Annotated in this window: 59 protein-coding genes (1 of these 59 cut by a window edge); 22 read left to right on the top strand and 37 right to left on the bottom strand. The window is 48.8% G+C overall.

The features are described from left to right. Positions 1-35 precede the first annotated feature (35 nt). From J7619_RS07045 to J7619_RS07025, 5 genes are all read left to right on the top strand, one after another. On the top strand, positions 36-893 hold the full coding sequence (locus J7619_RS07045; RefSeq protein ID WP_291196089.1) for a transketolase: 858 nt from the start codon (positions 36-38) through the stop codon (positions 891-893). A gap of 52 nt (positions 894-945) precedes the next feature. Next, positions 946-1,899 carry a transketolase family protein gene (locus tag J7619_RS07040; RefSeq protein ID WP_291196086.1) on the top strand — a complete coding sequence of 318 codons (954 nt, stop codon included), beginning with the start codon at positions 946-948 and terminating at the stop codon, positions 1,897-1,899. Positions 1,900-2,321: 422 nt separating this feature from the next. Then, entirely contained in the window at positions 2,322-2,864 is a 543-nt protein-coding gene (locus J7619_RS07035; RefSeq protein WP_291196084.1) for an RNA polymerase sigma factor, read from the top strand. A gap of 54 nt (positions 2,865-2,918) precedes the next feature. Next, positions 2,919-3,359: a hypothetical protein gene (locus J7619_RS07030; RefSeq protein WP_291196081.1), complete on the top strand. Its 441-nt coding sequence runs from the start codon at positions 2,919-2,921 to the stop codon at positions 3,357-3,359. An 18-nt stretch (positions 3,360-3,377) separates the two neighbouring features. Next, positions 3,378-3,842 carry a hypothetical protein gene (locus J7619_RS07025; RefSeq protein WP_223400249.1) on the top strand — a complete coding sequence of 155 codons (465 nt, stop codon included), beginning with the start codon at positions 3,378-3,380 and terminating at the stop codon, positions 3,840-3,842. A gap of 81 nt (positions 3,843-3,923) precedes the next feature. On the opposite strand, the gene J7619_RS07020 is transcribed toward J7619_RS07025, so the two are convergent. The 4 genes from J7619_RS07020 to hisB form a co-directional block, all read right to left on the bottom strand. Beyond that, positions 3,924-5,501, bottom strand: coding sequence for a SulP family inorganic anion transporter (locus J7619_RS07020; RefSeq protein WP_291196074.1), 1,578 nt, complete (start codon positions 5,499-5,501; stop codon positions 3,924-3,926). A 55-nt stretch (positions 5,502-5,556) separates the two neighbouring features. After that, positions 5,557-6,204 (bottom strand): carbonate dehydratase, encoded by a 648-nt coding sequence (gene can, locus J7619_RS07015; protein ID WP_291196071.1) that lies wholly within the window; start codon positions 6,202-6,204, stop codon positions 5,557-5,559. A gap of 114 nt (positions 6,205-6,318) precedes the next feature. Beyond that, complete coding sequence (locus tag J7619_RS07010; protein ID WP_291196068.1) at positions 6,319-6,618, bottom strand: hypothetical protein; 300 nt, start codon at positions 6,616-6,618, stop codon at positions 6,319-6,321. Between the two features lie 333 nt (positions 6,619-6,951). Then, entirely contained in the window at positions 6,952-8,076 is a 1,125-nt protein-coding gene (gene hisB, locus J7619_RS07005; RefSeq protein WP_291196065.1) for a bifunctional histidinol-phosphatase/imidazoleglycerol-phosphate dehydratase HisB, read from the bottom strand. Positions 8,077-8,221: 145 nt separating this feature from the next. On the opposite strand from hisB, the gene J7619_RS07000 reads away from it, so the two are divergent. The 4 genes from J7619_RS07000 to J7619_RS06985 all read left to right on the top strand — a co-directional run bounded on the left by J7619_RS07000 (position 8,222) and on the right by J7619_RS06985 (position 11,847). Next, complete coding sequence (locus J7619_RS07000) at positions 8,222-8,815, top strand: riboflavin synthase (RefSeq protein ID WP_291196062.1); 594 nt, start codon at positions 8,222-8,224, stop codon at positions 8,813-8,815. A gap of 71 nt (positions 8,816-8,886) precedes the next feature. Next, positions 8,887-9,681 (top strand): PASTA domain-containing protein, encoded by a 795-nt coding sequence (locus tag J7619_RS06995; protein ID WP_291196059.1) that lies wholly within the window; start codon positions 8,887-8,889, stop codon positions 9,679-9,681. Positions 9,682-9,727: 46 nt separating this feature from the next. After that, positions 9,728-11,521, top strand: a complete 1,794-nt coding sequence (locus J7619_RS06990) for a T9SS type A sorting domain-containing protein (protein ID WP_291196056.1) — start codon at positions 9,728-9,730, stop codon at positions 11,519-11,521. Between the two features lie 26 nt (positions 11,522-11,547). Beyond that, positions 11,548-11,847, top strand: coding sequence for a rhodanese-like domain-containing protein (locus tag J7619_RS06985; RefSeq protein ID WP_015812387.1), 300 nt, complete (start codon positions 11,548-11,550; stop codon positions 11,845-11,847). A 40-nt stretch (positions 11,848-11,887) separates the two neighbouring features. On the opposite strand, the gene miaA is transcribed toward J7619_RS06985, so the two are convergent. Further along, positions 11,888-12,808 carry a tRNA (adenosine(37)-N6)-dimethylallyltransferase MiaA gene (miaA, locus tag J7619_RS06980; RefSeq protein WP_291196049.1) on the bottom strand — a complete coding sequence of 307 codons (921 nt, stop codon included), beginning with the start codon at positions 12,806-12,808 and terminating at the stop codon, positions 11,888-11,890. A 44-nt stretch (positions 12,809-12,852) separates the two neighbouring features. On the opposite strand from miaA, the gene J7619_RS06975 reads away from it, so the two are divergent. Then, positions 12,853-13,521 carry a DUF4230 domain-containing protein gene (locus J7619_RS06975; RefSeq protein WP_291196047.1) on the top strand — a complete coding sequence of 223 codons (669 nt, stop codon included), beginning with the start codon at positions 12,853-12,855 and terminating at the stop codon, positions 13,519-13,521. A 115-nt stretch (positions 13,522-13,636) separates the two neighbouring features. After that, a complete protein-coding gene (locus J7619_RS06970) occupies positions 13,637-14,269 on the top strand; it encodes a hypothetical protein (RefSeq protein WP_291196044.1) in 633 nt (210 codons plus the stop codon). A 233-nt stretch (positions 14,270-14,502) separates the two neighbouring features. On the opposite strand, the gene gldN is transcribed toward J7619_RS06970, so the two are convergent. The 8 genes from gldN to sucD all read right to left on the bottom strand — a co-directional run bounded on the left by gldN (position 14,503) and on the right by sucD (position 23,714). Further along, positions 14,503-15,564, bottom strand: coding sequence for a gliding motility protein GldN (gene gldN, locus J7619_RS06965; RefSeq protein ID WP_291196041.1), 1,062 nt, complete (start codon positions 15,562-15,564; stop codon positions 14,503-14,505). 38 nt (positions 15,565-15,602) lie between these two features. Further along, complete coding sequence (gene gldM / locus J7619_RS06960; RefSeq protein WP_291196039.1) at positions 15,603-17,195, bottom strand: gliding motility protein GldM; 1,593 nt, start codon at positions 17,193-17,195, stop codon at positions 15,603-15,605. Positions 17,196-17,291: 96 nt separating this feature from the next. Then, entirely contained in the window at positions 17,292-18,107 is an 816-nt protein-coding gene (gldL, locus tag J7619_RS06955) for a gliding motility protein GldL (protein ID WP_291196036.1), read from the bottom strand. A gap of 119 nt (positions 18,108-18,226) precedes the next feature. Next, the gene (locus tag J7619_RS06950) at positions 18,227-19,300 is read right to left on the bottom strand and encodes an SUMF1/EgtB/PvdO family nonheme iron enzyme (RefSeq protein WP_291196033.1); all 1,074 of its coding nucleotides are present in this window, start codon (positions 19,298-19,300) and stop codon (positions 18,227-18,229) included. Positions 19,301-19,655: 355 nt separating this feature from the next. Beyond that, positions 19,656-20,633, bottom strand: coding sequence for a type IX secretion system membrane protein PorP/SprF (locus J7619_RS06945; protein WP_291196030.1), 978 nt, complete (start codon positions 20,631-20,633; stop codon positions 19,656-19,658). A gap of 140 nt (positions 20,634-20,773) precedes the next feature. Continuing rightward, a complete protein-coding gene (locus J7619_RS06940; protein ID WP_291196027.1) occupies positions 20,774-21,556 on the bottom strand; it encodes a uroporphyrinogen-III synthase in 783 nt (260 codons plus the stop codon). A gap of 41 nt (positions 21,557-21,597) precedes the next feature. After that, positions 21,598-22,779, bottom strand: coding sequence for a DUF4271 domain-containing protein (locus tag J7619_RS06935; RefSeq protein ID WP_291196025.1), 1,182 nt, complete (start codon positions 22,777-22,779; stop codon positions 21,598-21,600). Positions 22,780-22,835: 56 nt separating this feature from the next. Continuing rightward, complete coding sequence (gene sucD, locus J7619_RS06930; RefSeq protein ID WP_106597013.1) at positions 22,836-23,714, bottom strand: succinate--CoA ligase subunit alpha; 879 nt, start codon at positions 23,712-23,714, stop codon at positions 22,836-22,838. 103 nt (positions 23,715-23,817) lie between these two features. Here sucD and J7619_RS06925 point away from each other — a divergent pair, with 103 nt between their 5' ends. Next, complete coding sequence (locus tag J7619_RS06925; RefSeq protein ID WP_291196020.1) at positions 23,818-24,420, top strand: hypothetical protein; 603 nt, start codon at positions 23,818-23,820, stop codon at positions 24,418-24,420. A gap of 96 nt (positions 24,421-24,516) precedes the next feature. Continuing rightward, complete coding sequence (gene azu / locus J7619_RS06920; RefSeq protein WP_106597015.1) at positions 24,517-25,014, top strand: azurin; 498 nt, start codon at positions 24,517-24,519, stop codon at positions 25,012-25,014. 56 nt (positions 25,015-25,070) lie between these two features. On the opposite strand, the gene J7619_RS06915 is transcribed toward azu, so the two are convergent. Then, positions 25,071-25,604, bottom strand: a complete 534-nt coding sequence (locus J7619_RS06915) for a TlpA disulfide reductase family protein (RefSeq protein WP_291196017.1) — start codon at positions 25,602-25,604, stop codon at positions 25,071-25,073. Between the two features lie 140 nt (positions 25,605-25,744). Here J7619_RS06915 and J7619_RS06910 point away from each other — a divergent pair, with 140 nt between their 5' ends. Continuing rightward, positions 25,745-27,088, top strand: coding sequence for a tetratricopeptide repeat protein (locus J7619_RS06910; protein ID WP_291196014.1), 1,344 nt, complete (start codon positions 25,745-25,747; stop codon positions 27,086-27,088). 184 nt (positions 27,089-27,272) lie between these two features. Here J7619_RS06910 and J7619_RS06905 read toward each other — a convergent pair whose 3' ends face one another. From J7619_RS06905 to J7619_RS06895, 3 genes are all read right to left on the bottom strand, one after another. After that, positions 27,273-27,995: a superoxide dismutase gene (locus J7619_RS06905; RefSeq protein ID WP_291196011.1), complete on the bottom strand. Its 723-nt coding sequence runs from the start codon at positions 27,993-27,995 to the stop codon at positions 27,273-27,275. Between the two features lie 23 nt (positions 27,996-28,018). Then, positions 28,019-28,633, bottom strand: coding sequence for a recombination mediator RecR (gene recR / locus J7619_RS06900; protein WP_291196009.1), 615 nt, complete (start codon positions 28,631-28,633; stop codon positions 28,019-28,021). A gap of 80 nt (positions 28,634-28,713) precedes the next feature. Further along, complete coding sequence (locus J7619_RS06895) at positions 28,714-28,989, bottom strand: ATP-dependent Clp protease adaptor ClpS (protein ID WP_106597019.1); 276 nt, start codon at positions 28,987-28,989, stop codon at positions 28,714-28,716. A gap of 106 nt (positions 28,990-29,095) precedes the next feature. Here J7619_RS06895 and J7619_RS06890 point away from each other — a divergent pair, with 106 nt between their 5' ends. The 3 genes from J7619_RS06890 to J7619_RS06880 all read left to right on the top strand — a co-directional run bounded on the left by J7619_RS06890 (position 29,096) and on the right by J7619_RS06880 (position 31,986). After that, positions 29,096-30,562 carry a sodium:solute symporter gene (locus tag J7619_RS06890; RefSeq protein WP_291196005.1) on the top strand — a complete coding sequence of 489 codons (1,467 nt, stop codon included), beginning with the start codon at positions 29,096-29,098 and terminating at the stop codon, positions 30,560-30,562. Between the two features lie 199 nt (positions 30,563-30,761). Next, positions 30,762-31,334 (top strand): hypothetical protein, encoded by a 573-nt coding sequence (locus tag J7619_RS06885; protein ID WP_291196002.1) that lies wholly within the window; start codon positions 30,762-30,764, stop codon positions 31,332-31,334. A 253-nt stretch (positions 31,335-31,587) separates the two neighbouring features. After that, positions 31,588-31,986, top strand: coding sequence for a hypothetical protein (locus J7619_RS06880; RefSeq protein WP_291195999.1), 399 nt, complete (start codon positions 31,588-31,590; stop codon positions 31,984-31,986). 57 nt (positions 31,987-32,043) lie between these two features. Here J7619_RS06880 and J7619_RS06875 read toward each other — a convergent pair whose 3' ends face one another. Genes J7619_RS06875 through galE form a run of 7 tightly spaced genes read right to left on the bottom strand, consistent with a single transcriptional unit; the run spans position 32,044 to position 39,173 of the window. Then, on the bottom strand, positions 32,044-32,376 hold the full coding sequence (locus J7619_RS06875; RefSeq protein WP_291195996.1) for an MGMT family protein: 333 nt from the start codon (positions 32,374-32,376) through the stop codon (positions 32,044-32,046). After that, positions 32,360-32,959, bottom strand: coding sequence for a DUF3109 family protein (locus J7619_RS06870; protein ID WP_291195994.1), 600 nt, complete (start codon positions 32,957-32,959; stop codon positions 32,360-32,362). Before J7619_RS06870 ends, J7619_RS06875 begins: the two co-directional genes overlap by 17 nt. Positions 32,960-32,971: 12 nt before the next feature. Further along, entirely contained in the window at positions 32,972-35,485 is a 2,514-nt protein-coding gene (locus J7619_RS06865; protein ID WP_291195991.1) for a LysM peptidoglycan-binding domain-containing protein, read from the bottom strand. Positions 35,486-35,518: 33 nt separating this feature from the next. After that, on the bottom strand, positions 35,519-36,160 hold the full coding sequence (locus J7619_RS06860; protein WP_291195988.1) for an O-methyltransferase: 642 nt from the start codon (positions 36,158-36,160) through the stop codon (positions 35,519-35,521). 38 nt (positions 36,161-36,198) lie between these two features. Continuing rightward, positions 36,199-37,065, bottom strand: coding sequence for a glucose-1-phosphate thymidylyltransferase RfbA (rfbA, locus tag J7619_RS06855; protein WP_291195985.1), 867 nt, complete (start codon positions 37,063-37,065; stop codon positions 36,199-36,201). 35 nt (positions 37,066-37,100) lie between these two features. Next, a complete protein-coding gene (gene rfbB, locus J7619_RS06850) occupies positions 37,101-38,156 on the bottom strand; it encodes a dTDP-glucose 4,6-dehydratase (protein ID WP_291195982.1) in 1,056 nt (351 codons plus the stop codon). Positions 38,157-38,159: 3 nt separating this feature from the next. Continuing rightward, complete coding sequence (gene galE, locus J7619_RS06845; RefSeq protein WP_291195979.1) at positions 38,160-39,173, bottom strand: UDP-glucose 4-epimerase GalE; 1,014 nt, start codon at positions 39,171-39,173, stop codon at positions 38,160-38,162. A gap of 157 nt (positions 39,174-39,330) precedes the next feature. Between galE and J7619_RS06840 the strand changes: the two genes are divergently transcribed. Then, positions 39,331-40,179: a transglutaminase-like domain-containing protein gene (locus J7619_RS06840; protein ID WP_291042979.1), complete on the top strand. Its 849-nt coding sequence runs from the start codon at positions 39,331-39,333 to the stop codon at positions 40,177-40,179. A 2-nt stretch (positions 40,180-40,181) separates the two neighbouring features. On the opposite strand, the gene J7619_RS06835 is transcribed toward J7619_RS06840, so the two are convergent. Continuing rightward, complete coding sequence (locus J7619_RS06835; protein ID WP_291195976.1) at positions 40,182-40,811, bottom strand: 4'-phosphopantetheinyl transferase superfamily protein; 630 nt, start codon at positions 40,809-40,811, stop codon at positions 40,182-40,184. A gap of 30 nt (positions 40,812-40,841) precedes the next feature. Between J7619_RS06835 and J7619_RS06830 the strand changes: the two genes are divergently transcribed. The 3 genes from J7619_RS06830 to folB all read left to right on the top strand — a co-directional run bounded on the left by J7619_RS06830 (position 40,842) and on the right by folB (position 43,270). Beyond that, positions 40,842-41,741 carry a WD40 repeat domain-containing protein gene (locus J7619_RS06830; protein WP_291195973.1) on the top strand — a complete coding sequence of 300 codons (900 nt, stop codon included), beginning with the start codon at positions 40,842-40,844 and terminating at the stop codon, positions 41,739-41,741. Between the two features lie 107 nt (positions 41,742-41,848). Further along, positions 41,849-42,910 (top strand): DivIVA domain-containing protein, encoded by a 1,062-nt coding sequence (locus J7619_RS06825; protein ID WP_291195970.1) that lies wholly within the window; start codon positions 41,849-41,851, stop codon positions 42,908-42,910. 9 nt (positions 42,911-42,919) lie between these two features. Beyond that, the gene (gene folB, locus J7619_RS06820) at positions 42,920-43,270 is read left to right on the top strand and encodes a dihydroneopterin aldolase (protein WP_019940367.1); all 351 of its coding nucleotides are present in this window, start codon (positions 42,920-42,922) and stop codon (positions 43,268-43,270) included. Between the two features lie 39 nt (positions 43,271-43,309). Here folB and J7619_RS06815 read toward each other — a convergent pair whose 3' ends face one another. The 12 genes from J7619_RS06815 to J7619_RS06760 form a co-directional block, all read right to left on the bottom strand. Further along, complete coding sequence (locus J7619_RS06815) at positions 43,310-44,566, bottom strand: saccharopine dehydrogenase family protein (protein WP_291196522.1); 1,257 nt, start codon at positions 44,564-44,566, stop codon at positions 43,310-43,312. Positions 44,567-44,569: 3 nt separating this feature from the next. Then, complete coding sequence (locus J7619_RS06810; protein WP_291195963.1) at positions 44,570-45,760, bottom strand: sorbosone dehydrogenase family protein; 1,191 nt, start codon at positions 45,758-45,760, stop codon at positions 44,570-44,572. Between the two features lie 63 nt (positions 45,761-45,823). Next, on the bottom strand, positions 45,824-47,188 hold the full coding sequence (locus J7619_RS06805; protein ID WP_291195960.1) for an alkaline phosphatase family protein: 1,365 nt from the start codon (positions 47,186-47,188) through the stop codon (positions 45,824-45,826). Further along, complete coding sequence (eboE, locus tag J7619_RS06800; RefSeq protein ID WP_291195957.1) at positions 47,181-48,383, bottom strand: metabolite traffic protein EboE; 1,203 nt, start codon at positions 48,381-48,383, stop codon at positions 47,181-47,183. Before eboE ends, J7619_RS06805 begins: the two co-directional genes overlap by 8 nt. Then, the gene (locus J7619_RS06795) at positions 48,380-49,540 is read right to left on the bottom strand and encodes a 3-dehydroquinate synthase (protein ID WP_291195954.1); all 1,161 of its coding nucleotides are present in this window, start codon (positions 49,538-49,540) and stop codon (positions 48,380-48,382) included. The genes eboE and J7619_RS06795 overlap by 4 nt, the downstream gene beginning before the upstream one ends. A gap of 217 nt (positions 49,541-49,757) precedes the next feature. Beyond that, on the bottom strand, positions 49,758-50,627 hold the full coding sequence (eboC, locus tag J7619_RS06790; RefSeq protein WP_291195951.1) for a UbiA-like protein EboC: 870 nt from the start codon (positions 50,625-50,627) through the stop codon (positions 49,758-49,760). A gap of 1 nt (position 50,628) precedes the next feature. Then, positions 50,629-51,657: a TatD family hydrolase gene (locus J7619_RS06785; protein WP_291195948.1), complete on the bottom strand. Its 1,029-nt coding sequence runs from the start codon at positions 51,655-51,657 to the stop codon at positions 50,629-50,631. A 4-nt stretch (positions 51,658-51,661) separates the two neighbouring features. Further along, positions 51,662-52,390 (bottom strand): EboA domain-containing protein, encoded by a 729-nt coding sequence (locus tag J7619_RS06780; protein ID WP_291195945.1) that lies wholly within the window; start codon positions 52,388-52,390, stop codon positions 51,662-51,664. Between the two features lie 318 nt (positions 52,391-52,708). After that, positions 52,709-53,338 carry an MgtC/SapB family protein gene (locus tag J7619_RS06775; RefSeq protein ID WP_291195942.1) on the bottom strand — a complete coding sequence of 210 codons (630 nt, stop codon included), beginning with the start codon at positions 53,336-53,338 and terminating at the stop codon, positions 52,709-52,711. Between the two features lie 81 nt (positions 53,339-53,419). Continuing rightward, positions 53,420-53,818: a DUF5618 family protein gene (locus J7619_RS06770; protein ID WP_291195939.1), complete on the bottom strand. Its 399-nt coding sequence runs from the start codon at positions 53,816-53,818 to the stop codon at positions 53,420-53,422. 205 nt (positions 53,819-54,023) lie between these two features. Next, a complete protein-coding gene (locus tag J7619_RS06765) occupies positions 54,024-54,428 on the bottom strand; it encodes a DUF5618 family protein (RefSeq protein WP_291195936.1) in 405 nt (134 codons plus the stop codon). Positions 54,429-54,477: 49 nt separating this feature from the next. Then, complete coding sequence (locus J7619_RS06760) at positions 54,478-55,770, bottom strand: aminopeptidase P family protein (RefSeq protein ID WP_291195933.1); 1,293 nt, start codon at positions 55,768-55,770, stop codon at positions 54,478-54,480. Positions 55,771-55,935: 165 nt separating this feature from the next. Here J7619_RS06760 and J7619_RS06755 point away from each other — a divergent pair, with 165 nt between their 5' ends. Next, a protein-coding gene (locus J7619_RS06755; RefSeq protein ID WP_409012709.1) for a S8 family serine peptidase crosses the window boundary here: on the top strand, positions 55,936-56,925 show its 5' portion. Its footprint extends 537 nt past the window's final position; only the first 990 of its 1,527 coding nucleotides appear in the window; it begins with the start codon at positions 55,936-55,938; the stop codon falls past the right edge of the window.

Raw genomic sequence — 56,925 nt, 5'->3', positions numbered from 1 at the left:
CCGATTAAGGACAGTCCAATAGAAAATAAATGAAAATGGAAATTGAACAATTAGAAAAAGTAGCATCCCAGGTTCGCAGGGACATCGTACGAATGGTACATGGTTGTCAGTCGGGACACCCTGGCGGGTCGCTGGGTTGCACCGAATTGTTGGTAGCATTGTATTTTGAGCGCATGAAGCTTAAAGAGCAGGATGGCAATGTTGTATTCGACATGGATGGTAGGGACGAAGACCTTTTCTTCCTTTCGAACGGCCACATTTCCCCGGTATGGTACAGCGTGCTGGCACGCAGAGGGTATTTCCCCGTATCGGAGCTGGCTACTTTCCGCAAGCTGGATTCACGTCTACAGGGACACCCTACCACGCATGAACACCTGGAAGGTATCCGCATCGCGTCAGGCTCTCTGGGCCAGGGATTGTCGGTAGCATTAGGTGCGGCGACAGCGAAGAAATTGAACAACGACAAAGGAATCGTATATGTACTGATGGGCGACGGCGAGCAGCAGGAAGGCCAGGTTTGGGAAGCTGCTACTTTCGCACCGCACCACCAGGTGGACAACCTGATCGCGTTCATTGACCTGAATGGCCAGCAAATCGACGGCCCGACTGTCAAGGTAATGAACAACCGCGACCTGGGTGCCAAATATGAAGCATTCGGATGGGAAGTAATCTCTATCGAAGAAGGGAACGACATGGCGGCCGTGACGAAAGGCCTGTACGAAGCCAAAGGCCGTTTGGGACATGGCAGACCGATTATGGTATTGCTCCACACCGGCATGGGCTATGGCGTCGACTTCATGATGGGCAGCCACAAATGGCACGGTGTAGCGCCTAACGACGAGCAATTGGCGGCGGCACTGGCTCAGCTTGACGAAACTTTGGGAGATTATTAATATCCGGACCAGCGTGGTCATGCACGCGGTTTCATAAAACAGACATTCAAAAATGAAAAAATACACTTTCACTGAGAAGAAAGATACGCGTTCGGGCTTCGGTGCCGGAATGCACGTGCTGGGGCAGCAAAATCCCAACGTTGTAGCGCTTTGCGCCGACCTCGTTGGTTCTTTGAAACTCGAACCGTTTATCAAAGAAAACCCTGAGCGTTTTATCCAATGCGGTATTTCCGAGGCTAACATGATCGGTGTTTCGGCCGGTTTGACCATCGGAGGCAAAATTCCTTTCGCTACTACTTTCGCGAACTTCGCGACTGGCCGTGTGTACGACCAGATCCGTCAGAGCGTAGCCTATTCCAATAAGAACGTGAAAATCTGCGCTTCACACGCAGGTTTGACTTTGGGTGAAGACGGTGCTACCCACCAGATCCTCGAAGATATCGGTATGATGAAAATGCTTCCGGGCATGACCGTTATCAATCCTTGCGATTACAACCAGACCAAAGCGGCTACCATCGCGATCGCTGACTACGAAGGACCAGTTTACCTGCGTTTCGGTCGTCCGGTAATCCCTGTTTTCACCGATGCTGACCAAAAATTCGAAATTGGCAAAGCGTGGATGGTAAATGAAGGTACCGACGTGAGTATCATCGCTACCGGCCATATGGTATGGGAGGCGATCCAGGCTGGTGAGATCCTCGAAGCAGAGGGTATCAATGCGGAGATTATCAATATCCACACCATTAAGCCATTGGATGAAGAAGCGATCCTGAAATCGGTTGAGAAAACAGGTTGCGTGGTAACAGCAGAGGAGCACAACCGCATCGGCGGCCTGGGCGACAGCGTGGCACAGGTGTTGGTGAAGAACAAACTCGTTCCGCAGGAATATGTGGCTGTGAATGACAGCTTCGGAGAAAGCGGCACGCCGGCGCAATTGCTCCAAAAATACGGTTTGGATGCGAAACACATCGTAGAAGCTGCGAAAAGAGCGATTGCAAGAAAATAACATCCTGCATTGTCATCATGCCACAGCGCATCATGACATCCTGCAAAAAATGCATCGCTTTTCCCGTCGACTTAAGTCGACGGAATCGGATTAAAAAGCATGTTGCATTATTGAGTGCCGAATGTCATCAAGACATCTCACAAAAGAATGCATCGCCTTGCCGTCGACTTAAGTCGACGGGAATTGATTAGAGATTAGATTAGATTGATCAAATCTGAATATTGATCAAATCAGATTGATTAATAGATTAGAATCAATTGAGCTCTGAGAATGCAAAAATGCTGTTTTTGCTTCTCAGGGCTCTTTTTATTTGTCCTCCACAAAAAAATAAGCTATTATTGATCGGCGTTGACTTCGGGCCCCGGTACAAATATTGGTCACCCGGATTTCCTGTAAAAAACGATCAGGTTAATACTGATTAAATGTCCGACGAAGAATTACTATCCCTATTTGAAAATCCCGAAACGCGAAGGAACGCTTTCAATCAGCTGGTGCGGAAGTATCAGCAAAAAGTATATTGGCTGGTAAGGAAGATGGTGGTCGATCACGATGATGCCAATGACATTACCCAGGATGTATTTATCAAGGCATGGAGTGCGCTGGAAAATTTCCGGGGCGACGCCAAGCTTTACACGTGGCTGTACCGTATCGCAAGCAACGAAGCCATCAATTTCCTGAATAAAAAGCGACGGAAATATTTTATTCCGATCTACGATGTTGAGAATGAGCTGAGTGAAAAACTGGAAGCCGACCCCGACGTAAGCGGTGACGCCATTCAGCTGAAATTGCAGAAAGCATTATTAAAATTACCAGAAAAGCAGCGTTTGGTATTTAACCTGAAATATTTTGAAGATTTACCCTATGAAGAGATTTCGGAAATCACCGGAACGTCGGTAGGGGCGTTAAAAGCCTCATATCATTGGGCTTCCAAAAAAATTGAGGATTTTTTGAACGAGACAGATTAAACTATTCGCGTTCACTTTGGTCAAACCTTCACAAGACAGGAAATATAAATAATCATGGACAAAAAACGTATACGGCTGGATGATCTGAAGAGGGAAACACCCTTTTCCGTGCCGGAAGGTTATTTTGACAAGCTGCCGCAAATGATCCAGGCCCGGATCCCCGTGGAGCCCGTCCGTAAACCCCTCGTCAGCTGGTCGTGGCAACGTTCCGTCGGATTGGCAGCGGCATCGGCACTGATTCTCGTGCTCGTGTGGGTAACGGTACCGGAACGCCAGGGATCGCTGGGGCAGGAGCCTCTGAGCGACATCAGTAACGCCTCTATCATCAGTTACCTGGAAGACCAGGACATCAGTTATTACGATCTAAGCGAACACAAGGTGGTTCAGAAAGCATTCGAATCGGATTCGACCGTGCTGAATTACCTCGACGGCCTGGAAGACGATATTCTTCGCCAGCAGTTGGAGGAAGTTATGGTTGCCCCGGAGAAGATTTGACCCTAACGAACAATCGAAATGAACTTACAAATTGAATTCAAACGGTATCGGAACACTTTTGCTCTTTTGTTGCTATTCATCGGGGTTGCATCGACGGCAGCCCAGGCCCAGCGCCGTTCCGAGGAAGAAATAAAGAAGATCCAGGACGCCAAAGTAGCGATCATTACCAACCGCCTGAACCTCACGCCGGAGCAATCCACCGGTTTTTGGCCGATGTATAACGAATATTCCCAGAAAAGAAGGGAAATCCACCGGGCACAGCGCAAGATCATCAACGATAAAAAGGCAGAAGGCCAGAACGACGAGGCCGTGCTGGACAACCTGAAAGAAGTACAGGAACTTCGCCAGAAAGAGCTCGATCTGGAAAAAGAATATCAGAACAAGTTTTTAAAGGTTATTACAGCGAACCAGGTGATCGAATTGTACAAAGCCGAACGTACATTCAACGACATGCTGATCCAGCGGTTGAAGCAAAAGAATTAAGTTAGCCTGCTTGTCGACTTATTACAAACAGAAAGGCCCGCTTCCTAGGGAGGCGGGCCTTCTTTATGAAACAGGTTATTGCTAATGAGCTCCCACAGCTTCCACTTCGCCAATACCACGTGTTTCCAGGATGATATTGCGTAGTGGCGCCTGGTGTTTTTTAAAGTCCTGAATGATTTCGAGGACGTCGTAGTCGATATTCATCGATTTGGAACCGTCGATCACCACGGTAGCGCCGTCGGGCAGGTTATCCAGCGTTGCGCTGATGCTTCCTTTGTTGAGGAACGTAACTTCCTCCGAAAGTAAAAGCGTGATCACCTGGCCGTCGCGGTGCTCCTCCTTGATATAATGGTAAGAATGCTTGTGGTTCTTTTTCAGGATAAAATAAATCGCGACCACCATACCTATACCGATGCCTTTGAGCAGGTCGGTGCTGAGGATTGCGATAATGGTTACTGTGAAGGGGATAAACTGTTCCAGGCCCAATTTGTACATTCCTTTGTACAGCTCGAACTTGGATAGTTTGTAACCCACCATCAATAGGATCGCTGCCAAAGATGCAAGCGGGATGTAGTTGAGATATTGCGCAATGAACACCACGGAAACCAGCAAAATAGTACCGTGAATGATCGTACTCAGCTTCGTACGGCCACCTGAGTCGACGTTAGCCGAGCTGCGGACGATTACCTGTGTAACCGGCAAGCCACCGATCAGCCCGGAAGTGATATTTCCCACACCCTGTGCGATCAATTCGCGGTTGGTAGGCGTGTTGCGTTTGAATGGATCGAGACGGTCCGTAGCTTCCACGGAAAGCAGTGTTTCGAGACTGGCAACAATGGCCAGTGTGATCGCTACCGTGTAAATTTCCGGCTTGCTGAATGCAGAGAAGTCAGGTGTTTTGAAAAAACTGAAAAACTCCGAAGCACTCGATGCTACCGGCAACTGTACCATATGCTCGCCCGATAGCGCCCATTGCGGTGCAGCAGCTCCAAAAACCAGGTTGAGGATCACGCCGATGATTACGACGAACAGCGCACCAGGTATATACCGGAACAGCTGGATCCGTTTCATAAACGGCTTGTCGAACAGGATCAGCAATGCCAGCGATACTGCTGAAATGATGATGGCACCGGTGCTGTTGTAACGCAGCGAGTAATACACTTCCGTGAAAGTATTGCGGCCATCTTTTTGCGCAAATGCTTCATCACCCATAAAATCGGCGTCGTAGCCGAATGCGTGCGGTATTTCCTTTAAAATAAGTGTAATACCAATGGCGGCCAGCATTCCCTTGATCACCGAAGAAGGGAAATAGTAGCCGATAATACCGGCTTTCAGAAAACCGGCAATTACCTGCAGAACTCCCGCGAGCACCACCGCCAGCAAAAATGCCTCGAAGCTACCCAGGGTATCGAGCGCATTGAGTACAATCACAACCAGACCCGCTGCCGGACCTGCCACACCCAGGGAGGAGCCGCTCAGGGAGCCTACTACGATTCCACCTACGACACCGGCGATAACCCCCGAAAATAGGAGATCGGAACGCCCGGTCGAGGCCAGCGCGATACCAAGGCATAACGGCAGCGCTACCAGGTATACGACAAGCCCCGCAGGTAAATCGTATTTGATATTGGCGAACAAACTTTTATTATTCAATGACATACGATTGATTCAATAAGGATCAAAAATTGGACTACTCAGAATGCAGTACCGCTGATCAGACAAGCTGCGGTATTTCGAGACGGTATACGTCGTCGGCAAAGTTGCTGGTGTCGATCGTTACGTCCATGTCTTTCAGGATACCGTTGGAGATATCGTAAACCATTCCATGCAACTGCAGCCTTTTGCCATTAGCCCACGCAGTTTGTACGATGGTCGTTTTGGCAAGGTCACGTACTTGCTCCTGAACGTTGATCTCGACGAAGCGATCAGCTCTCGCTTTGACATCCTCAATCGCATTCAATTCCTGCGCGTGCAGGCGGTATACATCCTTGATATGACGCAACCAGTTGTCGATCAGCCCCACCTGCTTGTTGCCCATCGCGGTAATCACCCCGCCGCAGCCGTAATGCCCGCACACGAGGATATGCTCAACGCCGAGTACGTTCACGGAGTAGTCGAGCACGCTGAGCATGCTGATGTCCGTGTGGATCACCATGTTAGCGATATTGCGGTGTACGAAAATGTCGCCTGGTTGCGTACCGGTAAGCTGGTTGGCAGGTACACGGCTGTCGGAGCAGCCGATCCAGAGGAACTTCGGCGACTGTCCTTTTGCCAGATTTGAGAAGAATTCAGGATTTTCCTTCGTTGTTTCTTCCGCCCACTTTTTATTGTTTTCGAATAACTGATTATAAGCCCTTATCATGATTTCTTGATTAGAATAATGGAATGAATAATAGAGGAACATGCGTGTAGGGATGCGGAAATACCGCATCGCGTTACGACGGCAACGAACCCTAGAGAGTTTGGATTAAAGAAATCAGATTAGCTCCGGAGGCGGAGAAAGCAGGTTGCGGTAAATCTCGTTATCGAAATTCGCAGTATAGAAGAATGAGCTTTTGACCGGGATAAGCGTTACAGAACGGTCAAAATGGACGCTATGTGAAATCAGGAGTTGGTCGTCGTTCAGCTTTTCGACCTCTGTTTTTTCCTCGTTGTCGCAGGTTCCTGATTCACAAACCACAGATGCCTTTTCTTTGGCCAGCAACAAGCTGGCAACATCTGTGGCTTTACAGATGAGAAAGGCCGTAAGCAGTATGAGACAAAGTGTTCTGAACACGGGAAAATAGTTTTTTAAGAACCAATTCAACACTCAACGCCACTAAAACGTTCAGTTGGGCACTTTTTAGTGTAACTGGGAAATGAATTTTTTGTTAAATCGCCGGATAGAACGAACAAAAAAAGGGTCGTATTAACAACCCTTATTTATTCGCTTTCCATTGCTTTTCATTGTTCTCCAACCAACGCCCAACCAGGAACGCCGAGCTCAGCAGAACGACATAAAAAGCAATCATAATAACGGTCATCATCATAGTTGTACTCGATTATAATGCAATGTAGAATGAGCAAAAATAGCTAAAAAAAGCCAAATCGGCGCGCCGTCCAACAAAAATTAAAGTACTCCTTTGGTCGACGGCATGAAATCCAACGCTTTAAGGTCGCGTTTCACAGCCATTTTGATCGCCTTGGCGAATGCCTTGAAGATGGATTCGATTTTGTGATGCTCGTTGTCTCCCTCGACTTTGATGTTCAGATTGGAAAGGGAAGTGTCTGAGAATGACTTGAAGAAGTGAAAAAACATCTCCGTCGGCATTTCCCCGATTTTTTCTCTTTTAAATTCTGCATCCCAAACGATCCACGGACGGCCCGAGAAATCGATCGCCACCTGTGCCAACGCTTCGTCCATCGGCAGGAGGAAGCCGTAGCGGCTGATACCCCGTTTGTCGCCGATAGCCTGTCGATAAGCCTCTCCCAATGCGAGGGCAGTGTCTTCAATCGTATGGTGCTCGTCAATATGCAGATCGCCTTCGACATGAATCGTCAAATCAGCGCCTGAATGACGGGCGAGCTGGTCGAGCATGTGATCGAAGAAGCCCAGCCCGGTGTGAATGTCGGATCGGCCGCTGCCGTCGAGATTCAGTTCGACTTTAATCTGGGTTTCCTTAGTATTTCTTTCCACAAAAGCTTTGCGGGAAGGCAATTTCAAATGTTCGTAAATGGCGTCCCAGTCGCTGGTAACCAATGCGGTGGTTTCATTCATCTGGGCGGTAATGCCTTCTGCCGGCATTTCGGGACGGAAAAGAATGGCCTTGGCGCCAAGGTTTACGGCGAGTTGGACATCTGTCAGGCGATCGCCAATCACGTAGCTGTTGGTCAGGTCATATTCATTCGAGAAATAAGCAGTGAGCATTCCGATGCCCGGTTTACGGGTAGGAAGGTTGTCTTCCGGAAAGCTGCGGTCGATATGTACTTCCGCGAAACGGATGTCTTCGCCTTCCAGGGTTTTGATCATTTTATTCTGAGCAGGCCAGAAAGTATCCTCGGGAAACGAGTCAGTGCCGAGGCCGTCCTGGTTGGTTACCATGACCAGCTCGTAATCGGTTTCATCCGCAATTTTGCGCAATGCAGAAATGGCTTTGGGCAGGAATTCGAGCTTTTCCAGGGAATCTACCTGAAAATCGGTAGGGGGCTCAACAATGATCGTACCGTCGCGATCGATAAATAGGACTTTTTTCATTAACGCAGCGCTTATTTTTCCGCAAAGTTCGCAAAGAATGCCTAATTGAAAAGCAGTTGGAGACGAATAATGCCGCGGCCGGGAATTTTGTGCGGTAGGAGAGCGGTTAGGAAATTGTAACTTTGCATTATAATCCCCTATTAAAATGTTTACAGGAATCGTAGAATCAATCGCGGAGGTGGTGCATGTTGAAACGGAAGGAACCAATAAGACCTTCACTTTCAAATCGGCCATTGCCAACGAATTTAAAATAGATCAGAGTGTAAGCCATAACGGCGTTTGCCTTACGGTTGTGGCGACGGACGGCGACGAGTATAAGGTAACGGCCATCGAGGAGACGCTTTTAAAAACTAATCTGGGCGATCTCGCGTCAGGTAGTAAAGTAAATCTAGAACGGTGTATGCCGGCCAATGGTCGTTTCGACGGTCATATTGTGCAGGGGCACGTGGACCAGACCGCTACGTGCACGCAGGTGCAGGAGCGAGACGGGAGTTGGTTATTCGATTTTGAGTACAACGCCTCGACCGGTAATATTACCGTCGAAAAAGGCTCTATTTGCATTAACGGCGTGAGTCTCACCGTTTTCAACTCCGGTGAAAATACATTCAGGGTTGCGATTATCCCCTACACCTATAACTTTACCAATTTCCATTCGTTAAAAGCGGGAGACACGGTGAACCTCGAATTTGATATTCTGGGTAAATACATCAAGAGAATTCTCGGTTCGTATGCGGTTTAGCATATTTGCATCTTGGAATATTACGTTTATTTTTACCCGTTTATAATACCAAAAGCCCATCCAATACATTCATGGCCAAAATAAGTACACAGTCCAGAACTGATCTTTTCATACACATCGGAATCATTGTCTCGCTGCTTTTGGTCCTTTTTCTGGGGTTTTTCTTCGTTTACCTCCCTTTTACAACCAATCACGGTGAAGCCATTACTGTGCCGGATTTGAAAAAGAAGAGTGTGGAGGATCTCGACGACTTTCTCGGCGACCGTGACTTGCGTTATGAGGTCGACTGTACTTTTGTGACCAACGTGCCGCCATTGACGATCATCTCCCAGTATCCATTGCCGGGTTCGAAGGTGAAGGAGGGACGGAAAATCTACGTAACAGTGGTTTCCCGCACCGCGCCGCTGATCAAAATGCCGAAGCTGACAGATATGACGCACCGCAGCGCTCAAATGCTGCTGAAAAGTGTAGGATTGGAAGAAGGGAACATTTCTTACGTTCCGGATATGGCGCAGAATGCGGTTTTGAGGCAAATGTATAATGGTAAGGAAATCCTGCCGGGGCAGCCGATCGCGAAGGGTTCGAAAATCGACCTGGAATTGGGAGAAGGGCTTGGTACCGCGCAGTTTGAAACACCGTCGGTGATTGGAATGCCATTGGATGAAGCAAAAATAGCAATTGTGGGAGCGGGGCTGAAAGTGGGCCAGGTAATGGAAGTGCCGGCCGAAGAAGGCCAGGCGCCGGGCTCGATTGTGCGGCAAAATCCCGACGCGGGTAACAAGGTAAGAATAGGGGACGTAATCGACTTGTGGGTCACGCCGCAGGCGCCTGAATCGACGGATAATGGGAATCAACCGGAGCAGTAAAAAATTCTTCACACACAGGATTTTTATTTGGATTTGTGTACTCGCCATGGTACAAAGCCACGTTGCGCGCGCGCAGTTGCGCATCGTGCCGATCGATCAGGCGAGGTACAGCCATGAAGACGATGAATCATCGGCATCAAATCTCCGCACTCAGGCTTCGCTGAACCTGCCTTTTTTTGACGATTTTTCGACTACCAAAACCCTCGCACCCAATAGCAAATACTGGATGCCAGGCAGCGGGGTTTATATCAATAATACACTCACCAACTCGCACCCGTCGGTTAATGTGGCTACGTTCGACGGATTGAATGCCAAAGGAATTCCCTATAACCTGGTGAACCCCCTGGTGCAGGGATATACCGACACACTTACTTCTCAACCAATTAGCCTTAATGGCAAAGTTACAGGCGATTCCATTTACCTCAGTTTTTACTGGGCTGCAAAAGGCCTGGGCGAATTGCCGGATTCCAGTGATTTCTTACAGGTGGAGTTTTTCAACAAGGCAGGTGAATGGGTGTCTGTCTGGCGGCAGCTGGGGTATGAGGTTGATACGCTGTTTCATCAGCAATTTATTGCCATCAAGGACCCGAATTACCTGCACGATGCATTCCAGTTCCGGTTCAGGTCTTACGGCAGAAGTTCAGGTCCGTATGATACCTGGCATCTGGATTATGTCTATTTGAATTCAAAACGATCGGTGAAACAGCCGTATTTATTCGATGTGGCCATGCGGAAGCCGGTTTCGAATATCCTGAAAAAATACACGGCGATGCCGTTGCGTCAGTATCGTATAAACCCGGCAGCGGCGACTGCGGATTCTGTTAAAACCGATATTGTTAATCATTTCAATAACTTCAACGTCCTCACGAGTACCTATACGCTCACGGACGCGCAGCGCGGGACGGAGTTTGCGCGAAATGTGCAGCGTTCAATCGTTGTGGAATCATTGAAATCACAGGTATTACGGGTCAAAATAGCACCTGTTAATGCAGCCGCTCAGATAGACAGCCTGCATTTGATCAGCAAATTCTTCATCGCTACAACCGATACCATTCCCGGAGCGAACCTCAAAATGAACGATACCATCATCGGGAAGGCTGCATTGACGGATTACTTCGCTTACGACGACGGAAGCGCCGAGTATGGGGTGCAGGTGAATCAGAAACTTGGACGTGTAGCAGTGCAATATGTGCTTGCCAAAGCAGATACGATTGGCGGAGTACGGATGTCGATGGTATCATTCAATAAAGATATTTCGGGACAAGGCTTTACGATCCAGATTTATGGCAGTAAAGGTGGCAAACCCGACCAGGTGATCGCCCAACGGTCGGTTGCGGTGCGCTATCCTGCTGTTCGTGATGGCTTTATCGATTACGCATTCACGACTCCGGTGGCAGTACCGGATACTTTCTATGTGGGCTGGTTGCAGATCAATGACCAGCCGGTGACGGTGGGCTTCGACCGGAATTCGCTTTTGGGAAGGAACACGGTATATTATAACCTGGGGACCGAATGGGCGAAAGAAACAGCCCTGAAAGGCTCGATCATGATTCGGCCGTACCTGGGCAAAAAGGCGCAGGGAATTATCACCGGTAATGAGCCGGCCGATCAAATCAATGCTATTTTTTATCCTAATCCGGCCAGGGGCGAAGTGCGTTGGAATAACAAATCGCTCAAAAAGATTGAAGTTTACAGCACCGGTGGGAACCTGATGCATTCCCTGGTGCCTGCGCACGATCAACAATCAGCGCCTGTTGACCATCTGAGTCAGGGTATTTATATCTTTAAGGCTACGGATGGGAAACGTTCTTTTGTACAAAAAATGTTAATCTCTCAATAGACCCAGTCGTCATAAATTTTTTTAATATGGATATTACCGTTGAAGAATTGAAGGAGCGTCTTGAAAAGGGCGAAGATTTGCACTTTTACGACGTTCGCGAAGAACATGAATACGAAGAGGATAACCTCGGCGCGATATTGATCCCTCTTGGAGAACTGCCCGATCACTTAGATGAACTGGAAGCTCTGAAAGATGAGGAAATCATCATTCATTGCCGTTCAGGGGCTCGCAGTGGTAAAGCTGCGCGTTACCTGGAATCGCAGGGTTTTTCCAATGTACGTAATGTGCTGGGAGGAATTCTGGCGTATCGCGAGCTGGAAGACTAATAGCTGTTCATTTGACGGAGCAGAAGCTCCGTCAAATGGTTTATGGTAGACCTGCCTTTTCCCGCACATATTCCAGGATGAGGTCGTATTCATCCGGCTGAAACCATTCGAAATTCCCCTGGTGCCTGAACCACGTGAGCTGCCGCTTGGCGTAACGGCGTGAGTTCTGTTTTAAAAGCCGCACCATTTCCTTTTCGTCGTACTCCCCGTCCAGATAGCTGTAAACTTCCCTGTATCCCACTGTTTTCAGTGCGTGGTGTTCCCGGTACGCGATTACGCTTTTAGCTTCCTCTACCAGCCCTTCTTGCAGCATTATATCCATCCGTTGGTCTATTCTTTGATAGAGTTGGGCGCGATCGCGATCCAGAGCGATTTTAATGGGCAGAAAAGGCCTTGCACGGGTACTGTTTAATTTAAATTGACTGATGGGCATACCCGAGGTATAAAACACTTCGAGCGCGCGCACAACACGCTGAGGATTGGCCAATTCGGGTGTAGCCGCGAACTCCGGGTCGATCCGACGGATTTCTTCTTGCAGGGGTGAGAGCCCGGCATCATTCAGTTTCTGCATAAGCGACTCACGTAGCCCGGGGAGAGGGGCAGGGAGATCATCGAGGCCTTCCAGCACGGCTTTGACGTAAAAGCCCGAACCGCCAGTCATGATTACAATATCGTGTTGCTGAAAAAGTACTTCGAGCAGGGACAATGCATCGCGCTCGAAATCGCCGGCGCTATATGCTTCGGAAATGGAATGTGAATTGACAAAATGGTGCCTCGCCTGCATCAATTCTTCCGGCGTAGGTTTTGCGGTACCGATGTTCAATTCGCGAAAGAATTGCCGGGAATCGGCGGATATGATTTCAGTACCGAGGTCTTTTGCAAGTTTAATTGACAGTGCGGTTTTTCCTACCGCTGTGGGTCCTGCTACGGTTACCAGATATTTCTGTGGGCTATTTGGCATTGTGCCGTTTTTATTTGAATTTTATTCAGTACAAAAATAGAGATATGGACTCCACTACACTATTTTTTTTGATCATTACCCTCATCGCCGGCGGCTTGGCCGGAGCCTCACTCAACACCTGGTTGCAGGGCAGAAAGTCGAAGAAATATGTATCTACCCAGGAAGCTTCGGTATTGATCGAAAGGATAGAGAAAGTGTTTAAAGTGGTAATGGCCGAAGGCTATTTTACCGAAATATATAATTACCAGAATGATAAAAATATCTGGAACCTCATTAATGACAAAAAGAAGGCCTTGATTATCGCCAAGGCCAAAGTGCTGGTAGGGTATGATTTCGCCAAAATGAAATTCCACCGGCCGGATGGCGAGCGTAAGTTGGTGATTGATTTTTTTCCCGCCCCCGAAATCCTTTCGATTGATACAGACTACAAATTCTACGACATCGAGCAAGGCTGGCTCAACCGCTTTCACAGTGATGATTATACAGCCATCCTGAATGAAGCCAAGCAAACGATGAACGACAAGGCTATGGAAAGCGATTTGCCGCGTATTGCAGGTAATCAGGTACAGCTCATGATCTTCCAGTTGGCCGCTTCCATGAACTGGTCGGTTGAAATGAAGCTTCCGGATGGTAATGTGGCTATGCTGCGTGAGTTTACGCATTACCGTACACTGGAAGCACAAATTGATTCTTTGGATACCCGAAAGGAATAGTTAATTTTTTTATATAATTTATGCGTTAAACGCCTCTGTCCTCGTCAGAACGGGGTTTGCCTGCGTATTGACTCATACAGTTTTTTAATTTATCACTTTCTAAACTTTAACAGTTATGCTCAAAAAATTATTACTATTTGCCTCTGTGGTGTTGATGATCGCTATGGTAAGCTGCAAGGGGGACGATGGGGCTGTCGGCCCGGCTGGTGCTACGGGAGCTCAGGGGCCAGCGGGTCCGGCAGGACCTGCGGGTAAGGATGGAAAAGACGGAACGAGTGGTGGCGGCGCATTGATTCTTTCAAGCGGGGCAGTAGTCACTGACACTGCCGCAGATAACAAGGGCGGCTTCATTACCGGTATACCCGACCTTACTCCGGCAGAGGATAGTCTCCTGAGCTCTTCTGTTGTATTGGTTTACCTAAAAGCACAAGGTGTCTACTGGCCAATGCCGGGTGTTGTGAGTTTTGGAGGTGGAAAAGTAAGCTCGTATACTTTTGTACACGCTGTTCAGGAGAAGACTTTCTTCGTTCGGTTGATTCCGACCAATTGGAGTGAGAACCAGAACGATCCTCCACAAAGATCTTTCGAGGATATCCGTGTTGTGATCGTCCCTGGCGAAATATTGACGGGAGGCCGTCTAAGTGCCGAAACTCTCAAAGATTACAACAAGACAATCGCTGCGCTGGGTTTGACAGAAGCCCAAGTGAAACTGGCGGGCAAATTGAAATTCAACCTGAAAAGGAAGTAATAAATTCGACAGGTTAACGAGTTAAGAACTTGAATGCTTACGACGAAGGTCAGTAATACGGATTCAACCGTCTTACTGGCCTTTTTAATGCCTTGTTTCATCATCCTGACCTTGCGTAAGAGTGTAACGCGTTGAGGGGAGAATCCAGCGCCGCTCATAATGATACCAGAATTGCCTGTAAACAGAAAGAGCTTCCAATTGGAAGCTCTTTTGCATTTTGATAGCTGTATTTCCTAGTATTCCCAAAGACCGTGTTCCAGTTCCATGAGCTCCTGTTCGTAGTTCAGGGATTTGATAAGAGCCTCTTTTTCTCCATTATAGATGTCGAGGAATGCCTTATCGTTGGCGTTAGAGAACTTGGTGATCCGGCCATAGAACAGGCGCAGATCGAAAGCGTCTGCGAGGTTCTTGTTTTGGGCGGTATTGTGGGTGTTATACCAGATATACTTCTTAGGATCGCTTCTGAAAAGTCTTTCAACATCTTTCCAGCGGAATGAAGCAACCGGCAATTCAAGCCCTGTTGCGGTTTGATCAGCAGGAAGCACGATTGTCAGCGTTTGGATATCGGTGTACAAACGTGAACGTTTCTTGTCGAAAATCCAGTCCTCCTTCACTTCCAGTATGCTCAGCTGATCAGGGAAATATTCTTCTTCTGATGCGGCAACTTGCTGAGTTTCGAAGGATGTGCTATCCGGCTTGGGAGCTTCCACTTTGGGTTCTTCTTTGGCAACCTCAGTTTTAGCACCTTTTTTGGATGACTTTTTCTTCGGAGGGCCCCAACCGTCGTCTACTGGTTCAGCTTCTTTTTTGGTATCCTTTTTCGCACCCCATCCATCATCCGTATTAGCGGTTTGTTTGCTGGGGTCTGTTTTGGCTTTTGAATCCCAACCATCTGCTTTGGCCGGTTCTCCGAAACCTGCCGCAATTTCTTCGGCAGAAAGACCTGCTGTCTGGTTAGGGATCAGGATGCGTTTATGAAGGTCGTCACCACCGATTTTGGTCGCGCAGGAGTCGTTTGTATAAGCATCGATCAAACCTGCTTTTGCTGCGTCCAACAAGTAACGTGTGATCTCATTGTTTTTAGAGAACATGGAAATGTTCTGCTTTTCTTTCAAATCGACCCGTCTCCAGAGCGTTCTTTTCATCATCACGTCGCCGTCGGCAATGGGGCGTGACGAGAACTGATTCGCAGTCGAATCCTCTTTCTCCTGCGCAAATGCGGCAGTACTTGCAAGAGACAGCGACAGCAAAGACCATGCAATCGTTTTTCCGTTCATTCTTCTCATATCATACATAAAGTTGTATTGTCCAATCAACGACTAAAAGCGGTGGATTAGTATAGCGGTACAGTACGAGTTTGGTTACCCATTTCAACCTCGCTCACAGCACCTTTAAAGTTCTGACGTTCTACTTTCAGGATCGAAATCACATAACGGTCACCAGGCTGTGCTTGGGATGCTAGAGAGGAAATAGAACCGCCTCCGCCATTCAATGTCACACCATTAATTCTTCTTGCGCCACGGGCCAGAGAGATCTCAACTTGTGATACACGGAATTTGGCATCCTCAGGTGAGAAATTTTTGAAGCTCTCGTCGGGAACGGCAATCACCTGTATACTTCTGGTACCGGAAGCAGGAGCACCACGACGTTCGTCGAATGCGGTACCGTTGACACGTATTTCCAAAGAAGGTTTAGGAACTCGGTTTACGCGGAAAGGTTCAGAACCCAATACGTTACCAGCATTGCTTACCGTGATATTCAGGCTCGCTTTATTAGGAACGATGGTGAATTTACCCTTTTGACCGCTGTTAATGATCTCGCCACCGTCAGTTGAAAAGCTGGGAGCCCAAAGAGGCCCGAGCGCTGGGCTTTGGATGCTCAACTTGTTGGCACAGCCAAAATACAATGGAGGCAACGTTCCTGTTTCGATCTGGTAGGAAGGCTTCACTACGAAGTATTCCTGGGTCATTGTGTAAGTAGTGTCTTTACCGGATGGGGTAGGGATAGTGATTTGTCCGCGAAGTTCTCTTTTGGCAAGGCCTTCTGCATTGTAACCGCCGCCCTGTGCCGTAAATTCGATCAGACCAACACCATTTTCTACTTTAACAGGTGATCCATTCAGGCTCATACGAGGGGTGATACCAGACGCAGAAGCTGCAATGAACATTTGGCCTTTGAATTTGGTACCTGCTACAACCGTTTTCGCGTCAGCACTTACCATCGCCAATACACGGTCAAATTTGATATCCGCAGCACCCACTTTGCTGGCAAGGTAGTTCAACACCTCGCCTTCCATGCGACGGATGTCGGTTTGTTTCTGGCTCAATACGGCCAATGCAGCAGCAACCGGGGTTGATTCGAAGTTCAGCTCTGCAAAGTCTTTGTTGCGCTGATCTTTGTTGTTTTTGGCAACAGGATCCTCACGACCGTCAAGGGCAAGTGCCTGGAATTTATTAGGTGATACTTTGTTCAACTCGGCGGTGAATGCATTCAATCTTTGCTTCAATGCATATGCCTTGCCATTCTTGCGGACACCGATCATCAGTTCGGCCACTTTTGTTTCTTCCTGAGGATTCTTGATAGCACCCTCTTCGTTGAAACCTGCACCTGCACCTTTGATGATTTCTTCTTTCAATGCGTTCAGCTCGTTGGTCATGTCCGAAGACAGCTTCCGAACCTGTTCTGCTTCTTTGATAACGGCCACGTCGGCTGCCCTGTTCCCCGACTTTTCAACTGCCGCCTTGATTTTTAATACCGTTTCCTGATTGATCTTGTTAGCTGCTCCGGAGGATAGTTCCAAAGAATTGTTCAGTAGGATGAATTTTTCGATGATAGCTGAACTTACCTGCAATGCGAGCATCGCCGTAAGCACCAGATACATCATTCCAATCATCTTTTGACGGGGTGTTTCTTTTCCACCTGCCATATTGTTGTGTAATCAGTTTCAGTGATCGAATTATTTAACTAACAACAATGACTCTGCAATCCAGATCGGAATTACAGAGTCATCGCCTGAGCGCTGTTACGCATTGCCGCCACGCATTGCGGTCAGCATGTTTCCGTAAATGCCGTTCAATGAAGAGATATTGTTGGTCAGTCTCGCCATTTCGCTCTTGAACACCTGTGATTCCTTCGTAGCGTCAGCCATGTTCTCCATAGCGGCTGTCAGGTTACCGTAGAAAGCATTCATGGCTTTCAGGTGTTTGGTAGTGTCTTGCAATTCCAGTTCGTATACCGCGTTCAATGCACCCATGTTTTTGGTGATCAGCTGGAACTGGTCGCGGTAAGACTGCGCATCTTTGGTAGCGTCAGCCATCGACGACATTGCGTTGATCGCAACGCCGTAAGACTTGTTCATGTCGCTGATAGCGGTTGAAGCAGTCTTTACATTTTTAGCATAGTCGTTTGTCGCAACGGTAGCATCCGTAAGGTCGGCGATTTTACCCACTGTTTCAGACAGGTTTTTGAAACCTTTGCCGAGGCTATCGAAAATTTCAGGAGAGATTTTCGCATTGTCGAGCATATTATCCAGTTTGGCAGTGATATTGCTGCTAGGGGCTGAGCTTCTGGAAATGGCAGGGCCTGAATAATCGTCAGCGAGTTCAGGATACACACGGGTCCAGTCCGGATCCTTGTCAACCGATTGGGTAAGTGTTTGCAATGCATAAAGCAAGAAGATCAGAACCTCGGTTCCAAGACCTGCTGTTAGCATTGGGCCACCTCCGTCCCAGTGCTGGATTTTGAACAAAGCTCCTAAAATTACGACGGCAGCACCCGCACTGTATATTGTTGGTACTAGTTTATCCCAAAAAAAATTAGGTCCGCTACTCTTAGCCATGTGAATTGAAATCGGTTACAGTGAAAAAATTATAGTAAGTAAAGTGTTGGATTGATTCGGTCTGATCGTAAAAAAGAAGCAGAGTAAAAACGCTGCTTCTTTTAGAGTGAAAGTGTTTTCTAGCGACGACGGGCGCGGGCTCCTCCGCGATCGTTTACATTATCCATTACGCAACGGAAGCCGATGAATGCACGGGTCTCCGTTTCAAACTCGTAGGTACGGGTACCGGTTTGCAGGTAGTAAGCGATATCTTTCCAGGAACCGCCTTTTACCACTTTGCGTGGTTCGTTCGGATCGTTGTATTGTGGGTTCATATCCCACACAATCGCAGTTGCATTATCTGTATAGGCGTCTGAGGTCCACTCAGCTACGTTTCCGGCCATATTATACAAGCCGAAGTCGTTGGGATTGTAAGCGTTTGCAGGTCCGGTGTAAGGATATCCGTCGGCATCGTAGTTACCACGCTGTGGTTTGAAGTTCGCCAGGAAGCAACCTTTTGCATTCATGGTGTACGGGTTACCCCATGGATATTTCGCAACGGCACGTCCGCCTCTTGCGGCCCATTCCCATTCAGCCTCTGTCGGCAGACGGAAGCCTGTCGAGTTGAACTGCCCTTCCTTGTTCTGGAAATCATGGAGCAGGTTAGTACGCCATTTTGAGAAGTAAGTTGCAGCGACCCAGCTTACGCCCACCACAGGATAGGTATCAAAGCCAGGGTGCTGATAGTAATATTCTACGAATGGATCTCCGTTCGAATAAGCGAAGTCTTTTTTCCAAACGGTTGTATCAGGATAGTACTTAGCCATGATTTCTTCCTCACCGAGTACGGATACGGAGTCAACCAGCAACGCGTTCACGAATTGACGATACTCGTTGTTCGTGATTTCAGTATCATCCATGAAAAATGAACTGATAGTCACCCGGCGGTTCATGTTGTTCATGGAGGAAGCAATGTCTTCGTCAGCCTGGCCCATCACAAACGAACCTGAGGGGATCACGACCATTCCTGCCGGTGTGGTCTGCTTGAATCCTTTACGGGCCGTAGCAGTGATTTCTCCGTTTTGAATACCGCTTTCTTCTTTTCCTCCCTTGCCAAACTTGCTCTTAAGAAAACCGCAGCTTTGCAAGAGCATCAATGCGGCTACCAGAAGCAGGCTTTTGACTCCATCCCGATAGAACACTTTCACATTCATAGTGGTTTTGTAAATTTTGATAATAAAATGCTAGCCTAAAAACGTCAACGAATGATATCTAGTATACTTGAATTAAAACAAAATGTGTACGTCTGTCAAAATGAGTACCACTGGATTTCAGCGTTGAAATCGTCATGGATCGCTTACTAAATCAGGCGTTTATCGACTTAACGTAAGAATAATGCAATTGGTATGGAAGCCGAACATTTTACAAATATAAATCAAAGTTTCGCAAACTGATTCACACGACTTACCAAGAGGTTTGCAAAAAACGTCGATTTGACATCCAAATCTTGGATTTTTAATAATTTGGTGATAAAATATTAATATATCCAATAGCGTTTGAGCGAATCTGCTAGAAGCGGAATCGCGGTGTACGGATAGGGGCCTTTTTGCCGAATTTAGGCGAAGGCAGGGCATAAGAAAGCATTACCTCGAAAGAAGAAGGCGACTTGGTTTTATTACCGCCTACGACCATGTCATACGCGCCCGAGAGACGTAAAGACTGATCAGCCAGCAGGTAAATACCCCCCATGATGATGAAGTACGTATCTTGTTGCCGGTAAGTACCGCCTATCCAGTAACGTTTGTTATAGGTCAGCGTTGCCCCTCCTTCCACCGACACGGTGTTGATGTCCGACTTCACGAGGACGATCGGCTGGATATCCAGCAAATAGCCGAGTTCCAGATTTACACCTGCATTGAAATATAATGTACGCGGAAGTGGGTTCGTACCGGTTTCGGAACCCAGCTGGTATTTAGGTTTCAGGAAATGGTTTAAGGAGAGACCGGCATAAAATGTCTCGTTTTCATAACGCGCGCCAACGGAGAAATCGGGATTGATTTCCGCAATGGTACCGGTCTGGATCAAAGGATCATCCGGGTCGCGGGCGCGTAGCTTGCCATAGTCGATAGCCTGGCGGAACAGCCCTGCGCTAACGCCTACGCCTAATTTACCGTTACCAAGCGGCAGATGATACGCGGCCGTAAGTTTGAAATCCTGGTCCGTTCTGGGGCCGCTTTTATCGTTCAATGCATAGAAACCGATCCCGAAATTTTTGACCGGCATGCTGAATGAGAAAAGCTGGGTGGAAAGCGCGCCGCCTGCGTCGTCGATGTTAGTTCCCTGATAACCTGCATATTGTGTCCGGTGGGTGAGCTGGAATTTGGTCAGCCCGTCGGCGCCCGCCGCAGCAGGGTTCAGATAAAGCTGGTTCAGTGAGAACAAACTGAACTGCGCGTCTTTTTGGGCAATGGCACAGAGCGGTAGGAAAAGCAATAATGCAAAGGGCCGGATATATCTGGTACTTCGAAGAGTAAAGGTCAAAGTCATGCCGCAGGAATAGATTTAAGGATCACGCTGATATGCTTTCGGATTTAGATTGATAACGCATATTGCTTAAAAAAATTGATATATACATGAAAAAGCCCCGGATTTTTTCCGGGGCTTTTAGCGCTTTTTTGTAAAGCTTTTTATACGTTGTTCGCTTTGCGGATGTACAGGTCGAGTGCGCCCGTCATCGAGGGAGCATTGGGGAGCGGGGCCTGGATGTCCAGGAAGAGCCCGGCGTCTTCGACAGCCTTCGCTGTGGTAGGACCGAATGCCGCAATGCGGGTGTTGTTCTGCTTGAAATCCGGGAAGTTGTCGAAAAGCGACTTGATCCCCGACGGGCTGAAAAATGCGATGATATCGTAGTATACATCTTCCAGATCGGACAGGTCAGACGAAACTGTCTGGTACATGGTCGCTTCTGTGAAGTGGAATTCCTCGGTATCCGCAAATTCAGGAATGTCGTTCTTTCTGACGTCCGAGCAAGGGTAGAGGAACTTCTCTTTTTTATGTTTGCGCATAAGCTCGATTAACTCGGCAGCCGTTTTGGTGCCTGTGAAAATCTTTCTCTTGCGAATCACGATGTACTTCTGAAGATAATTGGCAGTCTGCTCCGAAATACAGAAATACTTCATCGTAGCTGGTACTTCAACCCGGCCCTCGTTGCAAATGCGGAAGAAATGGTCGATAGCGTTCCGGCTTGTGAAAATAACAGCCGTGTGGTCCAGGATGTTAACTTTTTGCCTGCGAAAGTCTTTGTAGGAAACCCCGTCGACCTGAATGAACGGCCGGAAGTCAACCTTGATATTATACTTTCTGGCTAATTCGTAATAAGGTGAATTCTCGTCTGCTGGTCGGGATTGACTTACCAAAAGACTGGTTACTTTTTTAAGCCTGTCCTGATCAAAATTGATGGTATCACTCATGTATAATCCTCATTAGTTTATTCCCAACTCATGTTTCCTGACTACAAAGCAAACTTCATACTCACAATGAGCGGGATTATTTCGATGACACAAAGGTAAGAAAATAAATAGAGATTAATCAACGAGCCGGCCGGCTTGGCTACAACATATAGCGCGACGAACCGGGCTGCATAGAAAAAAAGGAATGGCAAAAGGATATAAGGCCTGCTAGCTTCCAGCCAGTTGATATGGTTGGAGTACAAGCCGAAAATGGCCAGAAATACGAGCGCATAGAACAAGTACGTCGACTGTACGATTTTGATGAAAATAATGTCGACCTGCTTGTCCAGATTGAGCATATTCCCCGCCAGGACCATAAATATGTACTTTACATAGATCAGCAAAAAGAAGATCACCGACAGGATGCAGAAGTCGCCCAGGATTTGTGCCGTATTTACTTTATCGGAAAGTATCGTGCTGACAGAGAATAGGTTGAGCCGGTTGATCGACAAGTAAATCACCGTGAAACCCATCATCATCGAACTGATCGCGACAAAGAAGATCACCGTGTTGCTGTAAGGCTTGTTGATCTTCGAAAGCTGGTCGCGCGGGTCGTTGTTGAAAAACTCAATGGGATTTATTAAACGGATAAAAGAAAGCGGGTTCAGGTTAAAGATCCACGCATTCAATATCAGGATAATAATCAATGCAATTCCGGCAAATGTGCCGAAAGGCGTGAAGGCAATCGGCTTGATATTGATGAAACCCGACCGTGCCGGCCCGATGGACTCGGAATCGGTTCGCTTTTTCTTGTTGCAGATGATTACCGTTTTGTCGGCAATGCCCGGGCTACCGTACAAGGTCAGCAACAGCTCGTCTTTGTGGTAAAGGCGATAAAGGCTGTCGAGGTTGAGCTCCTGCCATTTGCCAGCTGCAATGCGGTTTTGCAATGCGCCTTCAAGAAACAGATAGCTCTCGTTTTCGGAGTGTACAAGAAGCGAATATCTTCTGTTTTTGACCAGATCAATGTAAAGACTTGCAAAGCGCGTGCCTTCATTGACCCCCTGAGAAAAGGGTACGTAGTTCTTATATTGCTCGTTGTACACAAGCCAGTCGTCCTGGTAGTTATAGACCGGGAAGAACTGACCCGGCGGGTTTACTTTTGCCGCGCCCTGCGCCAGTGAGCCCAACAAGGTTACTGCCGTAAAAAAAGCCCAAAAAACAGCCGAAAATATGGACTTCATTGGTACAAAAAAGGCTGGGTTTCCCCAGCCCTTTGATCAAAGTCAGTTAGCAATGATTATTTCTTTCCAAGTGCGAGAAGCATCGTTTCGCCGATCAATGCAGGTGATTCTGCCACGAAGATGCCCGACTCTTTCATAATTCTGATTTTAGCTTCCGCTGTATCGTCGGCGCCGCCGATGATCGCACCTGCGTGGCCCATACGACGTCCTTTCGGAGCTGTCTGACCCGCGATGAAACCTACAACAGGCTTTTTGTTGCCAGTTGATCTGATGTATGCAGCAGCATCCGCTTCCATGCTTCCGCCGATCTCACCGATCATTACGATCGCCTCAGTCTCGTCGTCGTTCATCAGGAGCTCAACCGCTTCTTTGGTAGTAGTACCGATGATAGGGTCACCGCCGATACCGATTGCCGTAGTTTGGCCCAATCCGGCGCGTGAAAGCTGATCTACCGCTTCATAAGTAAGCGTTCCGGATTTAGAAACCAGACCGATCGTTCCTTTTTTGAAGATGAAGCCAGGCATGATACCTACTTTACATTCTTCGGCAGTAATGATACCAGGGCAGTTAGGGCCGATAAGGCGGCAATTTTTGCCTTTGATATACTCTTTCGCCTGCATCATGTCCTTGGTTGGGATACCTTCGGTAATACAAACGATAACGCCGATACCAGCATCAGCAGCTTCCATGATCGCGTCGGCAGCGAAAGCCGGTGGAACAAAAATGATCGAAACGTCTGCACCGGTAGCGCGTACGGCAAGGTCAACAGTATTAAAAACAGGTCTTTCCAAATGAGAAAGCCCACCTTTGCCAGGCGTAACACCACCTACGACATTCGTACCGTATTCAATCATTTGCTGGGCGTGGAACGAGCCCTCCGAACCGGTAAATCCCTGAACTATAATCTTGGAGTTTTTATTAACTAAAACGCTCATGTTGGTAAATCAGTTTTTTCGGTAAAAGTAGGACGAAAAGCACGAAGTAGCAAAATGTAGGCATAATTTGTAAATTGCTTTTTTGACTACATGATGGCTGTTTATGAACATATTTCTGAATCCGCACATATTTTCTAATCTCGTTTTGGCGATCACCAGTTTATTTGTCTTCTTCCGGTATTTCAGGCAGCAGCCCGTTCTGATCAGGTGGCTTTGGGGCATTTTCTTCGGGAGCATATCGCTTGTCGCTTTTACGGATCTGCTGTTTTACGCCGGTGTCGAAGGCCTGGGAATGGCTCACGAGATATTCGAAGCGGGGGAAATGACGCTTGGAGCGCTGTGCCTGGTGACGGCGTCGTGGTGCCTCATTATGCGGTATGAAAGCGGCTCGTTCCTGTTTTACTCGACGGTTGGGCTGGGCGCATTGCTGTTTTACTGCATTACCTGGTACCGGGTCGAGTATGTGGGGCTGATCATCAAAGCATTTTGCATTCTGGTAACATTGCTGATCTCCTGCGTGGGCCTCGCCAACCGGCAGAAGAGCGCATTATGGACGCTATTCTCGATGATGCTGCTGGCGCTTTCGACGAAGTCGGGGAAGCTGCCGCTGCCGATGGACCCGGTGGATATCAACCACTATATGATGGTGTTATCGGTCATTTGCGTCGGAAGGGCCGTCCGCGACCAGTATAAGATCCTCTTTTAAGTTCAAACAATTGTTAATGCATTGCATTTTTCAGAACGCGTGTCGTAAATTGCACCTGTTAATCTTAACCAACACAAGTTTACTAATACTCAGAATATGAAAAGGACCAAGTATGGCGTAATGCTTCTTGCCTCAGTTTTGGCTTTCGGAGCAGTTACATTGAACCCTGTTTCGGCTAAAACATCTCCTGCAAAAGAAGTAGCAAGCGATGTGAAGCAAGCTAAGACGATCGTGATCAAAGGAAGTGATGCAATGCAGTTCGACCTGAAAGAGATCAAAGTGAAGGCTGGACAAAAAGTGAAACTTACGCTGACTCACTCAGGTAAACTTGCGAAAGCTGCTATGGGACATAACTGGGTTCTGCTGAAACCAGGTACTGATGTAGCTGCATTCGGTTCAAAAGCTGCTGCTGCAAGAGAAACAGATTACATCCCTGCATCAGAAAAAGCGAGCATCCTTGCGCATACCAAACTGGTAGGCGGTGGCGAAAGCGACACTATCGAGTTCACAGCTCCTGCAAAAGGAACTTATACTTACATTTGCAGCTTCCCAGGCCACTACGCGCTGATGAAAGGTAGCTTCATCGTTGAATAAGCGAACCCGAAATTCATATAAAAGGCGTCACGCATTAGTGTGACGCCTTTTCTTTTTTATATCTCGGCGAGTTGCTTCTCGATCAGTTCGATCACCTCCGGGCGGTCCCATTGCGAGGCACCTATTTCCTGCGCGAGGATTTTTCCCTTATATATAATGTACGTCCGCGGGATCGCATTGCCATCGAGCTGGGCAGGGTAGGGGCCAGCATATTGGTAAAACGGCAGATTGTAGCCTTTCCGGGCGATGAACGGATTAACCGTTTCGGCGTCTTCATCGGAGATGATGTAGAATGCGATTTTGCTGTGGTCTTTGTATTTGTTATAAAGCGTCTGTATACCGGGCATTTCCATATTGCAAGGCCCGCACCAGGTGGCCCACACGTTCACGAATGCGATTTTGTTCTCATCCATCGACACTTCCTTGCCCGTCAGGTCGGTGAGCGGCAGGTACACCGACTCCTGCACTGCGGGCGCTTCGCCGATAGGGTTACCTTCCTGTGCCGGAGATTTGAAAAACACAAAATAGACAGCCGCCCCGGCCATTATCAGGAGCAAAATGAGCGACAATTTTTTGGTGGTTGATGACATAACTGGTGTAGTTCTGGTGATTGGATGTGGATATGGACCATTCCAAAAATAGGGCTTTTCTTTTTTTGATGCTGACTCGGAATTTGAATACTTTTATACACTATTTAAAAAACATCGATTTGAGGAAAAGGTTTACATTCATGAGACTTCAATTTACTGGCATTTCATTTCTCCTTGCGCTTACCTTTTATTGCCCTGCCTCCGCCCAACGTTCAGCTGCCGAATATTTCGAAGACGGGAATACCAAAGCCGGTACGGGTGATTTTAATGGTGCGATGCAGGCCTACACCACGGTAATTTCCATGAATCCGGATCACGCGCCAAGCTATTTCAATCGCGGGCTCGCCAAAGCCAACCTCAAAGACTACCGCGGCGCGATGCAGGATTACGACAAGGCCATCGAGTTGAATCCCAAAGAAGCATTGTACTACCAAAGCCGGGGCGTTAGCAAAAGCTTGCAGGAAGATTTCCGCTCGGCGATCGAAGACTATTCCAAATCTATCGAACTAGCCCCGGAAGAGCCCAAAGCTTATTACAACCGCGGCGTGAGTTATGCCAAGTTGAAAAATCACCGGAATGCATTGATCGATCTGGATCATGCACTGGCGCTGAACCCCGATGAACTGGCGGCATTATATGCAAGAGGGAACTGCAAGCAGGATTTGCAGGAGTACGCGGGGAGTCTTGCCGACTTCACGCGGGTGATCGAGCTTAGTCCTAAGCGCACCGGTGCCTATGCAGGCAGAGGGCTGGCCAAACTCGAACTAGGAGATTACCAGGGCGCTGCCGCCGATTTTACCCGTGCCATCGAGCTTAGCCCCAATGAAAGCGAATATTATAGCAACCGGGGGTTTGCCAAGAATAAAATAGACGATTTCCAGGGAGCTATTATCGATTTTGACAAAACCATTCAGCTCGATCCTGAAAACTATAATGCGTATTATGGCCGTGGATTTGCCAAAGGAAAACTGAACGACCCGCGCGGCGCCATTGCGGATCTTTCCAAGGCGATTGAAGTGAAAAATGCCTACACCGGCGATCCCAAGAAGAATGCATTTACGGGAAAGATCAGTAAAGAGAAGCTTGACGAGCTGCGCGACCAGGTTCAGACGCACGTAAAAATCGAAACCCTCACGAACGAGCGCGCGGAGGCATATTACGTGCGCGCGATCGCGAAGTCGAAAGTAGGGGAATTAAAAGGGGCCATGGCCGATCTTACCACTGCGGTGGAGCTCAATCCGACGTATTCGAATGCCTATTTCTCACGGGCTATGATCCGTTCGGCATCGGGTGATCAAATGGGCGCAGTGCTGGATTTTACCAGCTCCATCAAGCTCCGCTCCGATTATCCGGAGGCTTATTATTTGAGAGGTATTGTAAAAAATAGCCTGGGGCAAATCAACGATGGCTGCCTTGACCTGAGCAAAGCGGGCGAGCTGGGGTATCAGCAAGCTTATAAAGTCATTGGGGCATATTGTAACTGAGTTCTTTGAGAAGGAAGGGAGGAAAGGCGATGCCATTATGCTGGTGCAAATCTCTGATTTGTACTTACTATTTGAAGGCCTCCGGCCGGACTATACTGCAAAACGATATTGCGGTATTGCCCGGCCGGAGGCCTTCGAATAGGTAGGTACGAAGGAGGACCTTCGCGCCATTTTTTACGCCATTTTAAGCCTTTTTGAGATTTTCAGCCACTTTATCCCAGTTCACCACATCCCAGAATGCCTTGATATAATCGGGGCGCTTGTTTTGGTAGTGCAGGTAATACGCGTGCTCCCAGACGTCGATACCGAGGATTGGGGTTCCTTTGAAATCGGAAACGTCCATGAGCGGGTTGTCCTGGTTGGGGGTCGAGCCTACGGCGAGTTTTCCGCCTTTGGCTACGAGCCACGCCCAGCCTGAGCCGAAACGGGTCGTTGCAGCTTTTCCAAACTCCTCTTTGAACTTATCGAACGAGCCGAACTGTCCATTGATAGCATCGGCAACTGCGCCGGTTGGCGCTGCGCTTTTTTTAGGTCCCATTACCTCCCAGAAGAAAGTGTGGTTCCAGTGGCCACCGCCGTTGTTGCGGATCGCAGCAGGTGCTTTGCTGATCGACTTGATGATATCTTCGAGGGATTTTTTCTCCCATTCAGTTCCTTTTACAGCGTCGTTGAGATTTTTGACATAAGTCGCATGGTGCTTGCCGTAGTGGATTTCCATCGTCAGTTTGTCGATGCTGGGCTCCAATGCGCCGAAGTCATAAGGAAGTGCGGCTTGTTTGAATGGAGCGGTTTCCGCGAGAATGCTGCCGGACGTTGTGCCAGGCGCACCTGCGAGTGACTGCTCTGCCAATGCGCCGACTGTCAATGCGCTGCCGGCCAGTGTCCGCAAAAAGTCTGTTCTATTCATAATAGTAAATTAAGTGTTTAGTGTTAATCGTAAGCCACCCGGCTTACAATACTGCGTCCGAGGGTAATCTCATCCGCATATTCCAGGTCTCCGCCAATGGGGATACCTCTTGCGATAGTGCTTATTTTGACTCCTGTGCCCTTCAATTTTTTTTGCAGGTAAAAGGCGGTGGTATCACCTTCCATGGTAGGGCTCAATGCCAATATCACTTCCTGAACCGCCTCGTCATCTTCCTGTTTTTCGATCCTTGACATCAGCGAATCGATTTCCAGGTCGGACGGGCCGATGCCTTCGAGGGGGGAAATAATGCCGCCCAGCACATGGTACAGGCCCCGGTACTGGTTGGTCGATTCGATAGCCAGTACGTCGCGCGTGTCCACTACTACGCAAATCGTCGTTTGATCGCGCTTGTTATTGCTGCAAATATTGCAAAGCACATCGTCGGCGATGTTGTGGCAACGGGTGCAATAGGTGGTTTTAGTGCGCATATTCAGCAGTGCATCGGATAAGGAGCGGGTTTGCTCTTCATCTCTTTTCAGCAAATGCAGTGCCAGGCGCAATGCGGTTTTTTTGCCTATTCCCGGTAGGCGGGAAATTTCGGCGACGGCTTCCTCAATAAGACGTGAGGGGTAGTTCATGAGAAGATGCTGAGTGATGGGTTTGACAGGATATCAAAACCCGTTTGTTGATGCTGGCAGTGCGACAGGGAGTGAGAGGCTCAATGCACCTCAGCTGAAATACCTCTCCGGCATATTTCGTTGCGCATCCCGGCCAACTCTTCAAAAGAACCTTCCTTAACGGAGCATTTGCCTTTGTAATGGATAATGATCGTACATTGTTCGGCTTGCTCGTTGCTATGACCGCAAACCTCGATCAGCGTATCGATCACCCAATCGAAGGTATTCACGTCGTCATTGTAGATTATCAGCTTTTTAATGTCCGTATCTACGGTTTCTTCCAGAATTTCCAGCTCTGTTTCTGTGAGCGCTTGCATAACAACCAAATTTCTGTTTGATTAGCAAATCTAATTAAAAACGGAGATTATCCGAAGCTTTTAAGCGGCTTTTAATCCACTCCTGAATCCCCAAATACCCACTTTAATGAACCCTTATATTTCCCTGCTGATACTGGTAGTCTATTTTGGAATGCTGATCACGGTGTCCATTTTTACTTCCAAAGGCGCGGACACCAATACTTTTTTTACCGCCAACCGGCAGTCGCCGTGGTACCTGGTGGCATTCGGTATGATTGGTACTTCGCTGTCGGGCGTGACGTTCGTATCTGTCCCGGGTGCGGTGGCGAATATCCAGTTTTCCTATTTCCAGGTGGTGATCGGCTATATCCTGGGATATTTCGTGATCGGGACGGTGCTGATGCCGCTCTACTACCGGCTGAACCTGATTTCAATCTATTCCTACCTCGAACAGCGCTTCGGCTTCTGGTCTTACAAAACAGGTTCGGGCTTTTTCCTGCTCTCGCGCACAATAGGCTCCGCGGTGCGTTTGTACGTGGCTGCGCAGGTGTTGCAACTCGCATTGTTCAAGCCGCTGGGCGTTCCGTTTGAAGTGGCGGTAGCGATCACGATATTCCTGATCTGGATCTATACATTTAAAGGAGGGGTTAAAACGATTATTGTCACGGACACACTGCAGACGTTTTTCCTTATTACTGCCGTCGTGCTGACGATCGTGCTGGTTTCCAGTGAGTTGAATCTGAATGGCATTGGGGATATCTGGACCACGGTTCAGAAAAGCGGGTATTCGCAGATCTTCTATTGGGATACCAACGATCCCAAAAACTTCTTCAAACAGTTCTTTGCAGGTGTTTTCATTGCAATCGTTATGACGGGTCTCGACCAGGACCTTATGCAGAAAAACCTGACTTGTAAAAACATTGGAGAGGCGCAGAAGAATATGTTCTGGTTCGTGGTGGTGCTTGTGATTGTGAACTTCCTTTTTCTGTCGCTCGGTGCATTACTTTACGTATATGCAGAGGCGCAAGGCATACCTACGACTCCGAAAACGGACGATTTCTATCCGATGCTCGCATTGAATCACCTGGGGCTGGTAGTCGGGATAACGTTCCTTCTGGGGATTACCGCCGCCACCTACGCCAGCTCCGACTCGGCGCTTACCGCATTGACGACCGCATTCTGTATTGATTTTATGGGCATTGAGAAACGTCCGGAAGAAAAGCGGGCTTCGATCAAATTCTGGGTGCACGTGGGCTTCTCGGTGATATTCTACCTGGTGATCCTGGTATTCAACCGGATGAACAACAAAGAGGTGATTACCGCGGTATTCGACCTCGCAGGTTATACCTATGGTCCGCTGCTGGGTCTGTTCTCCTTTGGGGCTTTCCTGAAACGGCCGGTAAAAGATCGCTTCGTTCCGTTCGTCTGCATTCTCGCGCCGATATTGACCTACATTATCAACGACCACTCCGCCGAATGGTTCAATGGCTACAAGTTTGGATTCGAGCGGCTCATTATCAATGGGTTAATCACTTTTGTCGGTCTGTGGCTCCTGCACGATCGTGCAGGAAAACGCTACGTGCCGCAGGCATAAGCGCGCAGCGTATTTTTGCAGTTATTTTGATATTCAAAAACCCTGGAAACGGTTACACAATTCCGGGGTTTTTTCTTGCATATATTCAAAAAAATCTTAACTTTCTGATAAAATCAGGCGTGTAATTCATGCCACCTGATGGATGTTTCGTTGAAAGATTGAGTTCGGTTATTTATGTAACAAACTAAACTTTTGCAGTATGAAAACACTGTCAGTCATTTTACTAGGCATTGTCCTTTGTGTTTCCTGCAAGGACAAAGCCGCAGAAGAGGAAGCTGCCCGTCAGGCTAACCTCGAAAAGGAAAAACAAGCCATTAAAGCAGTCATAGAGAATGAAACGAAGTCATTTTTCGCCCGGGATTATAATGCCTGGAAATCGAATTATGCGCAAACCGATTATGCCTTTCAGGCTTGGAGTAATGATGACGGTACTTTCGACTCCAACGTAGGTTGGGCGGATATCAACAAACAGGTCGGCAAGTATATTGCCGCTAACCCCGAACCGGTATCCAGTCACCCGATCGTGGAGCGGAAAAATATGCTTTTCAAGTTTTATGACGACGACGTGGCCTATTTGACCTGGGACCAGTTCAATAGCGACAAATCCGAAAAGAACTTCCATCACAGTAAAGAGGTGAGGCTGCTTGAAAAGATCAATGGAGAGTGGAAAATCGTATGCGTATCGGCATTCTGGGATTACCGTCACCCGATACCCGCCAGCAGGCTGCCGATGATCCAGAAAATTGCCAACGAAAGCAGAGGAAAAATTTGACCCGGTGCAATACGCCCGCGTGCCGCCTTAAAGCGTTCGGTTTCAGGCACAAATGTTCGGTTCTGAACAGCCTCCTACCGGACAGGAAGTAGCGGAAAAATTTTTGAAAATAATTGTAAGCTACTCATCATCAGTGTATTAAAAGTAGGATGTGCCATGATTTGGTTCGTTGAAACCAGGTTTGGCACATCCTTTTTTTATTTAAAGTCAACTGTGCGATTGTACAGAGCCAAACTTTAAATACTTATTAGCCATGAAAATCTCCATCACTTCCATCCTGACCAGCGCCTTCGCGCTCACCTTGTCTTTCACATCTTTTGCGGCAGACAAAAAGAAAAACAAAGAAGAAAAAGAAACCGCGGCCGTGGTAGCTTTTGACGCTGCGTTGTACAAAATCGGCGATACCAACAAAGTTCGCCTCTCTGTTGACAAAAATGCTAATGAAAGACTGCGTGTAGTGTTGAAAGACAAAGCCGGTAAAATCTATTACTCCGAAATGTTCAACCAGCGTGATACCAAATATCGCCGCGTGTTTAACCTCGATGAAATGTCCGATGGAACTTACTATTTTGAACTGTCCCACAAGAAGGACAAAAAAGTGAAAGAAGTGAATATCGAAAGCACCAGTTCCAAAATGATCTCGCTGCAATGATGAACGCAGAATCCATAAAAAATCCCGGTCTTTGCAGCAGGCCGGGATTTTTTTATTTCAATGCAATTCTTTTTCAGGGTCCCAGAAGCATTCCTTCCAGTTGACGATCCGGTTGTTTTCTACTTTTACGCCCTCGCTTTCGAGTCGTTCCTGCATGGCAGTGGGCGTTTCAAAAAGCTGACTCGCACTGAGCTCCCCCGCTTTATTCACGACGCGGTGTGCCGGAATGCCCTGTTCATGGTAGCTGCTGCCCATAGCCCATCCGACTATTCTTGCGCCGCGTTTGTTGCCAAGATAAGCGGCGATTGCTCCGTAGGAAGTCGCACGGCCCTTCGGGATTTGCCTCACCACGTCGTAAACGTCATTGAAAAAGTCATTCCCCTTTTTCATGCTCCTTTGCACGGGCTTGTTGTCTCTCGTCGATTTCTTCGGAAAGCTGGCGGTACCAATCCTCTCCGTAAGCGCGGATCAATGGGTCTTTGAGAAATTTGTAAACCGGGACTTTTAATTGCTGACCCAGGCTGCACGCAGGGCTGCATATTTCCCAACGGTCGTAGTTGAGCGCGTGGTACTGCTCGTATTTGGTCACCCTGATCGGGTACAAATGGCAGGAAAGCGGTTTTTTGTAGCTGATCTTACCATCGTTGTACGCCTCTTCGATACCGCATTTAAGAATACCTTTCTGGTCGTAAATGGCGTAGGCGCATTCGCGGCCGTTGATAATGGGCGTCACGTAGTCGCCGTCCCAGTCTTTCGTCCAGGTGCCTTCCGCGGCGATTACTTTTTTACCTGCTTCGGTGAGGTAGGGCTCTACTTCGGGATAGATCTCATCGAGAATCGCGAGTTCATCCTCATCCAGCGGAGCACCGGAATCCCCTTCCACACAACATGCACCTTTGCATTTGTCCAGATTGCAGACAAACTCCTGGTCTTCGATGTCGTCGCTAATGCACGTATTTTCAATGAGAATCATAATGGGAGCAGCTTATTGCTGAGGTATTTTGAGTTTTTGTCCCACCATAACACTGTTTCCGGACATATTGTTTAATTTCTTGATATCATCCACACTGGTATGGTAAGTTTGGGCAATGCGGAAAAGGGTTTCGCCTGGTGCAACGGTGTGTGTTTGGGAGCCCGATGGCTGGCTTACAGCCTCCGATTCGCCACCTTCGCCTCTTTTTACACGCAATTTCTGGCCTGATTTCAGGCGATCCGAATCGCTGAGATTGTTTAATTCGAGAAGCTCTTTAATGGAAATACCGTAAGCTTTTGAAATGCTGTAATAGGTTTGTCCGCTCTGAACCGTGTGGAATTCACTACCTGGTGTAGCGGCAAGTCTGGTTTCTTCCTTGATTTCTTCCGGTGTTCTAAAAGTCGAAGCGGGTGCGGGGCGTTCTACCGCCACTTTGGCCGGGGCCGCTTCTTCGCCCGATTTGGAGACCAGCAATCGTTGGCCGGATACCAGGCGACTTTGCGCAGACCGGTTGTTGATTGTCAGCAATTCGCGTAAAGAGAGGTTGTATTTGCTTGCAATGCCGAAATAGGTGTCACCCGGTTGCACGGTATGGTACGCGGGTGCCGCAGAAGCGGTAGGCGTGCTTTTTTCTTCGCTATTGCTCCAACGGGCAGGCTCCGTTTCTTTCTTTGCCGGCACTTCGGTTTCCCCTTCTGCTGCGCGTTCTGCACGCATGCGTGTGTACACGGAGCCGGACGATGCGGTCGTACGCGTGGTGTTCGGCGTTACCACCTTGCCAGGTGTGTTGGCTTTGCCAGTCGGTTTTTCCTCTTCGGCCGATTTGAATGTACTGTTGGTATCGTCCTGCGTAATGATCACGACGCGATCGTTTGTATTTGCAGCTGCCGGTGACGATGTTCCTGTGCCAGAACTTTTGCCGGACGGCTTATACAGCCCGGCTGCGTTACTCGCCGTTTTTCCAGCCGATGGGGTAGTGGCAGCGGGGATAGCGGCAGGCTCGGTTTCCTTCGCTACGCTGTTTTCGCTTTTCTCGACCAACACCGGCGTATATTTTTTGCGTCCGGATGCATTGCTTGGAATGTTGTTGTTTGATGCCGCTGGCGCTGTGGTTGCGGAGGCAGGTGTTTTTTGCGGAACAACCGTTGTGCTGGCTGCGGCAATGAGCGAGTCCTTTTTAGCAGGCGCGGTTGGTTGCGGCGGTGCGATGATCTCGACTGGTTGTTTGCGTGGGCGTTTTTTGTTCAGGAAAAGCACCTGGCCGGTTTGGATAGGGTAGTTGCGGCTGGTGGTGCGGTTGAATTTCAAAAGGTTTACCAGCCGGATGCCATATTGCTGCGATACGCTCAGCCAGGTATCACCGGGGCGGGCGACGTGCGATGGTGCGCTTGCTTTCTTGTGCTTGCGTGAGAGGTAATATACCTGGCCGGGAACAAGCGGCATATCTGCGAGGAGGTCGTTGTAACGCATGAAACGAGGTGTGCGGATACCTGCCGCCTTGGCCAATGTTTTGGGCTTGTCGCCTACGCGGGCTTCGATACCCGGCAGACCGTTGATTTCGTAAAGTGTGGGTGAATTAGGCTCCTGAAGCTGAACGGCTGATTTTTTCAGCACAGGATAGCCGGTGTCCTCGTAAACCGACGCCACGGCAGTCTGGCGCGGAGGCAATGCAAGCTTTTCGCGAACGGAAGCAACCTGGTCTACCGGTACCGGCAGGGTAATGAGGTACTCGCGGTCGCTAGGGACTTTGTCATCGTTGAGCCATTTATTGTGGCTTTTCAGTTCTCCTGCGGGAACATTCAGCGATTTGGCGATTTCGTCGAGTGACTGTCCTTTACCATAATCGGATTCCATCAAAATGTACGCATTGGGAGACTTGTACCGCTCGATCCCCGATTCCAATGCAATTTTATGTGCAAAAAAGCGGAGCATATACCGGTCCGTTTTGCCGGTGAGTGTCACCTCCCGTGCGTACGCCCAGTTCGCAGGAACCACCTTTTTTACACCGCCCGCACCCTGGTAATAGGAATACAGGGTCGTTACCCAGTTGTTGAACTGTTGGTTGTTCTTTTTCAAATACCATGCAGCTGCGTGCGTGGAGGAGCTGATATTCTTTCTTTCATCCACATCATTATCCACACGCAGGTTCAATTCGCGCGCGGTTTCGGGCTTAAACTGCCAGTAACCTACCGCATTGGAACTGGAAACCACATCCGGACGGAACGAGCTTTCCTGAACAGCCAGATATTTGAAGTCGATGGGCACTTCTTCGTCCATCAGAATACCTTCCACGATCGGGAAATGCATAATCGCACGGTCCATCTTTTCTTCCCAGAACTTTCTGTTCGACATCAGGCTTTTGACGTCTTCCTCGATAATATCCTGCGCACCCCGGTCGAATTTGACGGTGATACCGCCGAAGGAAACGCTGGACGGGATATCCGGGGCCTGCGCAAAAGCTGCATGGGCGGTCAGCAGCAGGACGATAACAAAAGAGATGATGTTGTTAGTGGAAGTTCTGGCCATAAAAAAGGTAAATGGTCGCCTGACTATTGAGTACTATAATTTCTGAAGAATCATCAACCCGTCGCGGATTGGTAGCAGCATGTTGGAAACCCGTGGATCTTCGTGTACCATCCGGTTGAAATCCAGCAATGCCTGCGTGTCTTTGTCTATCTTTTTCAACTGCTGTACGACTTTGCCACTCCAAAGCACATTATCGGCTATCAGGAAGCCCCCTGTGCGGGTTTTGTCGAGACAGAGGTTAAAGTAAGAAGAATAATTGATTTTATCCGCATCAATGAAGACGATGTCGAACGTATCGGTGAGCGTCGGGATAATATCCAGCGCATTCCCGACACGGTAGTCGATCTGGTCCTTGAAGGGCGTCTGGTCGAAATACTTTCGTGTGAAGCTTTCGAGCTCCTCGTTCACATCGATGGTGATGAGCTTTCCGCCGGGGTTGAGGCCTTCGCAAAGGCAAATGCCGGAGTAACCCGTATACGTGCCGATTTCCAGGATACGGTCGGGCCGGATCATCCTGGAAATCATGGAAAGAAACCTTCCCTGCATATGCCCGGAGAGCATACGGGGGCTGAGAACGTTGGCGTGCGTTTCCCTGTTGAGGGATTTCAGCAATGCATTCTCTTCTTCCGTGTGGGCTGCGGAATATTCTTCGATTTCCTCTACCAAAAACTTCATTCGAATATAATATGTGCTAATCCCGGTGCCGCTGCCTGTCAGACATGGGCTACAATGCGTTCAAGATAAGTGCCGTAACCGCTCTTCACAAGGGGCCGGGCGATTTCACGCAATTGTTCTGCATTAATAAAGCCCATACGGTATGCGATCTCCTCAATGCAGCCTACTTTTAAACCCTGACGCTCTTCGATCACCTGAACGAACTGCCCGGCTTGCATAAGCGACTGGAATGTACCCGTATCGAGCCATGCCGTACCGCGGTTGAGGACACCTACTTTCAATTTACCACGTTCGAGATATACCCGATTCACGTCCGTGATTTCGAGTTCGCCGCGCGGGGAAGGAGGGATAGTTTTAGCGATTTCAACCACATCGTTGTCGTAGAAGTACAAGCCAGGAACCGCGTAGTTGGATTTGGGTTCAACGGGTTTCTCTTCAATGGAAATCACGTGATTGGATTTGTCAAACTCTACAACGCCGTAACGCTCCGGATCGTGTACCTGGTAGGCAAAGATCACGCCGCCGTCGGGGTCGTTGTTGGATTGGAGCAGGCTCGAAAGGCCCGATCCGTAGAAAATATTGTCGCCCAGGATCAATGCAACTTTGTCGTCACCGATGAACTCTTCGCCGATGATGAACGCCTGTGCAAGGCCATCCGGGCTCGGTTGTACCGCATAGCTGAATTCGCAGCCGAGGCGGCTTCCGTCGCCGAGCAGCTTTTCGAAATGCGGAAGATCATGCGGGGTCGAAATGATCAGGATTTCACGGATGCCCGCCAGCATCAGGATCGACAACGGGTAATATATCATCGGTTTGTCGTAAACCGGCATGAGCTGCTTGCTTACCGCCAGTGTAAGCGGGTGTAATCTCGTACCGGAACCGCCGGCCAGAATAATGCCTTTCATAAATAGAGTTTCAATTGAGTAAAGAAATGGCCGGATTAACGATCCTGGTACATTTCGTCATAATATTTCTGGTAATTGCCGGAGGTGACGTTGTTCAGCCAGTCCTGGTTGGTCAGGTACCAGTCAACGGTTCTTTCCAGGCCTTCGGCAAACTGCAATGAAGGTTTCCAGCCCAGTTCTTCCGATAATTTGGTGGCATCGATCGCGTAACGCAGGTCATGTCCGGCGCGGTCGGTCACGTAAGTGATCAGGCTGGCGCTTTCGCCCTCGTTGCGGCCCAGTTTGCGGTCCATAATGCTGCAAAGCAGGTGTACGAGGTCGATATTCTTCCATTCGTTGTGACCGCCGATGTTGTAGGTATCGCCGTTGGCGCCGTTATGGAAAATCACATCGATCGCGATCGCGTGATCTTCCACGAACAACCAGTCGCGGATGTTTTCGCCTTTTCCGTAAACAGGAAGTGGTTTTTGCTGAATAATGTTGTGGATCATCAGCGGGATCAGCTTCTCCGGGAAATGGTTCGGACCGTAGTTATTCGAGCAGTTTGAAATAACCACGGGCAGCTTGTAGGTATTATGGTATGCCCTTACAAAATGATCGGACGATGCCTTCGAAGCCGAGTAGGGCGAACGTGGGTCATACTTGGTCGTTTCCACGAAGAATGTACCCGGATCGTGCAGTTCACCGTACACTTCGTCGGTAGACACGTGGTAGAAACGACGGTCGCTAAAATCGTCTTTCCATGCTTTTTTGGCAGCATTCAAAAGATTTACCGTACCTACCACATTCGTCATTACAAAAGACATCGGATCCGTGATCGAACGGTCCACATGGCTTTCCGCAGCAAGGTGTACCACACCGTGGAAATCGTTTTCAGTAAAAAGCTTGTCGATAAACGCCGCGTCGACGATATCGCCTTTCACGAATGTATAATTCGGCGCATTTTCGATGTCGCGCAGGTTTTCCAGGTTACCTGCGTAGGTAAGCGCGTCGAGGTTATATATATGATATTCCGGGTGAAAGTTGACAAACCGGCGAACCACATGTGAGCCGATAAAACCCGCTCCTCCCGTAATCAAGATTTTTTTCATTTTTCAGCTTTTGAGTTTTAGTTGCCAGTTCCATGCATCGCGCAATGCGTCCGCCATGGTTTTCTCGGCACGCCATTTCATTACATTATTTACTTTGTCGGACTGCGCGTAGATTTTCTCGACGTCCCCTTCACGGCGTGGCCCGATGGTGTAGTTGAGTTTTACGCCGTTTACTTCCTCAAAAGTATTAATCAATTGCAAAACGGTATAACCTTCGCCCGTTCCTACATTAAATACATCATAATAGTTAGTATCCGTTTGCGATTCGAGCAGGTCGAGCGCCTTCACGTGCGCTTTCGCGAGATCCACCACGTGGATAAAGTCGCGGATACAGGTGCCGTCCGGCGTATCGTAGTCATTACCGAAAACGGTAAGCGATTTGCGGAGGCCTGCGGCGGTTTGCGTAATGAACGGCACCAGATTGCTGGGAACGCCATTCGGCAGCTCTCCGATGAGCGACGTTTCGTGCGCGCCAATCGGGTTGAAATAGCGAAGCGAAATCGCTTTCAGGCCCGGACGTGAATGCACATGGTCGCGGATAATGTCCTCGGCGATCGCCTTGGTGTTGCCATAGGGCGAATTAGCCGGCAGGCGCGGCGTGCTTTCGGTAACCGGCAGCTTTTCGGGCTGGCCGTATACGGTACACGACGAGGAGAATACAAATTTATCTACATTGAATTCCTTAGCGGCACGAAGCAGTACCATCAGGGAAATGAGGTTATTTTCGTAGTAGTTCAATGGTTTTTCAACCGACTCACCCACAGCCTTGTATGCTGCAAAATGGATCACGCCGTCGAACTTTTCCTTTTCAAACAAAGCCCTTACTTTGTCGGCATCATTGCAATCGATTTCGTAGAATGGAAACTCCCTGCCGGTGATCTTTTTGATTCCTTCTAAAACGTTGAGATTGGAGTTGTACAGGTTGTCGATAATGACCGGTTCAAACCCCGCGTTGTGCAACTCTACAACGGTATGGGAACCGATAAAACCGGCCCCTCCGGTAACGAGAATTTTCATGCGTTATGTGCGGTTTTTATTAAAATTTGGTGGTATAGATGGTCTTCAAAGCGGTTTCTACCCGGCTTTTTTTCCGGGCAAAAGTAGAAAATTTGACGTCCATTAAAAAAAAATGTTTTTATTTATCCGTTGGTTGTAAAACGCAGATTTGAGGAAAATGAACCAGAAAGAAATCAAGGCACTGATATCCTTGCTTGATGATGAAGATCATGAAGTGAGTCAGCATGTTGAAGGGAAGATATTATCGTTGGGAGGGACAGTGATACCTTTTCTGGAGACTGAATGGGAGGAGAGTTTCAATCCGATCGTGCAGCGTAAAATCGAGGAACTGATCCACGAATTGCAGCTCAGCATTATGATCGAACGGTTACAAGCGTGGAAGAACGGCGGCGGGCTCGACCTGCTGGAAGGCATGTGGATCATCGCCACCTACCATTACCCCGATTTGTCGATCGAAAAGTTGAAAACCACCATTGAACAGCTTTACTATGACATCTGGATCCAGTTCCAGGAGGAAATGAATGCGGTGGACCAGGTGAAGCGGATCAACAGCATTTTCTTCGGCGTGATGAATTTCGCGGCCAATACCAAGAACTTTCATTCGCCTACCAACTCGATGATCAACTCGGTGCTCGAAAGCCGCCGCGGTAACCCTATTACCTTATGTGTGATCTATCTGTTGATTGCAAGAAAGCTGGGTATGCCGGTGTACGGCGTGAATCTGCCGAATCTGTTTGTGTTGACCTATAAAAGCGACAAGACCCAGTTCTATATTAATGTATTCAATCGCGGGATTATCTTTTCCAAAACGGACATCGATCACTATATCGCGCAGCTGAATATTAAATCCAAAGACATATTCTACCAACCCTGCACCAATCTCGAAATCGTGCAGCGCGTATTGCGTAACCTGATATTGTCGTACGAAAAGACCAGCGAGCAGGACAAGATCCGGGAAATCGAGAAGATACTGAAATCGACGCTCGACGAACTGCCCGAAGGCTGATATCAGAGCGCGATGGCGAGACAATGGCCGTCGAACCAGCGGATGTAAATGTTGGAAGGGACGATAATGTCTTCGTCGGTAAGGCTTCCCCTCAGGATAATGTCGGCGTCTTCGAATGGGCTGATAAAAATAGAATCCCTGAAACTGATCTTTTTCTTTCCGTAGAGTTTATACAAAGCTTCTTTCGCGCACCAGTACATGCAAAGGCGGTCCATTTCGTCCTGAGCGTGGTTGTACTCGGGCGGGGAAAGGTACTTTTTGGAAGTGCGCTGCAATTTCGGGTCGGTTTTTTCCATATCGATGCCCACGGCGGCAGTCGGGTTAATGGCCACGGCCACGAACTCTGCGGTGTGGGTGATGGAAATGTGCGAATCGTTGTCGATCAGGAATGCCTTGCCGTGCTCGTCCTTGTGAATGCCCACGTAATTAATGCCAAACTGCTCTGCCAGTGTTTTGATCAGCATCCGGCTGGCGAGCCATTCACGTTTTTTTTGCGGATGGGAGATTCTGTCAAGCTCCTGCTGGTTAAAGCCGTTACCCAGAGCATATTGAAGTTCCGCTTCGGTCTCCGTCAGTTTCCAAAGCAGTAATGTGCTGCTATCTTCTATCTTTTCGGAATGAACGAGGGGCATGGTAATACTGTTTGCTACAAAACTATCAAGATGAATATTCGCAAAGTAGATACTTTTTCCGGTCATAGGGACAGTGTTTATACAATTATTTCTGACGGAAGCGATCGCGGGTTTTATTCCGCCGGGGCCGATGGCTTTGTAATCCAATGGGACCTGCAAAAGCCCGATCTCGGAAAACTCGTCGCGCGCGCAGGCACATCCGTATACGCGCTCGCATTGCACGAGCGCAGCGACAAATTATGGATCGGGCAGAATTTTGAAGGTATTCAGCTATTGAATACCCGGGAAAATGCGATTGAAAAAACCTCCAAAATCACGACCTCGGCTATTTTTGATATCCGTTTCGCAGACGACAAGGCGCTCATCGCATTGGGCGACGGCGTGGTGGTCGTAATGGACGTTCCGTCATTTGCTGTTCAGAAGCATATCAAGATTGCGGGCAAGAGTGTTCGCAGTATCGCAGTCAATATCGAAACCAACGAATTCGCGACGGGCGATAGCGATTGCAACGTCCATATCTTCGATCTCGACGGTTTTAAATTAAAAAAGACCATACAAGCACATACAAACTCGGTATTTTCCGTTAAGTATTCACCGGACGGCAAATACCTCTTTACGACCGGACGGGACGCGCACCTGAAAATATGGGACGTCAATGATGCATACGGCATCGTCTCCGACATCCCCGCGCATATGTACGCGATCAACGACATTACATTCAGTCCGGATCGCTCCCTCTTCGCTACTTGCAGTATGGATAAGTCCATAAAATTGTGGGATGCAGCCACATTCAAGCTTAAAAAAATTATCGATCGCGCACGTCATGCGGGGCACGGAACATCGGTGAACAAGCTCCTTTGGACGGGCTTTGAAAATCAACTGATTTCGTGCAGTGACGACCGGATGATATCGGTTTGGGAGGTCGCGTAAGCCAATACTTATAATATGGTAATGTTGGTAAATACTTTGAAAAATGACACATATATCTTTAACTTACACGACCGTTTTTAACTAGGCATCAAAGCATAGAATGCATCATGAAAATATCCGCTATAGAGATACGCAAGCACACTTTTGAAAAGATTTTCAGAGGTTATGACCCGGACGAAGTAGATGCTTTCCTGAACTCTTTGTCTCAGGAATGGGAGCGGTATTCAAGCGAAAACAACTTGCTGAAGATGCAGCTGGACTACGCGGAGAAGGAATTGGCGAAGTTGAAAGATATCGAATCAACGTTATTCAGAACCTTAAAAGCAGCCGAGGATACCAGTAAGTTAATAGAAAAAGAAGCCAACGAAAATGCGGAAAAAAGAATAGAGGAATCACGCGTCGCGGCGAACGATCTGGTAACCGAAGCGGAGCAGCGCACAAGCCAGATTATCAAACAAACGGAGGACAGGCTGGCGAAATTCAAGGAGGACTTTGCACAGGAAGTGAAGATACAGGAACGCGATTTCCGGGCGATCGAAAACTTCCGTGACAACCTGATCGTACAGCTCAGTTCACTGGCCAACAGTGCGCTCGAAACCGTCGAACGTTTCGAGCAGAAATATGACAAAGAATCGGTCCTCAATAAAATGGAGGACATTAAAAAGCATATCGCGGAGATTGAAATTCCGAAGAAGCCACTGTACCAGGCGCCGGTGAGGATTGAACTGGAAGAGAAGCCGGCAGTTCAGCCTGCCGAGCCGGAAGTGGAAGTAGTGTTGCAGGATGATAAACCGGAAGTAGTATTTGAAGTAGCTCAGGAGCAGGAACCGGAGCCTGAACCGGTTTTTGAAGTAGATCCCGAGCTGCCGGAGGCGGTTGAAGTCGAGGATGAAGTGCCGGCGGCAGTTGTTCCCGAAGTGACCCCTGTGGAGGCGGCAGCGCCGGAGCCTGAACCAGCGCCGATTCCCGAGCCGGTGCGCGAAGAACCGGTTGCTTACAACAGGCCAAGACAAACGCAAAAAAGTGCGGCCGACGAAGCCGAAGAGGTGCTGGCGGAAATGCACAGGGTGGCAGAGAAGGCCAGGGATTCTTCGGCGGGCATCAACCGGCCGAGAGAAAGCAGTCAGCCGAAGAAATCAGGCGGCGGTTCATTTTTTGACCAAATCTAATAACCACCATTGGGAACGATCAGTCTCGAAGGACTCGAGTTTTTTGCATACCACGGCTACTACCCCGAAGAACAACGCATCGGAAATAAATATGCTCTGGATATTACCATTACCACGGATTTTTTCCGTGCCGCGCAGCACGACAAGCTGAGTGAAACCGTCAATTACGAAACCATTTACCAGCTCACGGCCAAGGTCATGAAAGAGCCGGCCAAGCTTTTGGAACACATTGGTTTTAATGTAATTGAAAAAATACGGGAGCATTACCCGACGGTCGAGAAGGTGACGGTGAAAGTCTCGAAGTTCAATCCGCCGATAGGAGGGGTTTGCACCCGGGCGGTGATAACGATGGAAGGATAATAAAAGAGGCGGTTTTTGAACCGCCTCTTTTGCTTTGTATCAATATTCGTGAGGAAGCTCAATGTTCACCGCCTCATGCCAAGGCAAACCGTGAATATTCAGCAGTTCCATGAAAGGATCCGGATTCAGCTCTTCCACATTATAAACGCCCGGCTTCATCCATTCGTCGTTCGTCAGCATCAGCATCGCGCCGATCATCGCCGGAACGCCTGTGGTGTAGCTCACGGCCTGTGCACGTACCTCGCGGTAGCATTCAGCATGGTCGCAGTTGTTCCAAACGTAATAGGTTTTCTCTTCACCGTCTTTGATACCCTTGATCTGGCAGCCAATGGACGTCTGGCCTGAGTAATTCTCGCCCAAAGTATCGGGTGCGGGCAGCACTGCTTTCAGGAATTCCAAAGGAACGATATCGATACCGTTGAATTTAATCGGCTTGATGCTCGTCATACCCACATTTTCAAGCACGTTCAGGTGCGTAATGTAAGCCTGGCCGAAAGTCATCCAGAAACGTGCGCGTTTCAGGGTAGGGAAGTTCTTTACCAATGATTCGAGTTCTTCGTGGTATAACACGTAGCTCTCTTTCGGTCCTATGCCCGGGTAATCGATCGGTTTATGGATAGACATCGCAGGGATTTCGACCCACTCGCCGTTTTCCCAATAGCGGCCCGGCTGGGTGATCTCGCGGATGTTGATTTCAGGGTTGAAGTTGGTCGCGAATGCTTTTCCGTGGTCTCCCGCGTTACAGTCGATGATATCCAGGTAATGCATTTCGTCGAACTGGTGCTTGGCGGCGAACGCGGTGAAAACCTGCGTAGCGCCCGGGTCGAAGCCGCAGCCGAGGACAGCCATCAGGCCAGCCTCCTTGAAGCGCTCCTGATATGCCCATTGCCAGCTGTATTCGAATTTCGCAACGTCTTTTGGTTCGTAGTTGGCGGTGTCGAGATAATGCACGCCGGTTTCGAGGCAAGCCTCCATGATCGTCAGATCCTGGTAAGGCAGGGCCACGTTGATAAGCACTTTGGGTTGGAAACGTTTGATGAGCAGTACCGTTTCGGCGACGATATCGGCATCCACCTGTGCGGTCTGGATCTCGACGCCGTGCATTTCCTTGATTTCGGCTGCTATTTTATCACATTTCGCCTTGGTGCGGCTTGCGAGCATTATTTCGGTGAAAACATTGCTGTTCAATGCGCATTTGTGTGCCACAACACTACCGACACCACCTGCGCCAATGATAAGAACCTTGGACATTTTAATAGTTTTAAATTTCCGGCAAAGATAGGACGAGCGGTTAATTTTTCAATTTAAATTTCCGTTAACCACCTTCATTACCTTGCCCTCTCCGTAGTTCAAATAGTACACTTCGCCCTTGATATCCTGTCCGAAAGAAGAAATATTACCCTTTCCTTCCATGATCAGCGTGTTGGATTTGCGGGCATCGCCGTCGAGCTCGAGCGCCCATATGCGCCCGCTGATGTAGTCGCCATAAATGTACTTGCCCGTGAGCGAGGGAATGGCGGTGCCGCGGTACACATAACCGCCGGTAATGGACCGGTCGCCGTCTTTCTGGCTGTAATCGTGTACAGGGTCGATGAGGCCTTGCGCATTGCAATTCGACGACGGGTTATAGCAATCGATTCCTTCTTTAATGCGCCAGCCGTAGTTGCCGCCCTTAGTGATAATGTCGATTTCTTCGCGCTCGTTCTGGCCGACGTCGCCTGCGAAAAGTTTGCCGGTACCGCTGTCAAAGCTGATCCGCCACGGATTGCGGAGGCCGTAGGCATAGATTTCAGGCAAATTTCCGGTTGTTCCGGCCAGGAATGGATTATCGGCTGGGATGCTGTAATTACCCTTCGCGGTTCCATTCACATCCACGCGCAGGATTTTGCCCAAATGGCTTTTCAGGTTCTGCGCATTATTCCGCGGATCGCCGCCACTGCCGCCATCGCCGGTGGCCATGTAGAGATAACCGTCCTTCCCGAATTGTAGCGAGCCGCCATTGTGGTTATCGAATGGCTGGTCGAAAGTAAATAAAACCGCTTCGCTTGCAGGATCCGCTTGTGTCGTGCTGGTGGCTTTGTACCGTGCTATCACCGTTTTAAGCGGCGTGCCGGAAGTGTAATTGACGAAGAAATAGCCGTTGGTTTTAAAATCAGGATGAAATGCGAGTCCTAGTAAACCCCGCTCGCCGCCTGATCTAACTTTGCTCTTGATATCGAGAAAAGTAGAGCTGGAAGAGACATTTTCAACATTGGAAAACACCTTAACGACCCCGCCCTGCTCCACAACGTAAAACCGGCTACTGTCGCCCGGAGCTTGCAGTAGATCAACGGGCTGGCTGAATATGAGCGCGGGGAAAGCATCTTTGGAATCGATGGTATTCTCTGGGAGTTCCGGATCATGCGGTGTTTCCGGATCGTCGGATTTGCAGGCAATAAATGCAAAAGCGATAGCCAACGGAACGAGCGTCAGGCGAAGGATGGCTTTCATGAGGTCGTAGTAGTAAGTTTCTAGAACAACGTCATGAAAGCCTATTTGTTTTTGGAACCGGTTTTAAATCAGGTGTTTCCAAATTACATCGTACACATCTACCGCTTCCAGTTCCGGCTTTTCGGCGGCCTTATCGGTGACGATGATCGGGTAGTATTCTTTGGGAATGTTAATGCCGCCGTGCGAGCCTTTAACCAACGTCGCGTCCAACGGAATAACGTCCATCAAATACCTGAAACCTAGTAGCTTGCGCGCCAGCTTGTAGCCCGCACGCAGTTTGATCAATGGATTTTTAGGATCCATGAACATTTCTACCGGATCGTAACCCGGCTTGCGGTGGATATCCACCAAATGCGCATAATCCGGTGCTTTGGCGTCGTCGAGCCAGTAGTAGTAGGTAAACCAGCTGTCCGGCTTGGCAACGACTACAATATCGCCCGAGCGTTCGTGATCGATGTGGTAATCTTTCTGGGCTGCTTTATCGAGAACAAGGTCGATACCAGGTGTTTTTTTCAAAACCTGCATTACCCGCTCTTTGACCGATGGATCATTGAGATACACATGCGCGATCTGGTGATCGGACACGGCAAATGCTTTGGAAACGCCCGCATCCAGCAGCTCATACCAGCGCTCCACGCGCACGGAAATGAGTCCTTCATTGCGGAGAATGCGATTGACATGGATCGGGTTATTTACCGGATTAATACCATATTCCGAAAGCAGAATGATCTTCGCATGGCGCGCTTCGTAAAATTGGATCAGGTCTTTAACAACCTCATCGATCTCATTCAACTCTTTGCTGATTTTGGAAAAATCCGGCCCGAATTTTTGCAGGCAGTAATCCAGATGCGGCAGATAAATGAGCGTCAGCGTCGGGTTATGCTTTTTTTCCACCGACATGGATGCATCCGCAATCCAGCGCGTGGATTTGATATTCGCATTCGGTCCCCAGAAATTGAAAAGCGGGAATTGACCGAGTTCGGCTTGCAGCTCGTCGCGCAACTCGGGTGGGTAGGTGTAACAATCGGGTGCTTTCACGCCGTCGGCGTGGTATTGTGGGCGCGGCGTTACCGACCAGTCGGCGGTGGAGTACATATTATACCACCAGAACATCTTTGAAACCGTAAAATTAGGGTCCTGTTTTCTTGCATTATCCCAAATTTTATCGCCTTGCACCAGCTTGTTCGATTGTTTCCAGAACTTCACTTCCGAATCTTCACGATCATACCAGCCATTGCCGACGATCCCGTTTTCGGCAGGCCATTTGCCAGTCACATAAGTACTTTGTGAGGTGGTGGTTACCGCTGGCAGGACTGGTTTAATAGGCGTAAGGTGGCGCTTTTTGACATAAGCGGCCAGAAACGGCGTATGCTCGCCGATCAGGTTGGCGCTCAACCCTACTATATCGATAACTACGGTTTTATTCATAATTGAGGACTTTCTTTACCCATTCGAGCTCGCGTACGATGGATTCGCCGATGGGTTTCTGCATATCTTCGGGCAGCACGCCCCAGGTGTAGGTTTCTACTTCGAGGTACGCCGAGAATGGCGATTCTTTCTGCAAAGCCAATGTCTGAACAATATCACCTTGTGTCGAATCCAGCACGCCGTAAGTATTCACAAATAAGGGAACGTGGAAATGCACGCGCCATTCTTCATGGGTATCGTCCCAGTCGGTCAATGCTTCTTTGAGATCGGGATAATGCGTGAAATGGCCATCGTCGTGGCGGGCTACTACCTGGTGGAGGTAAACAGGCTCGTCGAATGTCTCGATAGCTTTCCGCTTAATTTCCCGCTCGCTGGTGTAATTCACTTTCAAAGCCGAGCTCACCTGAATGCGACCGACTTTAATACCATATTCATTCAGTGAGTCGAGGATATCTTCCGGTTTTTCAAAACCCACAGCTGCGTGGCAAATGTCATAGCATAGCTGAATATGCTTTAAAATAAGCGCTTGCGCCGCTTCACCATCGATACCGTATTTTTCTACCAAATAAATGGTGCCCTTAGGAAGCAAAACATTGGTATACCAGGTCACGAAATCCTCCGTATTGTCGAGAATGCCGTCGGGTTCAGGCTCAATGTCTAAATGAAGGAATTGGCCGGTTTCCTTTTCAATGCGGATCAACTCGTCGAGCAACTCGAGGATATGATCGGTCGCTTTCTCGGTGGCTTGCAGCTTGTCGGCTTCGGTTTTCCACCAAAGGCGGTAAGATAGCGGCGGGGTGGAAACGCCTCCGTGCATATCGGCGGGCAGCAATGCGGCCAGAATGTTGAAAAGGCGTTTGGTATAGGCGAGGCGGTCGACGGTGGTCCAGTCGGGCGTGTGCACATCGTCTTTTACGCGGGTATTGTGAAAGCCGCCGTAGGGAAAGCCGTTGATCACAAATACATACACATTCTGCTCCGCGAGCCAGTTTTTGAACTCGGCCAGCACTTCCGGCTTGCTGAGCTCGATGGAAGCTTCATTCGCAACGCGCAAACCAAGGCCGAATGGCTTCCCAGGCGCTAGTTGCTCGCGGATGTAAGGAATGCTCTCACGCAGCGACCGGAAATGGTCGTCCCATTTTTCACCGGGATGGATGTTGCTGCAATAGGTAAGGTGTCCGTAAGGCGTAATCATGCAGGAATGATTTTGGAGCTTTCGAGGTAATCCACCGACTGCGCGATGATGTCGGCATCCAGTTCATGCACTTCCACTCCTTTTCCAATTTTCTCTAAAAGCATGATCGTCAGCCTGCCGCCAAGGTGCTCGCGGAATTCCTGCAAGCCGTTGCGGAGGTTGATTTTATCGTTTTCAGCGAGTTTTGAATGGTACAGTTCAAAACCTACTTTGGTGAGTACATCTATAATACGGTGCAGATCGCTCTCTGCCAGCATGCCTATTTTGTTGGCATACACACAATCCAATGCGATACCGATAGCCACCGCTTCACCGTGACGTACCTGGAAATTCGTCAAAAATTCGAGCTTATGCGCTGCCCAGTGCCCGAAATCCAGCGGGCGTGAGGAGCCGAATTCAAACGGATCACCGCCGGCAATGTGGTCGGTGTGCATTTCCGCGCAGCGATGGATGAGGTAGGCCATAGCTTCCTGATCGCGATTGGCCAATGCGGTTGCATGTTCTTCAATCCATTCGAAGAATGCCTGGTCCTTGATTAACGCCACTTTCACTGCTTCCGCGAGCCCGCCACGCCAGTCGCGGTCGTCGAGCGTGCGCAGGAAGGTTAAGTCATTGAACACGGCCACAGGCGGTGCGAATGTGCCTAGAAAGTTCTTTTTGCCGTGAAAATTAATGCTGTTTTTCACGCCAACCCCCGAGTCGTTTTGCGCGAGCACAGTTGTTGGAATGCGGATCAGCTTGATGCCCCGGTGCGAGACCGCAGCCGCGTAACCCACCAGGTCGAGTACGGCGCCACCACCGATACCTATTACGAATGAATGACGGTCAATCCCGAATACATCGACGGCTTCCACGAGCTTATCGAATTGTGACGGATCGTTTTTGCAAGCCTCGCCGCCTGGTACCGAAATAATTTCGGGTGCGAGCTGGACATGCTTTACATTTTCGACAAAGTAGGAGCGGATCTGATTTTTCAGTTCCGGCTGTGTTTGTTCAAACCCCTCGTCCACGATCACCAGGGCCTTGCGTTGAAAGCCCTGCTCGGTATATTCTTGAAAAAAATCTTTCAGTAACGGGTTCTGGGTGTCAAAAAGGTGTTGGGTGAAGAATACGGCATAGTTGTATTCCACCTGGAAACGTTGTTTTATGGTTTGCATTGAATCAGGCATTACACGCAAAATGGGTATTTACAATTAAAACGTTTGAAAACACGATCCGTTCAAACGCAGCTCAAAATCATTGATATAAAGACTAAAATTAACAGGTTTTCCCCGTCCCGCCATCGTCCAATTTGTTTATTAGATCGAAGCCACCTCCCTTTCTTTCTTCCTCCATCCTCATTCCTCCCTACGCGGGCCACCTTTCTCCCATCATCTAAGTCACCGCAAAAGCCTTTGCCAAATACATAGACAGCGGCAGCAATGCAAGTACAGCAATCGCAATGGGCAGTAACCCAAACGCCGCGCACCAGGAAGCATTCATCACAATCAGGGAGATTACCCCGGCTTTGACAGCCTTTCCGATCAGCGGGCCGATCGGATTCTGCATCGCATTCCAGAGCGGGCGGAAGATGAACCACGCATGTAGCAATACAAATGGAATGGTGAACAAAAGATTACCCTTTCCCTGGGCGATGGTCAGTTGTGCCGCCAGTACCGCGAGGTAAAGAAATGCGGCGATATACAATGTTCGTTTCTTCCCGCCATGTACCTCATCCTGGCTGATCAGCGTGATCGCGCCGATGTACATAATCGGGAAAATGGCGATAAACGCCCAACTCTGAAACGACTCGGGCAATACGCTCATGCCGAGGATGAGGTTCCCGCCCCGGCACATGCCCATTACCAGCGGACCAAAAAAAACGTGGTGTTTGGCAAACCGGTTGTATAAGACGGTCAGCATCGCAACTACAATCGCGATCATCCCGCTTTGTAAATTGAATGCACCCGCCGCAATAATGCCTAATAACAAGAGCGAAATGCCCATGGTAGCTGCCTGGGGCAGCGGTACCTTACCACTGGGAATGGGCCGCTCGGGTCGTTCGACAGCGTCGAGTTTGGCATCGAAAACATCGTTCATCACCACGCCACCACCGTAAAGGCCTAGCGTGGAAGCTACGAGTAATGCAGGTGAAAAATCCGAAAACGTAAACTGCGCGATGGCCATACCAGCCAGGATGTCCGCAATGGCGGTTACCAGGTTGGCTGGGCGCGTCAGCTGCAAATAAGGTTTGAGGCTGCTCACTTTAATTGATCACTAAAAAGTCTTTCACAGGAGCAGGCTGCTGGCCACCTCTTAAAATGCTGTTTCCATGGAATTTCTCCGTCTGATCTACCGCGTAACCCGATTCGAAATCGGTCACGTCGATCTGCCCGCTTTTGCCAAATGCGTCGATGGCATTCTGGTAAGTCACGAGGCGGATTGTCTCGTCGGAGATACCGCGCATTTTCATCAATGCCGCCGTTTTCGGAATTGCCAATGGATCGGAAATGCCCCAGTCGGCTGCGGAGTTGATCATGATGCGTTCCGGGCCGTATTGTTCGACCACTTTCACCATCCTTTCATTACCCATTTTGGTAAAAGGATAAATGGTAAACGCCGCCCAGAAACCCTGGTCGAGTACGCTTTTCACGGTTTCTTCATTGTTATGGTCCACAATCACCCACGACGGGTCGATACCGTGCTCCAATGCAATGGCCATACTGCGCTCGGTACCTTTCTTCTTGTCGCGGTGCGGGGTGTGGATTTGAACCGGCAACTTCGCTTCTTTGGCGAGTTCGAGTTGCAGACGGTAGTATTTCTCTTCCGCGGGCGTCTGGTCGTCGAAACCGATCTCGCCCACGCCCACTACGCCTTCTTTATAAATATATAATGGCAGGATCTCCATTACCTGCTCCGCGAGCGGCTCGTTGTTGGCCTCGCGGGAGTTGAGACCCATGGTGCAGTAGTGTTTAATGCCAAACTGCGAGGAACGGAACCGTTCCCAGCCTACCAGACTGCTGTAATAATCCTTGAATGTCGATAAACCCGTCCGCGGCTGCCCCACCCAGAACGCGGGCTCGATGAGTGCCACGATACCGGCCTGGTTCATCGCCTGGTAGTCGTCCGTCGTGCGGGAAACCATGTGGATATGCGGGTCGAAAAACCGCATTCCTTGGATCAAATCTTTATAATCGTTCCAGGCGATGTCGCGGTGCGCGGGTGCCTGGCTTGCTTCTTCGCTATCTTCGAAATGCGAAGGGTTCGGGGTTATTTCTGTATGATTAGCGCACATAATGTCAATGTTCAAGGTCGGCCCATGTCAATGCGCCGGATTTTACGGATTTTTCCAGATCGGTATATTTTGCCAAAAGGTAGTTGGCCGCCGGCAGCGTCGCTTCACCACAGGCCAATGCAGCAGCCTGGCGATCTTCCTCTTTTTCCGAATCAAATAAATGCTGCATATCTGCCAGAAGCGCCGTATTCAGGTACTTTCCGGTGAGCCGCCACACCTGCGCGGGCACGCTACGCCCGGCTGCCCATCGCTCGTGCGCGAAGTCCGAAAGCGTTACCGCCAATTTCTCATTCGAGCGGTTTTCCAGGCCTTCTATAAAATGAATAGGCTTGTCGTTGAATATCGTTTTAAGTACCAGCTGATTCCAGGCCAGTTCGCTGAAATATTTCTCTGGATAAGGGTTATGTAATGCGATCGCATCGAACACAAAGCCCATATTCGAACGCACTGCATCCGTTGCACGGAACAGCCACTGATCGGGGTACGAAAGCAGCGGCAATGCCGAATACAACGCCACCAACTCGTTCATTTCCGCCGTATCGAAAAGGGTTTCGATGTTTTTGGTATAACCTTCTTTATCGGAAGGATCCAGTTGCGTAAGCAGCCACACGCGGCTAAGTCTCACGAGCGACCATCCATCGACCGAGAAACCGGGGATTTCGAGGTTCAATGCGGCCTTTTCGGCATCGGTGGTGTGGATTATTTTCTTGGGTAGGAATCTGGGAGCTGCCACGAAGGCGGTCATCAGTTCAATGGGAGTAGAGGATCTCTTTTGCTGCAACCATCCGGCCTCAGATGCTGAAGTGTTTGAAGCAATGATCTCCCAAATCTTTTGTTTAATAATATCGGACATAACTGTTGTCTGTGATCCCGTTTACCGGTTCGCACCGTGTAAATCTTTTGAGGGTGTGGGTTATTGGTATAATGCCTGTTTGCCGGTATAAAGTTTCCCGCCGGCTATTTATAACGATACAAAGCTGCTTTTTGGCTCATTTTCGGGCATGATTGATATCAGTTTTAATGAAAAACTAATATCATTTGTAACTGATGGTTAAAAATCAAATTCCAGAATATCCGGGTCGTTGAGCAAGTGATGGGTCAGTTTTTCGTGCTTTCTTTCAGAGCCCTGCAACGTCCAGCTGCCGGTAATATGGGTACCGATGCGGCTCTGTTCGCCACGGAGGATTTTCAGATCATACTCCTTAAACAGGTTCTCGTAAGTTTTCAGGGTCTTTTTCTGGTAAACACACATCAGGCGATAGTTTCGTATCTGGCTTTTCTGACGGATAAGCTTTTGCACGGGCGATAAAATCACCAGCGTCATCCCTGAAATCACGAAGCAACAGATCGTCACCTCATAAAATCCGGCCCCGATACCCATTCCCACAGCAGCCGTCACCCACACGATCGCCGCCGTCGTGATCCCGACCACCCGGTTATTCTCCCTGAAAATGATACCTGCGCCGATAAAGCCGATACCCGTCACGATATTGGCCGCAATGCGCCCCGCATCCGAACTGATTTTAATGGAAAGGATCGTAAAAAGCGTCGACCCCATCGCGATCAATATCAGCGTCCGCAAGCCAGCCGATTTGCTTCGGTACTCGCGCTCCGCGCCGACGATGGCGCCTAGCGCGAAGGATATCAGTAATTTGTAAATGTCTTCGGGAAGGAGTTCCATTCAATGTAAATTGTATTCATAAATAAAGCCGGGCAGAGGTAGAATCTCCCGGCTTTGTATTTTCTAATGTTAGGTTACAGGTTAGGCGGCCGAACGCGTTTCAACCCAGTCTAAGATTATTTCAGCCCGTTGAAAACCGAGCTTTATAACCTCGGCATCTCCGACACCGTCGTACGCCATTACGAGGTGTAGTTGTTCATATACAGATACGAACGTGTGCAATATTTTCTTATCCTGTTGGGCTAGATTGGACTTGTACCAATCCACATCCTTCCGGCCCTTGGTTTTCTTGCCGAAATAATGATCCAACGCAAAAAGAACACCGGAATAAGCGGTATGCCCGGCCATTTTTACATACTTGGAATCCTGATAAAAGCCATCCTCTTTGGCACCTTTTTCGCGCAGAATTTCTTTTGCATTGTTCAGATAGCGCTTGGCTTCGATTACTGCTTCCTGCGCGGAGAGTTCTCCTTTTTTCATAAGTGTATGTTTAAGTTATATGTGTTGAAATGTTGTTACATCCCTGCGGGATTTTCGATTTAATTGGTGTCTTTTTTTGCTACCAATGTTGCGCGCCTAGCGGCACTTTACCCTTTCAGGATCGAATCGCGTTAGCGATGCAATATTGGTAGCAGCTGCCATGAGGCAAAGATGCAAATGCCGTAGGCATGCAACAACAATTATTTCAGGCGGCTTCTGTCCGTGTTTCTACCCAGGCAATGATGCGCTCGGCTTCCCTGAATCCGATTTTCACTATCTCGTCCTGGCCTACGCCGTCGTAAGCCATCACAAGGTGCAACTGTTCACAGGCAGTAGTGAAAGAGTCGAGCATTTTGCGATCCTCTTTCGAGAGGTTTATCCTATACCAATCTACGTCCTTCCGGCCTTTTGCCTTCTTGCCGAAATAGTGGTCCAATGCAAACAGCACTCCGGAATACGCGGTATGGCCGGCCATTTTTACATATTTGGAATCCCGGTAATACCCTTCGTCTTTTGCACCTTTTTCCCGGAGGATTTCCTTTGCATTGTTCAGATAGCGCTTTGCCTCGATTACAGCGTCCTGTGCGGAGAGTTCTTCCTTCTTGGCCATAAGTTAAGTGTATGTGAATAATAAGACTACCCAACAAATTTACAAAGAATCACTTAGCATTCATCCACTCCTCAATCGCCTCAGCCTCTAACGGAATATCCGCCATCAGATCGATGTTCCCATTCTCGGTAATCAGAATGTCATTCTCCAAACGAATGCCCAGCCCTTCTTCCCGAATGTAAATGCCCGGCTCGCAGGTGAACACCATGCCTGCTTCGAAGCGGCGGTATTTGTTGCCTACGTCGTGGATGTCGAGGCCCAGGAAGTGAGAGGTGCCGTGCGGAAAGTACTTTTTATAGGCAGGCCATTCTGGGTCCTGTTTTTCAATGTCCTCTTTGGTAATGAGGCCCAGGCCGATGAGTTCGCTTTCCATAATGCGGCCGATTTCCTGGTGGTATTCGTCCCAGATGTTGCCGGGGACGAGGAGGCTTTTGGCGGCTTTGAAAACGCGTAGTACCGCATCGTACACATCGCGCTGGCGCTTGGTGAAGCGGCCGTTTGCAGGAATGCTGCGGGTGAGGTCGGCGCCATAGTTGGCATATTCGGCGGCAACGTCGAGCAGGAGGACGTCGCCGTCTTTGCAAACCTGGTCGTTTTGAATGTAATGCAGCACGCAGGCATTAGCGCCGGATGCGATAATGGGCTGGTACGAAAAGCCTTTCGAGCGGTTGCGCACAAACTCGTGGAGCAATTCAGCTTCGATTTCGAATTCATGCACACCGGGTTTGACAAATTTCAGTACCCTTTCAAAGCCCTGCTTCGTAATGTCGCAAGCCTTTTGGAGCAAAGCGACTTCTTCCGGTTGCTTCACCGCGCGGAGCTGGTGCATGAGCGGAGCGAGGCGCACTAGGTTGTGTAATGGGTACCGGTTTTTGAAATCAACAATAAACCTCGCGTCTCGCGACTGTACGTACGAGTCGTTACGGGTGTGCTCGTTGGTGTTCAGGTACACATTTTCGGCTTCAAAAACGATGTTGCCGAACACGGTTTCATATTGATGCGTCCAGAATATGCTTTGTATCCCGGTCGCAGCGCGGGCTTGTTCCTTGGTCAGTTTTTCACCCTCCCACACGGCGATGGTTTCGTTGGTCTCGCGGAGGAAAAGCACCTCGCGGAACTTCGGGTCGGGGTGGTCGGGGAAGATGAGCAGGATGGTTTCCTCCTGGTCGACGCCTGTGAGGTAAAACAGATCGCTGTTTTGTTTAAAACCCATTGTGCCGTCCGCATTGGTAGGCATAATATCGTTGGCATTGAGAATTGCGAGTGATTTGGGTTTGAGTAAAGTCGTTAAACGGCGTCTGTTTTCAACGAATAGCTTTTGGTCGATGGGGGAATATCGCATGTCTGTATTTTTTCGGATACGGTAATTTAATTTGTAAAATTACGTTTATCTTGTTCAAAAATTCTAAACATCTGCTCGCGTACGAAATGGTCTCATGACGTGCAAAAGCAGTTTTGAAAGTTACATTATACCAAATTGATTAAGAATACCTAACTAATGCCGTTGATGAGAAGATTGCTTTTGCTTGCGTTTGTATTGGTGCCGTTGGTGTTGTCTGCAAGCCCGAAATATTGGATTTATCTGAAAAACAAAGACCTTGCTGCAAGTCCCGCCGTTTCGGCACTGACGCTGGAAAACCGGCAGAAACTAGGTCTGATACGCTCGGATGAAACTGATTTGCCGGTTAAAAAGGAATACGAAGCAGTATTGCGGCAGCAGTCGGTCAACATTATTAACCGCTCCAAATGGCTGAATGCCGTTTCAGCCAACCTCACGAGCGAGCAGGCGATGAAAGTAAGGGAGCTGGATTTTGTGGCCGACGTGGTTATGATCGATCCGGGTTTCTATATCGCACGCACCCAGCCGATCGAGAAAGCGCAAATGGCGCCGGTAATGTCGCAGGTACAGGCTAATGCATTTTTGAAAGAGAATATCACAGCTAAGGATGTAACGATCGGCGTGATCGATGCTGGCTTCTATGGTGCGGATTCTTCCCTTTCGCTTTCACAGGTTTTTTCCAATAAAAGAATATTAGGCATCCGGGATTATGTAAAGCCCGGCCGCCCGGGCGACCTGCTGTTCAGCACCGCCGAATCGTTCTCCGACATGCACGGTACCGAAGTGCTTGCGGCTATCTCTGGCATTGATTACCAGGATCAGGTGCAGTATGGTATGGCCACCAATGCGAAGTTTTACCTAGCCCGCACGGATTACTCGATGCGCGAATACCGCGGCGAAGAAGATAACTGGATCGCGGCCATGGAATGGATGGATAGCCTCGGGGTGCGTCTTATCAATACTTCATTGGGCTATGCCAAAGGCTTTTCGGATCCAAGAGAGAACTACGAGCCTTCGCAAATGGACGGCAAAACCAGCGCTATCAGCAAAGCCGCGCAGATTGCTTCCGATAAAAAAGGCATTATGATTATCGTTTCGGCCGGTAATGAAGGCGACGATAAGAGTTGGGGGATCGTTTCAGCTCCAGCCGACGCGAAA

The sequence above is a fragment of the Dyadobacter sp. genome, assembly GCF_017744695.1.
Lineage (GTDB): Bacteria > Bacteroidota > Bacteroidia > Cytophagales > Spirosomataceae > Dyadobacter.
The sequence above is the reverse complement of the archived record's forward strand: the minus strand, read 5'-3'. Positions and strand labels throughout refer to the sequence as shown.

Bases quoted from the DNA above. Each gene is read 5' to 3' on its own strand.
- J7619_RS06865 (WP_291195991.1), bottom strand. From the start codon at position 35,485: ATGGCCAGAACTTCCACTAACAACATCATCTCTTTTGTTATCGTCCTG.
- gldN (WP_291196041.1), bottom strand. From the start codon at position 15,564: ATGTATGATATGAGAAGAATGAACGGAAAAACGATTGCATGGTCTTTG.
- J7619_RS06825 (WP_291195970.1), top strand. From the start codon at position 41,849: ATGAAAATATCCGCTATAGAGATACGCAAGCACACTTTTGAAAAGATT.
- J7619_RS07035 (WP_291196084.1), top strand. From the start codon at position 2,322: ATGTCCGACGAAGAATTACTATCCCTATTTGAAAATCCCGAAACGCGA.
- J7619_RS06795 (WP_291195954.1), bottom strand. From the start codon at position 49,540: ATGCAAACCATAAAACAACGTTTCCAGGTGGAATACAACTATGCCGTA.
- J7619_RS06860 (WP_291195988.1), bottom strand. From the start codon at position 36,160: ATGAAGTTTTTGGTAGAGGAAATCGAAGAATATTCCGCAGCCCACACG.
- J7619_RS07000 (WP_291196062.1), top strand. From the start codon at position 8,222: ATGTTTACAGGAATCGTAGAATCAATCGCGGAGGTGGTGCATGTTGAA.
- J7619_RS07045 (WP_291196089.1), top strand. From the start codon at position 36: ATGGAAATTGAACAATTAGAAAAAGTAGCATCCCAGGTTCGCAGGGAC.
- gldM (WP_291196039.1), bottom strand. From the start codon at position 17,195: ATGGCAGGTGGAAAAGAAACACCCCGTCAAAAGATGATTGGAATGATG.
- J7619_RS06945 (WP_291196030.1), bottom strand. From the start codon at position 20,633: ATGACTTTGACCTTTACTCTTCGAAGTACCAGATATATCCGGCCCTTT.
- J7619_RS06950 (WP_291196033.1), bottom strand. From the start codon at position 19,300: ATGAATGTGAAAGTGTTCTATCGGGATGGAGTCAAAAGCCTGCTTCTG.
- J7619_RS06785 (WP_291195948.1), bottom strand. From the start codon at position 51,657: ATGTGCGCTAATCATACAGAAATAACCCCGAACCCTTCGCATTTCGAA.
- galE (WP_291195979.1), bottom strand. From the start codon at position 39,173: ATGAAAATTCTCGTTACCGGAGGGGCCGGTTTTATCGGTTCCCATACC.
- eboE (WP_291195957.1), bottom strand. From the start codon at position 48,383: ATGATTACGCCTTACGGACACCTTACCTATTGCAGCAACATCCATCCC.
- J7619_RS06765 (WP_291195936.1), bottom strand. From the start codon at position 54,428: ATGGCCAAGAAGGAAGAACTCTCCGCACAGGACGCTGTAATCGAGGCA.
- J7619_RS06985 (WP_015812387.1), top strand. From the start codon at position 11,548: ATGGATATTACCGTTGAAGAATTGAAGGAGCGTCTTGAAAAGGGCGAA.
- J7619_RS06970 (WP_291196044.1), top strand. From the start codon at position 13,637: ATGCTCAAAAAATTATTACTATTTGCCTCTGTGGTGTTGATGATCGCT.
- sucD (WP_106597013.1), bottom strand. From the start codon at position 23,714: ATGAGCGTTTTAGTTAATAAAAACTCCAAGATTATAGTTCAGGGATTT.
- miaA (WP_291196049.1), bottom strand. From the start codon at position 12,808: ATGCCAAATAGCCCACAGAAATATCTGGTAACCGTAGCAGGACCCACA.
- J7619_RS06890 (WP_291196005.1), top strand. From the start codon at position 29,096: ATGAACCCTTATATTTCCCTGCTGATACTGGTAGTCTATTTTGGAATG.
- J7619_RS06885 (WP_291196002.1), top strand. From the start codon at position 30,762: ATGAAAACACTGTCAGTCATTTTACTAGGCATTGTCCTTTGTGTTTCC.
- J7619_RS06880 (WP_291195999.1), top strand. From the start codon at position 31,588: ATGAAAATCTCCATCACTTCCATCCTGACCAGCGCCTTCGCGCTCACC.
- azu (WP_106597015.1), top strand. From the start codon at position 24,517: ATGAAAAGGACCAAGTATGGCGTAATGCTTCTTGCCTCAGTTTTGGCT.
- hisB (WP_291196065.1), bottom strand. From the start codon at position 8,076: ATGAAAAAAGTCCTATTTATCGATCGCGACGGTACGATCATTGTTGAG.
- J7619_RS06775 (WP_291195942.1), bottom strand. From the start codon at position 53,338: ATGGAACTCCTTCCCGAAGACATTTACAAATTACTGATATCCTTCGCG.
- J7619_RS06895 (WP_106597019.1), bottom strand. From the start codon at position 28,989: ATGCAAGCGCTCACAGAAACAGAGCTGGAAATTCTGGAAGAAACCGTA.
- rfbA (WP_291195985.1), bottom strand. From the start codon at position 37,065: ATGAAAGGCATTATTCTGGCCGGCGGTTCCGGTACGAGATTACACCCG.
- J7619_RS06810 (WP_291195963.1), bottom strand. From the start codon at position 45,760: ATGAAAGCCATCCTTCGCCTGACGCTCGTTCCGTTGGCTATCGCTTTT.
- J7619_RS06840 (WP_291042979.1), top strand. From the start codon at position 39,331: ATGAACCAGAAAGAAATCAAGGCACTGATATCCTTGCTTGATGATGAA.
- J7619_RS06805 (WP_291195960.1), bottom strand. From the start codon at position 47,188: ATGAATAAAACCGTAGTTATCGATATAGTAGGGTTGAGCGCCAACCTG.
- J7619_RS06940 (WP_291196027.1), bottom strand. From the start codon at position 21,556: ATGAGTGATACCATCAATTTTGATCAGGACAGGCTTAAAAAAGTAACC.
- J7619_RS06995 (WP_291196059.1), top strand. From the start codon at position 8,887: ATGGCCAAAATAAGTACACAGTCCAGAACTGATCTTTTCATACACATC.
- J7619_RS06760 (WP_291195933.1), bottom strand. From the start codon at position 55,770: ATGCGATATTCCCCCATCGACCAAAAGCTATTCGTTGAAAACAGACGC.
- J7619_RS06905 (WP_291196011.1), bottom strand. From the start codon at position 27,995: ATGAATAGAACAGACTTTTTGCGGACACTGGCCGGCAGCGCATTGACA.
- J7619_RS06990 (WP_291196056.1), top strand. From the start codon at position 9,728: ATGGTACAAAGCCACGTTGCGCGCGCGCAGTTGCGCATCGTGCCGATC.
- J7619_RS07030 (WP_291196081.1), top strand. From the start codon at position 2,919: ATGGACAAAAAACGTATACGGCTGGATGATCTGAAGAGGGAAACACCC.
- J7619_RS06975 (WP_291196047.1), top strand. From the start codon at position 12,853: ATGGACTCCACTACACTATTTTTTTTGATCATTACCCTCATCGCCGGC.
- J7619_RS06910 (WP_291196014.1), top strand. From the start codon at position 25,745: ATGAGACTTCAATTTACTGGCATTTCATTTCTCCTTGCGCTTACCTTT.
- J7619_RS06875 (WP_291195996.1), bottom strand. From the start codon at position 32,376: ATGAAAAAGGGGAATGACTTTTTCAATGACGTTTACGACGTGGTGAGG.
- J7619_RS06925 (WP_291196020.1), top strand. From the start codon at position 23,818: ATGAACATATTTCTGAATCCGCACATATTTTCTAATCTCGTTTTGGCG.
- recR (WP_291196009.1), bottom strand. From the start codon at position 28,633: ATGAACTACCCCTCACGTCTTATTGAGGAAGCCGTCGCCGAAATTTCC.
- J7619_RS06935 (WP_291196025.1), bottom strand. From the start codon at position 22,779: ATGAAGTCCATATTTTCGGCTGTTTTTTGGGCTTTTTTTACGGCAGTA.
- J7619_RS06770 (WP_291195939.1), bottom strand. From the start codon at position 53,818: ATGAAAAAAGGAGAACTCTCCGCGCAGGAAGCAGTAATCGAAGCCAAG.
- can (WP_291196071.1), bottom strand. From the start codon at position 6,204: ATGATAAGGGCTTATAATCAGTTATTCGAAAACAATAAAAAGTGGGCG.
- J7619_RS06870 (WP_291195994.1), bottom strand. From the start codon at position 32,959: ATGATTCTCATTGAAAATACGTGCATTAGCGACGACATCGAAGACCAG.
- J7619_RS07040 (WP_291196086.1), top strand. From the start codon at position 946: ATGAAAAAATACACTTTCACTGAGAAGAAAGATACGCGTTCGGGCTTC.
- gldL (WP_291196036.1), bottom strand. From the start codon at position 18,107: ATGGCTAAGAGTAGCGGACCTAATTTTTTTTGGGATAAACTAGTACCA.
- J7619_RS07020 (WP_291196074.1), bottom strand. From the start codon at position 5,501: ATGTCATTGAATAATAAAAGTTTGTTCGCCAATATCAAATACGATTTA.
- J7619_RS06830 (WP_291195973.1), top strand. From the start codon at position 40,842: ATGAATATTCGCAAAGTAGATACTTTTTCCGGTCATAGGGACAGTGTT.
- J7619_RS06835 (WP_291195976.1), bottom strand. From the start codon at position 40,811: ATGCCCCTCGTTCATTCCGAAAAGATAGAAGATAGCAGCACATTACTG.
- J7619_RS06915 (WP_291196017.1), bottom strand. From the start codon at position 25,604: ATGTCATCAACCACCAAAAAATTGTCGCTCATTTTGCTCCTGATAATG.
- rfbB (WP_291195982.1), bottom strand. From the start codon at position 38,156: ATGAAAAAAATCTTGATTACGGGAGGAGCGGGTTTTATCGGCTCACAT.
- J7619_RS07025 (WP_223400249.1), top strand. From the start codon at position 3,378: ATGAACTTACAAATTGAATTCAAACGGTATCGGAACACTTTTGCTCTT.